The sequence below is a fragment of the Dinghuibacter sp. genome (assembly GCF_035492835.1).
In the GTDB taxonomy this organism is placed as follows: domain Bacteria; phylum Bacteroidota; class Bacteroidia; order Chitinophagales; family Chitinophagaceae; genus Dinghuibacter.
Genome location: NZ_DATJIY010000061.1, coordinates 1 through 52,344, shown reverse-complemented (window position 1 = coordinate 52,344; position 52,344 = coordinate 1). Strand labels below are relative to the sequence as shown.

Annotated in this window: 44 protein-coding genes; 25 read left to right on the top strand and 19 right to left on the bottom strand. The window is 59.1% G+C overall.

Features of this window, described 5'->3' with window-relative positions:
* The first annotated feature begins 297 nt into the window (after positions 1 to 297).
* Positions 298 to 747, top strand: coding sequence for a hypothetical protein (locus VL547_RS05960; protein WP_325576245.1), 450 nt, complete (start codon positions 298 to 300; stop codon positions 745 to 747).
* Between the two features lie 166 nt (positions 748 to 913).
* Here VL547_RS05960 and VL547_RS05955 read toward each other — a convergent pair whose 3' ends face one another.
* The 6 genes from VL547_RS05955 to VL547_RS05930 all read right to left on the bottom strand — a co-directional run bounded on the left by VL547_RS05955 (position 914) and on the right by VL547_RS05930 (position 3,822).
* Positions 914 to 1,630, bottom strand: coding sequence for an isocitrate lyase/phosphoenolpyruvate mutase family protein (locus VL547_RS05955; protein WP_325576243.1), 717 nt, complete (start codon positions 1,628 to 1,630; stop codon positions 914 to 916).
* 105 nt (positions 1,631 to 1,735) lie between these two features.
* Positions 1,736 to 2,359, bottom strand: a complete 624-nt coding sequence (locus VL547_RS05950; protein ID WP_325576241.1) for a hypothetical protein — start codon at positions 2,357 to 2,359, stop codon at positions 1,736 to 1,738.
* Positions 2,359 to 2,742 carry a hypothetical protein gene (locus tag VL547_RS05945; protein ID WP_325576239.1) on the bottom strand — a complete coding sequence of 128 codons (384 nt, stop codon included), beginning with the start codon at positions 2,740 to 2,742 and terminating at the stop codon, positions 2,359 to 2,361. The genes VL547_RS05950 and VL547_RS05945 overlap by 1 nt, the downstream gene beginning before the upstream one ends.
* A gap of 15 nt (positions 2,743 to 2,757) precedes the next feature.
* Positions 2,758 to 2,961 carry an AtpZ/AtpI family protein gene (locus tag VL547_RS05940; protein WP_325576237.1) on the bottom strand — a complete coding sequence of 68 codons (204 nt, stop codon included), beginning with the start codon at positions 2,959 to 2,961 and terminating at the stop codon, positions 2,758 to 2,760.
* Complete coding sequence (locus tag VL547_RS05935) at positions 2,945 to 3,400, bottom strand: polymer-forming cytoskeletal protein (protein ID WP_325576235.1); 456 nt, start codon at positions 3,398 to 3,400, stop codon at positions 2,945 to 2,947. The genes VL547_RS05940 and VL547_RS05935 overlap by 17 nt, the downstream gene beginning before the upstream one ends.
* 26 nt (positions 3,401 to 3,426) lie before the next feature.
* Complete coding sequence (locus VL547_RS05930) at positions 3,427 to 3,822, bottom strand: hypothetical protein (protein WP_325576233.1); 396 nt, start codon at positions 3,820 to 3,822, stop codon at positions 3,427 to 3,429.
* A 128-nt stretch (positions 3,823 to 3,950) separates the two neighbouring features.
* On the opposite strand from VL547_RS05930, the gene VL547_RS05925 reads away from it, so the two are divergent.
* The 3 genes from VL547_RS05925 (at position 3,951) to VL547_RS05915 (ending at position 9,862) form a co-directional block, all read left to right on the top strand.
* Positions 3,951 to 6,875 carry a hypothetical protein gene (locus VL547_RS05925; RefSeq protein WP_325576231.1) on the top strand — a complete coding sequence of 975 codons (2,925 nt, stop codon included), beginning with the start codon at positions 3,951 to 3,953 and terminating at the stop codon, positions 6,873 to 6,875.
* A 71-nt stretch (positions 6,876 to 6,946) separates the two neighbouring features.
* Entirely contained in the window at positions 6,947 to 9,301 is a 2,355-nt protein-coding gene (locus VL547_RS05920) for a penicillin-binding protein 1A (RefSeq protein WP_325576229.1), read from the top strand.
* 15 nt (positions 9,302 to 9,316) lie between these two features.
* Positions 9,317 to 9,862 carry a DUF2911 domain-containing protein gene (locus tag VL547_RS05915; RefSeq protein WP_325576227.1) on the top strand — a complete coding sequence of 182 codons (546 nt, stop codon included), beginning with the start codon at positions 9,317 to 9,319 and terminating at the stop codon, positions 9,860 to 9,862.
* Between the two features lie 67 nt (positions 9,863 to 9,929).
* Here VL547_RS05915 and VL547_RS05910 read toward each other — a convergent pair whose 3' ends face one another.
* Both VL547_RS05910 and sucC read right to left on the bottom strand, forming a co-directional pair.
* Positions 9,930 to 10,403 (bottom strand): GNAT family N-acetyltransferase, encoded by a 474-nt coding sequence (locus tag VL547_RS05910; RefSeq protein ID WP_325576225.1) that lies wholly within the window; start codon positions 10,401 to 10,403, stop codon positions 9,930 to 9,932.
* A gap of 2 nt (positions 10,404 to 10,405) precedes the next feature.
* Entirely contained in the window at positions 10,406 to 11,617 is a 1,212-nt protein-coding gene (sucC, locus tag VL547_RS05905) for an ADP-forming succinate--CoA ligase subunit beta (protein ID WP_325576223.1), read from the bottom strand.
* A 73-nt stretch (positions 11,618 to 11,690) separates the two neighbouring features.
* On the opposite strand from sucC, the gene VL547_RS05900 reads away from it, so the two are divergent.
* The 7 genes from VL547_RS05900 to VL547_RS05870 all read left to right on the top strand — a co-directional run bounded on the left by VL547_RS05900 (position 11,691) and on the right by VL547_RS05870 (position 18,402).
* On the top strand, positions 11,691 to 12,506 hold the full coding sequence (locus VL547_RS05900) for a purine-nucleoside phosphorylase (RefSeq protein WP_325576221.1): 816 nt from the start codon (positions 11,691 to 11,693) through the stop codon (positions 12,504 to 12,506).
* Between the two features lie 39 nt (positions 12,507 to 12,545).
* The gene (locus tag VL547_RS05895; protein ID WP_325576219.1) at positions 12,546 to 14,624 is read left to right on the top strand and encodes a putative porin; all 2,079 of its coding nucleotides are present in this window, start codon (positions 12,546 to 12,548) and stop codon (positions 14,622 to 14,624) included.
* Complete coding sequence (locus VL547_RS05890) at positions 14,606 to 14,989, top strand: HYC_CC_PP family protein (protein ID WP_325576217.1); 384 nt, start codon at positions 14,606 to 14,608, stop codon at positions 14,987 to 14,989. Before VL547_RS05895 ends, VL547_RS05890 begins: the two co-directional genes overlap by 19 nt.
* A gap of 145 nt (positions 14,990 to 15,134) precedes the next feature.
* Positions 15,135 to 15,662, top strand: a complete 528-nt coding sequence (locus VL547_RS05885; RefSeq protein WP_325576215.1) for a heavy-metal-associated domain-containing protein — start codon at positions 15,135 to 15,137, stop codon at positions 15,660 to 15,662.
* The gene (locus tag VL547_RS05880; protein WP_325576213.1) at positions 15,659 to 16,459 is read left to right on the top strand and encodes a hypothetical protein; all 801 of its coding nucleotides are present in this window, start codon (positions 15,659 to 15,661) and stop codon (positions 16,457 to 16,459) included. The genes VL547_RS05885 and VL547_RS05880 overlap by 4 nt, the downstream gene beginning before the upstream one ends.
* Before the next feature lie 60 nt (positions 16,460 to 16,519).
* On the top strand, positions 16,520 to 17,197 hold the full coding sequence (locus VL547_RS05875; protein ID WP_325576211.1) for a response regulator transcription factor: 678 nt from the start codon (positions 16,520 to 16,522) through the stop codon (positions 17,195 to 17,197).
* A complete protein-coding gene (locus VL547_RS05870; RefSeq protein ID WP_325576209.1) occupies positions 17,182 to 18,402 on the top strand; it encodes a HAMP domain-containing sensor histidine kinase in 1,221 nt (406 codons plus the stop codon). The genes VL547_RS05875 and VL547_RS05870 overlap by 16 nt, the downstream gene beginning before the upstream one ends.
* Here VL547_RS05870 and VL547_RS05865 read toward each other — a convergent pair.
* Genes VL547_RS05865 through VL547_RS05820 form a run of 10 tightly spaced genes read right to left on the bottom strand, consistent with a single transcriptional unit; the run spans position 18,399 to position 27,368 of the window.
* On the bottom strand, positions 18,399 to 19,592 hold the full coding sequence (locus tag VL547_RS05865; RefSeq protein ID WP_325576207.1) for a hypothetical protein: 1,194 nt from the start codon (positions 19,590 to 19,592) through the stop codon (positions 18,399 to 18,401). The two genes, VL547_RS05870 and VL547_RS05865, sit on opposite strands and share 4 nt — an antisense overlap.
* Positions 19,589 to 20,050, bottom strand: a complete 462-nt coding sequence (locus VL547_RS05860; RefSeq protein ID WP_325576205.1) for a c-type cytochrome — start codon at positions 20,048 to 20,050, stop codon at positions 19,589 to 19,591. The genes VL547_RS05865 and VL547_RS05860 overlap by 4 nt, the downstream gene beginning before the upstream one ends.
* 13 nt (positions 20,051 to 20,063) lie before the next feature.
* The gene (locus tag VL547_RS05855) at positions 20,064 to 20,846 is read right to left on the bottom strand and encodes a type 1 glutamine amidotransferase (RefSeq protein ID WP_325576203.1); all 783 of its coding nucleotides are present in this window, start codon (positions 20,844 to 20,846) and stop codon (positions 20,064 to 20,066) included.
* A 20-nt stretch (positions 20,847 to 20,866) separates the two neighbouring features.
* Entirely contained in the window at positions 20,867 to 21,781 is a 915-nt protein-coding gene (locus tag VL547_RS05850) for an FAD-dependent oxidoreductase (protein ID WP_325576201.1), read from the bottom strand.
* A gap of 10 nt (positions 21,782 to 21,791) precedes the next feature.
* Positions 21,792 to 22,634 carry a hypothetical protein gene (locus VL547_RS05845; RefSeq protein ID WP_325576199.1) on the bottom strand — a complete coding sequence of 281 codons (843 nt, stop codon included), beginning with the start codon at positions 22,632 to 22,634 and terminating at the stop codon, positions 21,792 to 21,794.
* A 23-nt stretch (positions 22,635 to 22,657) separates the two neighbouring features.
* Entirely contained in the window at positions 22,658 to 23,962 is a 1,305-nt protein-coding gene (locus VL547_RS05840) for a hypothetical protein (RefSeq protein WP_325576197.1), read from the bottom strand.
* Positions 23,959 to 24,501, bottom strand: coding sequence for a sigma-70 family RNA polymerase sigma factor (locus VL547_RS05835; protein WP_325576195.1), 543 nt, complete (start codon positions 24,499 to 24,501; stop codon positions 23,959 to 23,961). The genes VL547_RS05840 and VL547_RS05835 overlap by 4 nt, the downstream gene beginning before the upstream one ends.
* A gap of 12 nt (positions 24,502 to 24,513) precedes the next feature.
* A complete protein-coding gene (locus tag VL547_RS05830) occupies positions 24,514 to 25,629 on the bottom strand; it encodes a carboxylate-amine ligase (protein ID WP_325576193.1) in 1,116 nt (371 codons plus the stop codon).
* 53 nt (positions 25,630 to 25,682) lie between these two features.
* Positions 25,683 to 26,639: a hypothetical protein gene (locus VL547_RS05825; protein WP_325576191.1), complete on the bottom strand. Its 957-nt coding sequence runs from the start codon at positions 26,637 to 26,639 to the stop codon at positions 25,683 to 25,685.
* 12 nt (positions 26,640 to 26,651) lie between these two features.
* Positions 26,652 to 27,368, bottom strand: a complete 717-nt coding sequence (locus tag VL547_RS05820; RefSeq protein WP_325576189.1) for an esterase family protein — start codon at positions 27,366 to 27,368, stop codon at positions 26,652 to 26,654.
* 27 nt (positions 27,369 to 27,395) lie between these two features.
* Between VL547_RS05820 and VL547_RS05815 the strand changes: the two genes are divergently transcribed.
* Both VL547_RS05815 and VL547_RS05810 read left to right on the top strand, forming a co-directional pair.
* A complete protein-coding gene (locus VL547_RS05815; RefSeq protein WP_325576187.1) occupies positions 27,396 to 28,190 on the top strand; it encodes an alpha/beta hydrolase in 795 nt (264 codons plus the stop codon).
* 326 nt (positions 28,191 to 28,516) lie between these two features.
* The gene (locus tag VL547_RS05810) at positions 28,517 to 30,871 is read left to right on the top strand and encodes an ABC transporter permease (RefSeq protein ID WP_325576185.1); all 2,355 of its coding nucleotides are present in this window, start codon (positions 28,517 to 28,519) and stop codon (positions 30,869 to 30,871) included.
* 7 nt (positions 30,872 to 30,878) lie between these two features.
* Here VL547_RS05810 and VL547_RS05805 read toward each other — a convergent pair whose 3' ends face one another.
* Positions 30,879 to 33,455 carry a phosphoenolpyruvate carboxylase gene (locus tag VL547_RS05805; RefSeq protein WP_325576183.1) on the bottom strand — a complete coding sequence of 859 codons (2,577 nt, stop codon included), beginning with the start codon at positions 33,453 to 33,455 and terminating at the stop codon, positions 30,879 to 30,881.
* Between the two features lie 188 nt (positions 33,456 to 33,643).
* Between VL547_RS05805 and thrA the strand changes: the two genes are divergently transcribed.
* The 12 genes from thrA to VL547_RS05745 all read left to right on the top strand — a co-directional run.
* The gene (gene thrA / locus VL547_RS05800) at positions 33,644 to 36,091 is read left to right on the top strand and encodes a bifunctional aspartate kinase/homoserine dehydrogenase I (protein WP_325576181.1); all 2,448 of its coding nucleotides are present in this window, start codon (positions 33,644 to 33,646) and stop codon (positions 36,089 to 36,091) included.
* Positions 36,088 to 37,020 (top strand): homoserine kinase, encoded by a 933-nt coding sequence (locus VL547_RS05795; RefSeq protein WP_325576179.1) that lies wholly within the window; start codon positions 36,088 to 36,090, stop codon positions 37,018 to 37,020. The genes thrA and VL547_RS05795 overlap by 4 nt, the downstream gene beginning before the upstream one ends.
* A 4-nt stretch (positions 37,021 to 37,024) precedes the next feature.
* Positions 37,025 to 38,329 carry a threonine synthase gene (gene thrC, locus VL547_RS05790; RefSeq protein WP_325576177.1) on the top strand — a complete coding sequence of 435 codons (1,305 nt, stop codon included), beginning with the start codon at positions 37,025 to 37,027 and terminating at the stop codon, positions 38,327 to 38,329.
* A 60-nt stretch (positions 38,330 to 38,389) separates the two neighbouring features.
* Entirely contained in the window at positions 38,390 to 38,977 is a 588-nt protein-coding gene (locus VL547_RS05785) for a hypothetical protein (protein ID WP_325576175.1), read from the top strand.
* A 73-nt stretch (positions 38,978 to 39,050) separates the two neighbouring features.
* On the top strand, positions 39,051 to 41,297 hold the full coding sequence (locus tag VL547_RS05780) for a response regulator (protein ID WP_325576173.1): 2,247 nt from the start codon (positions 39,051 to 39,053) through the stop codon (positions 41,295 to 41,297).
* Between the two features lie 33 nt (positions 41,298 to 41,330).
* Positions 41,331 to 43,607 (top strand): erythromycin esterase family protein, encoded by a 2,277-nt coding sequence (locus tag VL547_RS05775; protein ID WP_325576171.1) that lies wholly within the window; start codon positions 41,331 to 41,333, stop codon positions 43,605 to 43,607.
* 162 nt (positions 43,608 to 43,769) lie between these two features.
* On the top strand, positions 43,770 to 44,438 hold the full coding sequence (locus VL547_RS05770) for a succinate dehydrogenase cytochrome b subunit (RefSeq protein ID WP_325576169.1): 669 nt from the start codon (positions 43,770 to 43,772) through the stop codon (positions 44,436 to 44,438).
* A gap of 9 nt (positions 44,439 to 44,447) precedes the next feature.
* A complete protein-coding gene (locus tag VL547_RS05765; RefSeq protein ID WP_325576167.1) occupies positions 44,448 to 46,421 on the top strand; it encodes a fumarate reductase/succinate dehydrogenase flavoprotein subunit in 1,974 nt (657 codons plus the stop codon).
* A gap of 9 nt (positions 46,422 to 46,430) precedes the next feature.
* Positions 46,431 to 47,192 carry a succinate dehydrogenase/fumarate reductase iron-sulfur subunit gene (locus tag VL547_RS05760; protein WP_325576165.1) on the top strand — a complete coding sequence of 254 codons (762 nt, stop codon included), beginning with the start codon at positions 46,431 to 46,433 and terminating at the stop codon, positions 47,190 to 47,192.
* Between the two features lie 224 nt (positions 47,193 to 47,416).
* Positions 47,417 to 50,722: a hypothetical protein gene (locus VL547_RS05755; protein ID WP_325576163.1), complete on the top strand. Its 3,306-nt coding sequence runs from the start codon at positions 47,417 to 47,419 to the stop codon at positions 50,720 to 50,722.
* A 55-nt stretch (positions 50,723 to 50,777) separates the two neighbouring features.
* On the top strand, positions 50,778 to 51,887 hold the full coding sequence (locus VL547_RS05750) for an AAA family ATPase (protein ID WP_325576161.1): 1,110 nt from the start codon (positions 50,778 to 50,780) through the stop codon (positions 51,885 to 51,887).
* On the top strand, positions 51,884 to 52,344 hold a 461-nt coding region (locus tag VL547_RS05745), incomplete at its 3' end, for a hypothetical protein (protein ID WP_325576159.1). The genes VL547_RS05750 and VL547_RS05745, both read left to right, overlap by 4 nt.

The window sequence follows — 52,344 nt, the reverse complement described above, 5'->3', positions numbered from 1 at the left end:
GATCCAAGTCAACTTTTTCAACGAGGCATTTTTATTCGTCCACGCCCAATACCAGGTGGGCGTCTCCGAGAACGCGGCCCCGACACTCTACTACAGCCTGGGCGTCGCCGGCAACATCTCGAGCGGGCACAAGGGTCCGCCGGTGCGGTTCCGCTAGGCGCTTCCGCGGCCCGCGCCCCCGCGCCCCAAGCCTTCGCGTGCCCCCCGCCCCCCCGCCCCCGCCTTCGAGTGCCCCGCCGCGAAAATAAAGTTGCCTCCGGCTTATGGAATTTTGCGGGTTCCTGCATCTTAATGGACATGAAGTATCTGAGATGGATGTGGCTGCCCCTCGTGCTGCTCGCCCTTACATGGGTCGCCCGGATGCCCCCGCAACGCTATTCGGTCAAGCGGATCGCCATGCCTGATTATTATGGCAAGTCATTCCACGGTTTTACCCGGCAGTCCCTGGATCAGCATCCAAGGGATTATCTGCCGCTGCGGCTCACCGGCAAACCTGACACAGACAATGTGCTACTGGCCTATGCCCGTATCCGGGTAGCGGAAATCAGGAACGCGCACGATACCCTCCACGGAGTGAAATTTCTTTGGAGTGACAGCGTAACCTATGGAACCGTCATGACTGCCCTGGATGTCCCGGGGATCGGTGAGATTAAAACATACATGCTGTATGCCGATAGCCTGTGGATATTAAATACCGACTACGTCGTCGACTCCGCGCGGCTAGTCGTTCCCAGGCCCATCGACTAATTGACATTACATGGCGACGGTTTGCTCAATGAGATTTGATCTATCGACGACATGCACGACAAAAACAACGGCAAGTGCATAAAAGGCCAATGAGTTATAAAAAGGATAACCGATTGGTTCGAATTCCCGGAAAAATAGCGCGTAATATTCTTCGCAACTCCTTCCTTTAGAGGCCTAGCGCAATATTTTTCATCGCATCGAGCGCCCTCGTTTGAAACCCCGGCCCCATGCTCACGCGCGCCACACCAAGGCGCTCCAGTTCGCGCAGGTCGTGCGCGCCCAACGAGATGTTGACCGGCCCGGCGATGCCGGCGACCAGCGCCCCGACATCGGACAACGGGACCGCCCCCACGGGGAAGATGCCGGAGGCCCCGGCTTCGAGGTAGGCGCGCGCCCGTGAAAGAGCTTCTGACAGCGGGTTGTCGCAGGGGCGCACGTATACGTCGACGCGGGCATTGATGTACAGCTCGGGCGCCTCGGCGCGGATCGCGCGGATACGGGCGGTCTGGTCTTCGATGGACAGCAGCGACTGCGACGCCGGGTCGCTGTCCTCGAAATTGATCCCCGACGCGCCGGTGTCGACCAACATCCGGATATTCTGCCGCAAACCATCCAGGGTGCGGGCATATCCCGCCTCGATGTCCGCCGTCACGGGCACGCCGACCGATGCCACGATACGACTGACCAGCCAGCAGACCTTGTCAAAAGGGATCTTTTCCCCGTCCTCGTAGCCGTGCGCGCGCGCCACGGCGAAGCTGGCGGTGGCAACCGCGGGATAACCGAGCGCTTCGAGCATCCGGGCGCCGGCGGCGTCCCAGATGTTGGGCAACAGCAAAAGCTTGCCGGAGCGATGGAGCGCGTTGAAACGTTGGAAGTGGTTCATAAAAGAAAGATACGCCTAAGCGCTGCGCAAAACAGGGTCCAGCGAGGAAAGAGGCGGTAGTCCAGCGCCCCGGGCGGCGGCGCGGGGGCGCGGCCGCGGAACGCGCTAGCGTTTCACGCGCTCGACCTCGTAGATGGGGCTGAAGAGGTATACCTTCTCCGACGGCACCTCGACGCACCGGATGCGCTTGCGCACCACCTCCCCCCGCCGGAAGGTCCGCCCGTCGCGGGTGCGGAAGAGCTCGCCCACGGCCAGCTCCTCCACGAGCGCGTGCTTTTCGGAGACGGGATCGTATTTGCGCAGCACCCGCATCAGGTCGTCGTCGGCGCAGCTGCTGGCGGCAGGGTTGTGGAGGCTGCGCTCCAGGGCGCGACGGATGTCCGCGGGAAAAACGTCGTGTTGGAGGAACTGGGCCAACAGGAGCCCGAACTGGTGTTTCCATTCCTTACCATGGGCGGCGACGGTATGGGCGTAACGGTCAAAGGTGAGGAGGTGGGCCAGCTCATGGAGGAGGGTGATCAGGAAGGCGTACCGGTTGAGGTTGCCGTTGACGCTGATGCGGTGGTGCCGGTCTGTCGTGGCGTTACGGTAGTCGCCCAGCACGGAAGCCCTTTCCCTGGAAACGGTCAGGTGGACTTTGTATTGATGGAGATACCCAGCGATATGTTCAAATGTCCCGGGGGGCAGGTAGTCTTTCAACGCCTCCAGCGGGTGTTCATTTTTTGCCATTACTGCTTCACTTTACCCGCGCGGACCAGCTGTAACACCTCTAAACCGGTGTAGCCGATATACAACAAAAGCCAAAAAAGGACCACGCCCCTGGTCAGCGCGGCGCGGTCGGTCACGGCGTAGACGAGCACCACCGCCACCGACAGGAATAATTTCAGGAGCATACCGGTATATACGTACCGGAAAAAGGCATATGCGTTGGTCTGACGGACCCCCTTCAGCTCCAGGTAAAAAGCCAGGAGGGTGATCCCGAAAAGCCAGATATTGCCATACAGCACTGGCGCCGCGGGTATGTTCCAGCCGCCCAGGGAACCCCTGAACGCCAGCACGAGCCCGCAGGCCAGGACAAAAAGGACAAAGCTCGCCAGGAGGAATCGCTTCATACCTGCAATATGCAACTAATTTCCTTTTCCCGTATCACGTACCACCCGGATCAGTATCCCGGCCAGGATCAGCAGGGGCAGCAGCCACGTGGCAACAGGCGTCCTGAGGTGGGCCCAATGGTCCACCTTTATACCCAGGAATACCCCTATGCCGATGGCTGCGAACATCTGGGTAGCCAGTCCGGCGTATTGCAATAAAGACTTATTCTGCTTCGGCATATTCGGGCTCTTCTTCTCCGACGGTCATCGAAGAAGCACCCGGTAAGGCAGCGACGTTGACGGAAGCAGTTCCCGCCATATGGCAGTTGCCGTTGAAGGAAGCGGACGGCTCGACCTGCAGCTTCCCGGTAAAGAGATCCCCCTTTACGTGGGCCTTGCCGCGGATGTTGAGCAGGTCCTTGACGGTCACCTTCCCCTGGACCTTGCCCAGGATGTCTGCGTGGACGCAGTTGATGTCGCCTTCAACCATGCCGTCACTACCGATAAATACCTTGTTGGTGGCGTGGACGTTCCCTTTCAGGGTGCCGTCGATGCGGATGTCGCCGGAGCATTCGATGTCGCCTTTGATGGTGGTGCCTGCGGCGATGATACTGGCACCTACTTTAGCCGGAGTGGCTTCCGGAACGGAGCTGTTTTCTTTGGATTTGGATGTAAACATATTATGCGCATTTAGGGCTGCAAAGATTAATCGTCGGTCGACTCCACGGCGGGTACCTTTAGTGCCGTAGTGTCCCTTTTTTCGGTGACGTCCCCTGTCATAACCTTCTTTATCGACTCCAGGTACTGATCCTTCATCTGCATTTCCCTTTCCAGGGAATCAGTGCGGTACTTGAGCTGAATATACTCCCTCCGTTCGCTTGGGTTTCCGTAGCCCGGAAGATAGTACTTTAAATTGGTAAATGACACAAGCGCCACCGTCAGGCCGATCAAAATCACAAAAATCGTGCTCAAAGCCACATAAACGCTCATACGGGTCAGCTTGAAAGTGATGACTTCCTCATAGGTGTCGTCGTTCATGATGACCAGCCGGTAACGGTTCTGCAAGCGTTTCAGGGTCTTATTCCCATCAAAAAGGGCCATATTCCACACTTTTTCGACCTAAAAGTAAAATATTTTGTGTTGTTTGCAGTTATATAGCCCAACTGAACAGAACAACTCACCATACTATTAAAATCCTCTGTGCCTGGCTTATACTGCTAACGCCAGCGATGTTGCACGCCCAGGCAGGTTACGACCTCACCCTCAAAAAGCCTGCCCCTTTCGAGAGCAAAACCCTGGCCTCTGAAAAAAGCACGTCGACCAAGAACACGGTGCTCCGGCGTTTCGTTCAGGGTACGGTGACCCACTACAACTATTATTTCAACGCGCACCAGAAGATACTCCAGGTCCTGGACCGGGCGCGGCACATGCACAAGGACGACCTGACGCAGCTGATAACCTTCTACGGCTACTCGCTGTCGGAAACCGCCACCGACAAGGTGGAGCTGGATTCGGTCGTCTACAAATGCACGGCCGGTATCGTGCTCCACGACCTCCGCAACGGATGGGTCGACAACCTTTATCTCCTGATGGGAGAGGCCTTCCTGCTGAATCGGAAATTCGACTCGGCGGACCACATCCTGGAGTTCCTGAACTATCATTTTTATGTAAAGGAGGAAGGAGACTACCACATTGCGATCGGGACGGGGAGCCAGGCCAAGGACGGGCAGATCAGCATCGTCAACCCGGAAAGCCATTCCATCGCCCACCAGGCGTTCAACCGGCCGCCCAGCCGGAACGACGGGTTGATCTGGCAGATCAGGAGCTATACCGAACAGGGGAAGTACGCCCAGGCCGCCGGGCTGATCAGCCTGCTCCGGACGGACCCGTTGTTCCCGGAACGTCTCCGGCCGGCTTTGTGTGAGCAGGAGGCCTATTGGTTTTATCAGCAGGAGGCCTGGGATTCCACGGCGGTATACCTGGAACGCGCGCTTCCCAACGCCGCCAGCAGCCAGGACGAAGCCCGCTGGGAATACCTTTTGGCGCAGCTGTATGAAATGACCGGCAAACCGGCCCTGGCGTCGGAATGGTACGGCAAGGCGACCGAGCTGAGCACTGACCCCCGGATCGACATCTACGGCCGGTTGTACCGTGCGCTGCTGGCGCAGGGCAACAACAAGCAAACTATTCCGCAAACGATCGCGGCCCTGCTGCGGCTCGCGGACAAGGACCGGTTCGCCCCCTTCCGCGACATCCTCTTTCTTTCCGCCGCGCGGCTGGCCCTCCAGGTGCCGGATACGACACAAGCCATGGGTTTCCTGGACCAAAGCGCCCGGGCCGGCCATGGCCCCGTGCGGAACCAGGCGTTCCTTATGATGAGCGAGCTCGGCAAGGCAAGAGGAGACTATAAGGTCGTGGCCCGTTCTTACGACAGCCTCAACCTGGCGGACCCGGAGCTGAAAGATCGGGCCAACCAGCTTAGAAAAGACAAAACCCTTTACGACCAGGTGCTGGTCAGCATCCTCAAAATAGAACGGGAAGACAGCCTCCAGCGGATCGCGGCCATGTCGGAAACGGAAAGGACGGCTTTTGTCCGGGGCGTTTTGCGCCAGCTGTTGAAGGCCCAGGGATTAAAAGAAGAAAATGCCGGTTTCATGGGGGGCGCCCCGCGTGATTCCCTGAGCGGAAACGACCTTTTCGGAACCGGCGCCGCCGGCGGGGAGTGGTACTTCTATAACCAGGGGATACGGTCCTCGGGCAGCCAGGACTTCAACGTCCACTGGGGCAGCCGGCCCAACGTGGACAATTGGCGGCGGCAAAGCGCGATCGCCAATTCCCTGGGGGGACTGCAACGCCAAACAACCACAGAGGAATCGCTCGGAACAAAAAAGACCCCGGAAAAACCCCTGGTGCTGACCATGGAAGCGCTGATGGCAGACATTCCCCTAAACCCCAAAGCGCTGGAAGCGTCCAACGATACCGTCGCCTACCACTTGTACCGGCTGGGCGGGTTGTATAAGAACGAGGTGGGCGACGACCGCGCCGCGGTCAAGGCGCTGGAGACCTTATATGGCCGTTATCCCACCTATCAGACCGAGTCCACGCTGTACGACCTGTATGTCTGCTGGCATCTGCTGGGAGACGAGGTCAAGGCGAACTATTACCTGAACCTGCTCCACCAGCGCTACCCCAATGGGAAGGCGTCCTCCCAGATGTCGGCGGCGCCGTCCAAAGACCCCATGGCAGCCGAAGCGACGGCCCGGTACAAGGGGATCTATGACCAGTTCATCGCCGGCAACTATGACTCGGCGCTGGCGGAAAAACAGGCCGCGGATTCGGTTTGGGGCAAAAAATACTGGACCCCGCAGCTCATGTATATCCAGGGCGTCTATTACGCCCACGAACGCCAGGACACCCTGGCGGTCAAGACCCTGAACGACCTGCAAAGCCAGTTTCCCAAGGACCCGGTGGCGCCCCGGGCCAAACTGCTCGTGGACGTGATCCGCCGCCGGCCAATGATCGAGACGTATCTCCGGAATCTGAAGATCACGCGCTACAAGGGAGATTCGCTGCACATCGATACAACAGCCGCCGTGGCGGCAGTGAAGCCGCCCCCACCGCCCGAAAAGACGCAGCCCGATCTCCGCCGGGCGCTGGTGAACCGGCAGGATTCGATGCTGAGGATACCTGGCGATACCGCCGGCCTGATGCGGCCGGGGTTGCTGACCACCAACGCGCCGACGCACGGGCTGCACAGCGACAACTACTTGTGGGACCCGGCCTCCCCGCACGTAGTGTTGGTCGTGATGACCCAGGTAGCCACGATGTATGCCAATGAGGCCAAAAACGCATTCGACCGCTACAACCAGGCCGTACACTACCAGGAGAGCATCGGTATCGACACGGTCAACCTCCAGCCAGGCATCAATATCCTGAAACTGGGACCGTTCAAGAGCATCATCGAGGCGCTGGACTACCAGCAGGACATCCGGAAAAATGCGCCCAAACAGATCGTTCCCTGGCTATCGGCGGATAAATACCGGTTTATGGTGATTTCTCTCGATAACCTGGACGTCCTGCGGAGCAAAAAGAACCTCATGGAATACGCCAACTTCATCGATTCCTATCTCAAGAATATGCCGGCCACCCATTAGCGGGTATACTTTTTGCACGGGAATACCTAGTTTTGAGCCCAATACAAAAAGTCAGCCCAATACAAAAGTCTATGTCGACTCCCGTTCGCATCCTATGGCGCGTCTTCCTCATCGGTCTTTGCCTGTTATTCCTGTTCATCCTGCTGGCCGACTGGGGTGTCTTCGGGCGCATGCCGTCCATCTCGGAGCTGGAGAACCCCTCGGCCTCCCTGGCCAGCGAGGTGATCGCTTCCGACGGCACGTCCATGGGGAAATACTACGTACAGGACCGGACCAACGTGGAATTCAAGGACATCTCGCCCAACGTGATCGACGCCCTGATCGCCACCGAGGACAAGCGTTTTTACGAGCACTCGGGGATCGACTTCTATCGCCTCGGCAGCGCCGTCATCCACCTGGCCAGGGACGGGGGCGGGAGCACCATCACGCAGCAATTGGCCAAGAACCTCTTTACCAACTACTCCTCCAATTCCATAGTGCGGAGCACGCAAAAAATCAAGGAGTGGATCATCGCCGTCAAGCTGGAGCGCAACTTTACCAAAAACGAAATACTCGCCCTTTACCTCAACACCGTTTCCTTTGGCGAAAACGTCTACGGTATCCGTAATGCGGCCCGCACCTTTTTCCAGAAGGAACCGGCGGAGCTGAACATCGACGAAGCCGCGGTGCTGGTGGGTATGCTGAAAGGGAATACCCTGTACAACCCCCGCCGCAACCCCGTGGCGGCCTTCAACCGCCGGAACACGGTCATCAACCTGATGGCCTCCGCCGGGTATATCACGCCCATGCAGGCCGCCGAGGCCAAACGCGCGCCCATCCAGCTGAACTATATCAAGATGGACGAGAACAACGGGTACGCGCCTTATTTCCGGAGCGTGCTCGAAGACGAGCTCAAGGACTGGTGCAAGACACACAAAAAAGCCAACGGGCAGCCCTACGACCTCCTGAGGGACGGGCTGAAGGTCTATACCACGATCAACGTCCGGATGCAGACCGCCGCCGAAGAGGCCGCGGCCCGCCAGCTGAGCGCCCTGCAAAAGATCTATTTCGCCCAGCCGAACGTCCGGAGCGGGGCCATCTGGAAAGGACACGAAAGCATCCTGGAAGCGGCGATGAAGCAAAGCGACCGCTGGAACAACCTGGAGGCGGCCGGCATCCCGGAAGCCGAGATCCGGAAGTCCTTCACCGTACGGGTGCCCATGAAGGTCTTCGCCTGGAATGACAAGCGCGAAAAGGACACCGTGATGACCCCGCTGGACTCGATCAAATACCACCGGGAGATCATCCAGTGCTCGTTTATGGTGATGGACCCCGTGACCGGCGAGGTCAAGGCCTGGGTCGGCGGCGCGGGTTTCAAACGCTTCAAATACGACCACGCCAACATCGATACCAAGCGGCAGGTGGGTTCCACCTTCAAGCCGCTGATCTATACCTACGCCGTGGAGAACGGCTACACGCCTGAAACCATGCTACCCGCCGGCCCTATCAGCATGGGCGGAAAGGAGATCGATGGCAAGGGCGGCCCCATGGGCGTCTGCCTGGCCTGGTCGTACGACCCGCCCGCGGTCTACCTGATGAACCAGTTCAAGCCCGAGCCCATCATCCACTTCGCGCAGCAGTGCGGCATCGAGGCAAAGCTGCCCCCTTACGCGTCGCTCGCCCTCGGGGCAGGCGACATCTCGTTGTATGAAATGATGCGCGCCTATACGATGTTCCCGGGTTACGGCGTCAACGTGAAACCCGTGTATATCTCCCGGATCGAGGACCGCAACGGGAACATCCTGTATACCTCGGTCCCCGAGCGCAAACAGGTCATCAGCGAGGCCGCCGCCTACACGATGATCCGGATGATGCAGGGCGTGGTGGACAACGGCACCGGCAGCAGCCTCCGTGGCGTGTACGACCTCCAGGGGGAAATGGCGGGGAAAACGGGAACCATGGGTAAGACCGGCGCCCAATACGGCAACACCGACCTGTGGTATATCGGCTACACGCCCCAGTTGCTCGCGGGGGCCTGGGTGGGTTTTGACGATCCGTTCGAAAAGATCACGGGCGAGGGTAACCGCATCGCGCTCCCCATATGGGGCTATTTCTTCCAGAAAGCCTACGAAGACAAGACCCTGGGTGTAGACCCCAACGCCCGGTTCAATATCCCGGCCTCACTCAGGAACGACGCCCAGTACGACTACCAGAACCTGGGCCAGTATGGCAGCCAGTCCGGTGAAGACGACTACGGGAACGGCAAAGCCGACGACTACAACACCGTCACCCCCGGCAAAAGCGAATACATCGCACCCGAGTCCAAGCCCGACCCGGAAGAGCAACGGGTGCTGAAAGAGGCGGCCAACCAGGGTAAGGGAGACACGACCCATAAAAAAACGTTTTGGCAACGGATAAATCCTTTCAAAAAGAAAGACAATAATTAAACCCCTTTCATTGCTATGAAAAAGTTACTACTGTTCGCCCTTGCGGGCGCATTTGTGGCCCAGTCCGTCTCCGCCCAGGAAGCGGAAGACAAGTCCAAGCGCCCGAGCCCTCCCGCTACGGTCAAGGAGACCATCAGGGGCGGCGTAAGCGTCGCTATCGATTACAGCCAGCCGGCCGTCAAGGGCCGCACCATCGGCAAGGAAATCGCACCCTATGGACAGGTATGGCGCACGGGCGCCAACGAGGCAACGACCTTTACCGTATCCGCCCCTGTTACCATCGAAGGCAAAACCCTGCCCGCCGGTACCTATGACCTCTTTACGATCCCTACCGACGGCGACTGGACCGTTATCTTCAACTCCGAGCTGACGCTGCCCAACGGCAAGCCGACCTGGGGCGCCTACACCTACCACCAGGACAAGGATGTGCTCCGCGTTACCGTCCCTTCCGGCAAATCGGAGTCCTTTATGGAAAGGATGACCTTTTTGATTGGTAAGGACGGTGTCGTGTCGCTCGTATGGGGGGACAAGAAAGTGAATTTCCACGTGGCTAAGGGGTAGCCCCCGCCACTAAATGACATTCAGGCCCTGCGCTCACCCGCGCGGGGCTTTTGTTTTGCGGCGGCCGCTACAGCTCCAGCAGCATCCACCGGTCGCACCCGAAGTGCCCCGTGTCGCCGAGCGGCCCGTCGAGGTATTTGAACCCGAACCGCTCGTATACGGCGAGCGCCTGGCTCAGTTCGGGCATGGATTCGATATAGACTTTTGTGTAACCCGCCGCGCGCGCGGCATCGAGACACCGGCGGATCAACGCGCCGCCCAAACCGCGGCCACGGGCATCGGGGCGGAGATACATTTTGCAAAGTTCGCACGTATCCGGTGGGAGCCCAGCCGATGGGAAAATCCCGGCGCCGCCGAGCAGTTCACCATCGACCGCGACGAAGTACTTCGACCCCGGCGTCCGGAACAACTCATAGAGATGATCGGTCGTCGGATCGAAAAATACCGTCCCGGGTTTGTTCGCACCGAACTCCGCCAGCGCGCCCCGCACGATGGAAGCCAGGGGAGCGTTATCCGCCGGCTCGATATCGCGGATAAGCATTTTTAGGCTACTGCCTTGTTCACCAGCTGGGCCGCCTCGCTCAGGAGGATGGCCGACTCGACCTTCAGACCGCTTTCGTCGATGAGCTTCTTGGCTTCCTCGGCGTTGGTGCCCTGCAGGCGGACGATGATGGGGATGCTGATGTTGCCGAGCTTGTTGTAGGCATCGATGACGCCCTGGGCGACGCGGTCGCAACGGACGATACCACCGAAGATGTTGATCAGGATGGCCTTTACCTTCGGGTCTTTCAGGATGATGCGGAAACCGGCTTCGACCGTCTGTGCGTTGGCGGAGCCGCCCACGTCCAGGAAGTTGGCGGGTTCGCCGCCGCTGAGCTTGATCATGTCCATGGTCGCCATCGCCAGACCGGCGCCATTGACCATACAGCCGACGTTGCCGTCGAGCTTGACGAAGTTCAGGTTGTATTTACCAGCCTCTACTTCGGTGGGGTCCTCTTCGGTGATGTCCCGCAGCGAAGAAAGGTCAGGGTGGCGCATCAGGGCGTTGTCGTCCAGGTTCATCTTACAATCCACGGCGATCACCTTATCGTCGCTGGTCTTGAAGAGCGGGTTGATTTCAACCATGCTGCAGTCCAGGCCGATATAAGCGTTATAGAGGTTGGTGACGAACTTGACGCATGATTTGAACGCCTCGCCGCTCAGCCCCAGGTTGAAGGCGATCTTCCTGGCCTGGAAGGGCAGCAGACCACCGGCTGGGTGTACCCATTCCTTAAAGATTTTATCGGGCGATTTGTGGGCGACCTCTTCGATGTCCATGCCTCCTTCGGTGGAGTACATGACGACGTTTTGTTTTTTGGTCCTGTCCAGCAGGATGGACAGGTAAAATTCCTTGATGGGGTTCGGACCTTCGTAGTATACATCCTGGGCGACAAAAACCTTATTGACGACCTTGCCGTGGGGACCGGTTTGTATGGTCACCAGGGTGCCGCCGAGGATGTTCTGGGCGATCTCCTTGATTTGTTCTCCGTTCTTGCCTACGGCTACCCCGCGTTGTTCCGTACCGACGATCTTACCTTTACCCCGGCCGCCCGCGTGGATCTGCGCCTTGACTACCGCGAAATTACTACCGTATAATGTCTTGATCTGCCGGTAAGCTTCCTCAGCGTCCTGGGGGGTGCTGACGGCAAATCCTTCCTGGACGGGGACATTATATTTCTTGAGTAACTCTTTCGCCTGGTATTCATGTAGGTTCATACGAAAAAATTTTGGCGAAGATAAGAAAACTGTGGTCGCGCCGCAAAACCAGCCATCCTTTATCTTTGCCCCAATGATCATGCAACAACTACAGGAAGCGGCCGCTTATATCCGCGAACAGGCCGCTCCTTTACCCGAAACCGGCATCATCCTGGGCAGCGGCCTGGGTAACCTGGCCCACGAAATCGAAGGGGAGATGTCCATACCCTACAAGGACATTCCGCATTTCCCCGTATCCACCGTCGAAGGGCACGAGGGGAAGCTGATCCTGGGTCGTCTCCGGGGACGGAATGTTGCGGTGCTCAGTGGCCGGTTCCACTTTTATGAAGGCTATACCCCCCAACAGGTCGTTTTCCCGATCCGGGTGCTCCGGCTCCTGGGGGTGAACACCCTGCTGATCTCCAATGCCGCGGGGGGGATGAACCCCCGGTTCCGGGTGGGAGACCTGATGATCATCCGGGATCACATCAGCATGTTCGTGTCCAATCCGCTGGTCGGGCCCAACGATCCCGCACTCGGGACGCGCTTCCCGGACATGAGCGAACCCTATAGCCACGAGCTGATCAAAAAAGCGCGGCTGGTGGCCGCGGCCCTGGACATCCCCGTCCATGACGGCGTCTACTGCGGGGTGACCGGCCCCACCTTCGAAACCCGTGCGGAGTACCGGTTCCTTCACCTGGCCGGTGGCGACGCGGTGGGCATGAGCACCGTCCAGGAGGTCATCGCCGCCGTCCACGCCGGTATGCAGGTCTTCGCCATGAGCGTCATTACGGACCTGGGTATCCGCGAAGAGGCCAATACCATCACCCACCAGGAGGTACTGGAAGCGGCCGCCGCGGCGGAGCCAAAATTAACAGCGATTTTTGGGGGGTTGGTGGAGCGTCTATAGCATCACCCGATATAATCCTCTATTTTTGCCCGAATCTCTATGCGCTTGAGTCTACGAACGGTAATCCGGTTAAGTATCCTGCTTGTCTGCGTCATCAGCGGCTTTCAGGAACTGAGGGCGCAGAACCCCTTTGGAAACGTGCCCGGGATGCAAAGTCTCCAGGGTATGGGTCAGGGCGGCGGCAAGGGCGGGAAAAAAGATTCCCTGAAACACCGCACGGGTCTGGAGGATACGCTGACGCTGACGTACCGGTTCCTGGATTCCACGCACATATACAAGCTGGACACCTCCGTCGCGGATATCGACAAGTTCTACCCCGTTCCCGCGAACTATTGGACGCTGGGGAATGTCGGCACGCCGGCCAAGTCCATCATCTTTATGCCCAATATGCGGGCGGGATGGGACGCCGGTTTCCACGGGCTGGACATATACCGCCTCAGCTGGCAGAACACCCGTTTTTTCACGACGACGCGACCATATACCGAAATGAGCTACATACTGGGTAGCGCCAACGAGCAGAATATCGGCGTCCTGCACACGCAGAACATCAACCAGCACTGGAACTTCGCCTTCCAGTACCGGCTCACGGGCGGTCCGGGGCAATACAAGAGCGAGAAGTCCAACCACAACAACTACAGCCTGTATACCTGGTACGAATCGCCGCGCAAGCGGTATCACCTCTACGGTGGCTTTATCGGCAATAACCTCAAGACGGAGGAAAACGGCGGTTTCCTCAAGGACAACGAGGTGACCGATACCCTCTACAGGGGGCAGTCCCGCTTCGAGCTGCCCACCAACCTCGGGAACACCTCGGACTACCAGGGCAACATCTTCAACACGACCCTTCAGACCGGGACGCACTACAGCGACTTCCAGTTCATGCTCCGGCAGCAGTACGACCTGGGGCAACAGGACTCCGTCGTGGTCAACGATTCCACGACGTATTACCTGTTTTACCCCCGGATACGCCTCCAGCACACCATCCAGCTCAACACCTACAACTACCAGTTCGTAGACAACAACCCGGATTCGGGGACGCACTTCTACCAAAATGCCTACGGCTTTTTCAGCACCCCGCTACCGGGTTTTTACATACAGGACAAGTGGACACAGCTCGTCAACGACTTTTCGCTTTTCCAGTACCCGGTGGCCAAAAACCCGAGCCAGTACCTGACCGAAGGGATCAGCCTCGAAAACCTGAAGGGCACCTTCTTCAGCAGCATACAGGAGTTTTACAACGTCTATGGTCACGCCGAGTACCGGAACCAGACCCGGAACCGGAAATGGGACATCGACCTGAACGGGAAGTTGTACCTGGAAGGGTCGTACGCCGGCAACTATGAAGTCTACGCCAGCCTCTCCCGCAGCCTGGGGCGAAGGATCGGATACCTCCAGCTGGGTTTCCAGAACATCAACCGGACGGCGTCGTCCGTCTTTCAGACGTACAGCAGCTTCAACTTCAACCAGACCACGCAGCCGGGCAGCCTTTCCACGGAAAACAACACGCAATTGTTCGGATTCTTATCGGTTCCGTCGATCCACCTCGACGTGGGCGCCCACTACTTCCTGATGACCAATTACACCTACCTCAAGGACTATACCGGGGTGGCGCAGTATACCACCCCCTTCAACCTCCTCCAGCTGTCCGCTCAAAAGGTAACCCACCTGACCCGGCGCTGGACGTGGTACGGGGACTTTTATCTCCAACAGGTCACCGGCGACGCCCCGGTGCGCGTCCCCGTGTTCTATACCCGGGACCGGATCGCCTATTCGGGTCATTTCTTCCGGAAGCTCGACCTGGCGGCCGGGCTGGAGTTCCGCTACGCTACGGCCTTCAAAACCGACCAGTACTCCCCGCTGGAGGGACAGTTCTTTCCACAGCTGAGCACGATCGATACCGCTTACGGCCGCGGCTCCATTACATACCACAACCGGCCAAAGATCGACGCCTTTGTCCATTTCCGCATCCACACCTTCTACCTGATCGCCCGGGCGGAAAACCTGAACTCCCTGAGTCTAAGTCCCTTTGGTTTTAAGGACGTGAACCGTACCTTTGTAGGGTACGCCGATCCTGGTCTAATCATCCACTTTGGCATCCGATGGGGTTTCGTGAACTGATAAAACGCTCCGCCACTGGTTTCCTGGCCCTGGTCTACCTGATGACCACCCTGGGTACCGTCGTCAGCACCCACTACTGTATGGGGCACGTGGCCGGCGTGCGCCTGTTCCGGGCGGCCGCCGACCCCTGCGGCCCATCGGCGCATGGCTGCTGCCATACCGACGTCAAGGTATATAAGGTCGACGACGTGCACCAGGCGGGCGCCGTCACGGTGGTCACCGCCCCGGCGATCGCCGCCACGCCGCTGTTATTGCCCCCGCCGCCCGAAGCGATCGAGGCGGCGCAACCCGCTGAAGCGGTCCATGCCCCGCCGGACATCGGTAAAGTTCCCCTGTATCTTCGTCACCGTCACCTAACGATCTGAGCGCCGCCCCTCCTGAGCCGGCCGCGCCACGCCACCGTGCAACGCGCCGCGCCATAGAGCGCCGCATACCCGCGCCGCGCGCTCACACCAGAAGCGCAGCACCCGCACCGCCGCGCGCTGTTTTTCTCACATTAAACTCAGATCTATGACAAAAATTCTCGCCCTAGCCCTGGGCCTCCTCATAGCCGCGGCCGTGCATGCCGGCGGCAACGCGTCCTCCGTCCGCGCCGGGGGCACTCCCTCCTTCAGCCGCGCCGACCTCGTCGCCAGCGGTCTTACGTGTTCCATGTGCTCCAACTCGATCTACAAGGCGCTCGTAGCCCTCCCCTTTGTGGAGAAGGTCGCGCCCGACGTGGAACACTCGTCTTTTGCCATCGTTTTCAAAGGCACCCCCGATATCGACGCGCTCAAACAAGCGGTGGTCGGCGCCGGTTTCTCGGTCGACAAGCTGACCCTGACCATTTCCCTCGACCACGTACCGGTACGCAACGACGCCTACGTCACGCTCGACGGGCTGGCCTTCTACTTCGTCCACGTGACGGACGCCACGCTCAATGGGGAAACGACCCTGCGCGTGGTGGATAAGGGTTTCCTCCCGGCAAAGGTGTACAAGCAATACAGCGGCGCGGCCGCCGCCAAAGACGCCACCCGGGTCTATCACGTAACCATATGAAGAAAATGATCCTTTGGGGACTCGCGGCCATCGCCGCGAGCCCCTCCCTGCATGCCCAGGAGTTGTACGTATTTACCGAACCCGCCAGCAACATGGCCACCCGCTCCATCGGGCTCCGCCTGGACAATACCGTGTACAACAACGGCGCCTACCGCGTCTCCCCAGAGATCATGTGGGGCGCAAGCCGTCGCTGGATGGTTCACGTGGCGGGATACGCCTCGGACATGGGCCGGACCTTCGGCCCGGAGGGCGGTAGCCTGTACGCGAAATACCGGGTGTTTGCACACGACGAGGTGCACCGGCACTTCCGGGTGGCCCTGTTCGGCAAGGTCGCGTCGGTCGCCAGCCGTCCTGCCTACAAGGACGAGATCGACCTCAGCGGGACCAATACCGGCGGCCAGATGGGCGTCGTCGCTACCCAGCTCCTCCACAAGCTCGCACTGTCGGGGTCGGCTTCGTATACCCAGCGTTGGGATGGCGGACCGGCGTCGCGCCAGGCTTTTGGCTATACGGCCAGCGCCGGTCTTCTGCTGCTGCCGCGGCACTATACCAACTACCGGCAGACCAACCTGAACCTGATGTGCGAGCTGCTCGGCGCCACCGCCCTCGACAAACGGGCGGGCTATGCCGACATCGCGCCCGCGCTGCAGCTGATCTTTCACAGCATCGCGCGGCTGGACATGGGTTACCGGACGCAGGTGGCGGGAAGCATGGAGCGATGGGCGACCGGGGGACTTTTTGTGCGGCTGGAGTATAATATCCTGAACGCCTACGGGAGCCACTCCAAAGGCCGCTAGCCGCCTTCAGGATTTTGTCAGATTTACCGCGTACTTTGGCCCGATGAAACCGACCAACGGATGAAGCTGCTGATCGTCGAAGACGAGCCCGGCCTGCTGGACAGCATGACCGCCTACCTTTCGCTGGAAGACTACACCTGCGAATCGGCCATGACGTATGCGGAGGCCCTGGAAAAGATCGACCTCTACGCCTACGACTGCATCCTCCTGGACATCATGCTGCCGGGCGGGGACGGGCTTGCCCTCCTCAGGGAATTAAAGACAAACCGCAAGACCGAAGGAGTGTTGATCATCTCGGCCAAGAACAAGCTGGAAGACAAGATCACCGGGCTCCAGATGGGCGCGGACGACTACCTGGCCAAGCCGTTCCACCTGCCGGAGCTCGGCGCGCGGGTGGCGGCCATCATCCGGCGGAAGCAGTTCGGCGGCAACAACCTCCTGGAGTACCAGGAGATACAGGTGGACACGCAGGGCAGGACCGTCAAGGTGAGCGGGACGCCCGTGACCCTTACCAAAAAGGAATACGCCCTGCTCGTCTATCTCCTGTCCAACCGGAACAAGGTCATATCCAAAAGCGCCCTGGCGGAACACCTGTGGGGTGACAATATGGACATGGTGGACAACTACGACTTTATCTACACCCACGTCAAAAACCTGCGCAAAAAGCTTCTCGACGCAGGGGCCGGGGACTATCTCCAATCGGTATATGGGGTAGGATACAAATGGACGACCCCATGAAGCTGGCGGCTACCTACCAACGCTTTTACTTTGCGCTGCTGGCCGTGTTGCTGGTACTGGGATGCCTGGCCTATTACCTGACTATCCGGTACGTGCTGATCCACCAGGTAGACAACGATCTCAGGATCGAGCAGCAGGAAATACAGGACTTCGTCCGCCTGCACGACTCCTTGCCCGCACCGTCGCGGTACCGGGACCAGCGCCTGGAATGGGCGCCCCGGCCGGGTTACCGGGAACGCCGGCACTTCGTCGACGACGACGACGATCGGAGCATACAGTTCTCGATACAGGTAAAAGGGGAAGACTACGCCGTCACCATTTCCAAATCGCTGGAGGAAACCGAGGACCTGCTCTGGATCATCCTCTGGGTCACCGCCGGCTCCATCGGCGTCCTCCTGGTGGGTTTGTTCCTGGGCAACCGGTTATTGCTCAGGCGGATATGGCAGCCCTTTTACCAAACGCTCGATTATTTGCACCGGTTTAGCCTGTCCGGCCCGCGGAACGGCGGAACCGGAACGTCCAATATCGATGAGTTTGCGCTGTTGGGCCGCTCGGTGGAAGACATGACCGCCAAGATGCAACGCGACTATATGGCCCTTCAGCAGTTTACCGACCACGCGGCCCACGAGATGCAGACCCCGCTGGCGGTGATCAAGGGAAAGCTCGACCTGATGATGCAGGAGCCCGGTTCCGGCCCCCGGCAGCTGGAACAAATGCAACAGCTGCTCCAGTCGGTCAACCGCCTCAGCCGCCTGAACCAGTCCCTCCTCCTGCTCACCCGTATCGAGAACCGTCAGTTCATCGAAAAAGAGCCGGTGGCGCTCGAACCCCTGCTGGCCGAAAAGCAGGACTGGATCCGCGAGCACCGGTTGGAGGTGACCATGGATATGGAACCCGGGATGGCTAACATACACCCCTTCCTGGCCGAGAGCCTGGTCAATAACCTCGTGGGTAACGCCGTGCGGCACAACATCCCGGGGGGAAAGGTGCTCGTTACGCTGCGCCCCGGGCTGCTGAGCATCAGGAATACCGGCCGGGCGGAACCCCTCGACCCCGCCCGGTTGTTCCAGCGGTTCCAGAAACAGCACCCTTCCGAAGGGGCGGGTCTGGGACTGGCCATCGTCAAGGAGATCGCGGATATCTCGGGCATGGAGGTACGCTATGGCTATGAAGCTGGCACGCACACCTTCACGGTGACTTTTTAGGGCTGGAAAAAACACGCGCTCCCGCCCACCCACGTCTTATCCTTGTTATACCGCGTACCGATCATCTTGCCTTTGGACAAGCGGGCGAGGTTATTCGCGGGAACCGGATACGCCTCACCGTCCTTCCAGAAATACATCAGCCGGAGCTCGCACTTGGCGGGTCCGTCCGGAGTCCGTATGATATCGGCGTAAGTCTCTTTCCGCTGGAGTATCCAGTTCTCGGGGTCGGGCAGGTCTTCCAGGTCCCGGGTGGTGACGTCCAGGATGACGCCCTGACCGGCAAACGAGAACAGGGGTTTGAGGACGAACGACGAAAGGTCCGCCGGCGGCTGCTTGAGGTCCTGTACAAAAAAGGCAGGGGGTACCATCGGGTGCCGGAGCATCGGCAGCAGGAACTTGGACACGCGGTAGAACCAGTTGGGGTGTGATACCCACTCGACCTCCCAGTCGCCGGTCAGGTCGATGACGGGCCCCAGGCTGTCGCGTTGCGCCAGCAGGTCGTCCACGATGATGCGGTTGTAGATCCGGCGCACCCGGGTCTTGAGGCCGTCCCGGTAGTAAAAGAGTTGTTTGCCTTCGGGTACGAGCTCCGTGATGCACACCGGCCGTATTCCGAGGTAGTCCTCGGTGAGGTAAAAGTCGATCCGGGTCTTTTGCTCGTGCGGTTTGACTTCGAGCAGGATGACCTCCTGGGGGGGAAGCGGTCCCACGATAACGTCCTTCAACAATCGTATATACCCTTCACGGGTAAACCCGCCCAACAGGTAGTCATAGCCAGGCGGTATAGGGAATTGCGCCCGGTAGGTTTCGGGCAGGAGCACCTGGAAGGCGAAGAGGGTGGGGAAAGCCTGGAGCTCGATCAGCCTCGGCTCCGGCATACCCGACTCTCCCACGCAGACGCCAAAGTCGAAGGAAATGAAATGCGGGTGCGCCTGTTCTCCGGGAGTCCACTGCCCGGGTGGGATGGCGGCCGCGGTCCTCTCACGGAAACCGGGTTCCTTGATCAGGTCGATGATATAAGCGCAGACGTCCTCCATTTGTTCCCGGAAGGGCCGGGGGACAAATACCGGGGTTTCCGCCACGCGAAAGTCGATAGCGCCGGGATGGACGCTGTCCAGGGCGCGAAGGAATTCCTGGTATTTGCCGTCGGTGAAACCTTCGTTAAAGGCCGTGCGCGCAGACGGTATCATTTATGGGAACCTTGCGCAGGCAGTGAGGGCGGGGGAGGAGGAGCCTGTTCATACTTCACTTCGGGATGGGGGTCGCCGCGGTGACAGGTGATACAGGATACGGCTTCGCCCTTGGTCGTGTCGTCGTTGAATCGCATGTACTTCTGATTGATGTCATTGGTCATGATCATCATCTTGCGCGCGATTTCCTTTTCGGGTTTGTCGTCACTGGCGAAGTCCAGGTGGCCGGGGTTGGTCGTCGATTGCGCGTGACAGAAGCCGCACTTCACGCCCAGGGCCATCTTGAAATGGTCCATGATCATGTCGAGGCTGTCGCGGCTGATGTTCTCCGGCAACACCTTCAGGTTACGCTTGTGTTGCTGGGGCGCTCGTAGCGTGAAGGCGCTGACACAGACGGCAGTCAGAACAAGGGCGACGACGATGCCCAGGCTCTTTTTAGGAATGGTGGTTGTTTGCATGCGTTAAATTATGTTATTTCGGTGAAACCAGCTTGAAAAACGCCGGTAGCAAATGGTGATAGGTCCACATGATCTTCTCCGGGTCTTCCAGCTGCCGTGTCATGCTTTCCCACTTCGCCAGGCCGTGCTCCGCGATCACCGCCTGCCGCTTGTCCTCCATCTGCAGGTATTGGTACATTCCCGCGGCGTCGGCCTCGGGGTGGAACTGGGTGCCGATCCAGGTGGGGCTGAAACGGATACCCATCAACGCGCGTTCCAGCGGCACGTGGGGGCGTTCCTTTTCGATACATAATAACCTGGCTCCCCGGCGGGCCAGCGCTTCCATGTCCGGCCGGATGACCTGGAAGTCGCGGCTGTCCACCGCATAGAAGGGGTCGGCCATGTCGGCAAAAACGGGCTCGTCCTTACCGCCTTCGAGGACGTGGACCGGGAAAACGCCGAAGGCGGTGGACTTGCGCGGGCAGACTTCCGCCAGCTTATAATACCGGCAGACCAGCTGGAAGGAATGGCAGATAAAAAAGACCGGCGCGCGCTCCATGCCGCCGAGCCAGTCGAAATAGACCTTTTCCCAGGCGCTGCCTTCACTGTCGAGGGGCGAACCGGGACCGCCCGAGGAGATATACGCATCAAACGAGCCACTGGGTACTTCGTGCTTCAGCCGCACGTCGTATTCCCGTATGCCCAGGTCGAGCCCCCGCTCCGCCGCGAAAGTCGCCAGCAGCTCACGCAGACAGCGCATGCCCTGGTTGGGCCTGCCTTCATACATGTCCAGGATGGCGACGCGAAAGGGTTGCATGCGTGCAAACATAGGAAATTCTACCGCACGAGCCGGGCGACCTCCGCCGCGGCGCCCCAGGAGAGCGTGAATCCCGCCCCGCCATGTCCGTAGTGGTGGATGACGCGGCCGTCCCTTTCCAGGCGGACGCTGCTCCGGTACGGCCGCAGACCCGCATAGGTCCGCAGCACCCGCGTCGTATCGATCCCCGGTGCGAGCCCCGGCGCCCGCTCCAGGATGGCGGCGATGGTCGCGGGGTCGGTGGTTTCCTGCTCCTGGCCGCGCTCATAGGTACCGCCCACGACGCAGCCGTCGGCCCGGGGCACTATGTACGTGGGCGTATCGGCGTCTACGACGATCGCCCCAACCGTCTGCGGTGACAAGAGCGCGATCTGGCCGCGTATCGGTATGACCCCGGGGTCGTTACAGAGCTCCCGGCTACCCAGACCGGTGCAATTCACGAGCGTCCCTTCCAACTCGTCGAACGACCTCAATTGCTGACCGGTGTGTATGGGGACGCCCGCGGACAACAGTCGCTTCATCAGGTAGGGCAGATACACCGGCGTCTCCATCAGGGGCACCGCCACGGTCCAGCCCGCCGCGAAACCCGCGGGCAGATCGGTTAACGGGCTATACTTTTCATCGGGTACCGCCCGGAGCCACCAGCGATCGGTGGTATCTTCGCCGTCCCTCAGGTATTTTCTGAGCGGGATCATGCTGACGCCGCTCCCGGGGATACGGCTTATTTTTTCCAATTCCCGGTATGTCTCCGCGATCCATGAAAAGGTCCGTTCGTCTTCGCCTATACGATAGGGTGACCAAAAGGCCGCGGCCCGTTCGGATGTGATGTCGGGGTGTACCTTCCAGGTCCTTAGCGTAACGCGATGTCCCTCGGCTTGCAGCTTCAGGGCGGTCGTCAGTCCGATGACGCCCCCGCCCAGCACGGTAATATCCATGGAGCTGAAGTTACAACTGTTCGAGATAGTTCGTGACGTATCCCAGGGTTTGCGTTCCGGGCGAGAGGGCAATCGATACCTGTCCGCCGGAGATAGAGGCCGTTTGAGCGCCCAGGTAATAAGCCGCCCCGGTGGACGTAAGGCTTACTATCGTCGCCTGGCTGTCACCGGGCAGGCCCCGGGCGCCGAAACTGCGGGAGTTGTAGTCCCCCTGCAGCAAGGCCAATACCCGTTTGCCGGGCATCCAGCAAAATACCGCCGTGTTGGCATTGCTGAAGCCGGACGGCAGCGTTACCGTGAGCGTGTTTACGCCCCCCGACGCCGTGGAGCCGAACAGGAACCAGCCGGTGTGCAGGACGCCCGGCAATCCACCCGGTGTATTCCATTGGAGGCTGTTTTGTACGTAGTCGCCCGACCAAAGACTGTCGCCGGTGGTGAACCCAATGGTGTCTTTGGGTGTCAGGGCAGCGCCCCCCACCGTCACTTCCAGATAGACCACCGCGTCTACGCTGACCGGTGAACCCTGGACGAGGGTGCCCGCGAACTCCCGGATCAATTCCCCGGGTTTGTCGAACAAACGCGCCCGGACTATGGCGGCGCCGGTGTAGGACGAACCCTGCCCGGTAGTCCAACCCGATCCGGGGAGGATACACGAGATGCTGCCCAATAAAAGCGTATCGGTTTGGGAAAGCTGGACGGTATCGGTGGCTATGGCGTACTGTAATGTATCGCGAAGACCTGCGACAGCGGCGGATGCGGAAACCTGCTGCACCCAGGCGGTATCCGACAGCGGCGCGGGTGAGAATTGGGCGACGTCTTTTGTGCAACCCGTCAGGACGATCAGCCACGACACGATATGTAGTCGCCTGTTTTTTATCATCTGCCTAACGCATACCGCAAACCGAGCGCCAGGCCCGTGGTCACGAACCTTTCTTTATAAACGCCCACCTCCTGGTTGATGGGTCCCAGTTCGTAGCGGATATAGGGTTCCAGGCTGATCTGGATGCGGCTGGTGAGCCGGTCGCGGATGGAAAGGCTGCCGTAGAGGCTGGCTCCGATGTTTTTCTTCCAGGTGGCCGTTCCCCGGTCGGCGCCGCGGTGCAGGGCTGCGGGCTCGTTGGTCGTATCGAGGATGTCTCCTGTATACCATGCAGCCAGGTTGACAAATGTTCCGACGCTCCCGTCGAGCTGGAACTGCGGGTTGCCGATCAGCGTTCGCGAGATGATGAGTGGGATGTCGATGCCGCGGTAGGCGTTGAGGGATTGTTTCACATAGGTCCCTTTATAGGTAACCTGCGCGGTATCGCTCACCAGGACGATCTGGCCCGAGGGCTGGACCACGCTCCGGGTCGTTATCTGGTTGACGGTTTTGGTAGCCGCCGGGTTGTAGTAGTGCAGTTGCTCGTTGATCTGGAAATAATGCAAACCGGTCCGGAGCCGCCAGTTATCGCCGAACAGCGGCAGGTCGACGTTCACGCCCAGGCTGAAGCTGGGATAGGGCATCACCGCGCCCTTGGTCTGCTGTACGTATTCTTTATACTGGGTATTGGCGGCGGTGATATAGTGCGTGGCGTGGTCGGGGCCGGCGTATAGCTCGATGTAGGTATGGTTCCGGCGCTTTACGGACAGGAGAGGGCGTGCGTTACTTTTCAGGGGATCGCCCTCCGGGCTTAGCGAAAGAGCGGGGCCCAGGGGGGTATGCTTCAGGTCCGCCGCGGGCATGGCGTCGATGGCCGTGGGCGTTGCGTCGCCGGCCGGGGCGGTTGTGTTCAAGGTGATTTTCGGACCATCCACGGCCGCCGCTGTTTCCGGTGTTACGTGGGCCATCGCCGGCATGGCGTTATCCGGCGTTATCCGGCGCGCCTCCGCCATTGCCGCCCGGTGTCCGCTGATGACCGGACGCGTGTCGGGCATCCGGGGCGTCGACATGTCCCGGCTGGCCGCGGCAACCTTTGAAACATTCCCCGTATCGTGCACGAGCGGATGGATACCCCACCACGCCAGGCTCCCCGTGACCAGCAACAGCAACAGGAGCACCAACAGGTACTTGTGCCGTTCCCTGACGACATAAAAGCGGGAATCCCTCCGGATGACATCCCATAGGTGCTCCGGTGGGCGGGCTTCGGCTCCGCGAAGCATTTCCCGCACCCAGGCATCAAAAAAGGGATCGTTCACACTCATACGGCAATCGTGGTTTTATGCAAAGAGGTAATCGCCTGTTGCAACATCCGCCTGGCTTTGACCAGTTGCGAACGGGACGTGCTGTCCTTGATGTCCAGCATCCGGGCAATCTCTTCATGGCTATAACCCTCGATCACATGCAGGTTGAAGACCAAACGATAGCCTTCCGGCAGCCGGCGGATGAGGTGGAGCAGGTCCGCTTCCCCCAGCAGGCTGTACACATAAGGTTCCACACTGGGCATGTGGGGCATTTCCGGGTGGAGCTCGTCGAAACGGATGCGTTTGCGCTGGCAATACTTCAACGCCGTATTCACCATCACTTTGCGCACCCAGCCCTCGAAGGAGCCCTGGTACTTGAACTGCCCGATGTGCCGGAAAACCTTTACAAAACCGTTTTGCAAAATATCCTCAGCCTCCATCTGATCCGAGGCATATCTCAGGCAGACCATCATCATTTTGCCCGCATATTGGTCAAACAACATGCGCTGACAACGGACATCGCCATCGATGCAGCCCTGGATGATCTGGTGTTCGCTCAAAGCGAACTCAATCTACGAAATTCCTTTGAGAAATTCAGCCCTGATACCGTCCACGACCGGGTGCAGGTCATGGGTCGCCTCGTATATTGCCAGCTGCCGGTCGGCCCCGGTGCCCCCATTCAGTATCGACTGGATACGTTGGACGGCTGGTCGGCTTCCCAGGTGATCGACCACGTCATCCACGAAATCAAGGAGTTCGTAAATCAATACGCGGGTATTGACCTCCGCTTCCTTTCCGAAATCGATCAGGTTGCCGTCGATCCCATACCGGCTCGCCCGCCATTTGTTCTCGTTGACCAGGGCGCGCGGGTAGATGATGAAGTTGAGGTTCTGGGTGCGGAGCTTGTACAATTTGACGCAAACCGCCTGGATCAGCGCCGTCAGGGCGATGGTCTCCTCCACGGTCATGGGCACGTCGCAAATGCGGAATTCCACGGTGTTAAAGTAGGGGTGCACCCGCAAGTCCCACCAGATCTTCTTGGCATTGTCGATACAATTGGTCTTCACCAGCAGCTTGACGTAGTTGTCGTAGGCCTCGATGCTCTCGAAATACTCCGGGATACCCGTCCGTGGAAACTTGTCGAAAACCTTTGTTCTAAAGGACTTATAACCCGTCTGCCGCCCTTCCCAGAAGGGGGAGTTGGTGCTCAGGGCGTAAATATGGGGCAGGAAATAGCTGGCTGAATTGGCGATGTGAAGCGCCATCTCCCGGCTTTCCATCCCGACATGGACATGGAGCCCGAAGATCAGGTTGCTCCGGGCCGCTTCCTGCATCTCGTTGACGATCTCGCTGTACCGCGGGTGGTCCGTGATCAGCTGGGTCTGCCAGTGGCTGAAAGGATGCGTTCCCGCCGCCCCGACGGCAAAACCCAGGTCGCCCGCGATCTGGTGGATGGTCTTGCGCAGGGTGCTCACGTCCTTGTACGCTTCCTCGATGTCCTTGCAGATCGAGGTCCCGACTTCCACCACCGCCTGGTGCATCTCCGCCTTTACCTTGTCGGCGATTTTCTTGTGCGCCTCGTGCACGATCTTCTGGTCGTGGCTGGTCAGCTCCAGGGTCTTCGGGTCCAGGACCATGTACTCTTCTTCCACGCCGACGGTGAAAGCGCTATAATTTATCGGAGACATTGTTAGCGTAATATAAGCAAATTATTCACCGGCCGCGCCGGCCCGCGGATTTATCAAACCAGTTGCTCGCCGGTCGTGTTGCGCCGCAGGTACTCGCCCCAGGTACAGTTATCGCGCCCTTCACGCCACGCCTCCGCGCGCTCGATGGCGTACCGCGCCGAGGTTTCCACCACCCATTCGAAGTTCTCCGCCCCCACGCTCCGTGCGTCCGCATCCGGCGCGGGGTTGGCAAAATCGATGGCGTAAGGTACGCCGTCCCGGACCGCCAGCTCCACGGTGTTGAAGTCGTAGCCGAGGTAGCGGTTCAGCTTCAGCACGATCTCCTCCATCTGCTGCAGCCGTTCCGGGCTGGGCCGGAAGTCGCTTTCGTACCGCAGGTGCGCGGGGTTGCGGGGCTCGTAGGGCATGATCCGGACATACCGGCCGCCGATACAGTAACAGCGGTAATATTCGTCAAAAACGATCTCTTCCTGCAGCAACATCACCAGTTGCTCGGTTTCCCGGTGGCGTTCGAAAAACGCCGCCTGATCCTCCAGCCGGTATACGTTTCGCCACCCCCCGCCCGCAAAGGGCTTCATATAGGCCGGGAAACCCACGTACGCAAAGATGCCTTCCCAGTCCAGGGGATACGCCAGGTTGGTGAACGATTGGTGCGACGTGTCCGTGGGCAGCGCGCTCGACGGCAGTATCACCGTCTTGGGCACCGGTACCCCGATCCGGGTCGCCAGGCAGTTATTGAAGAACTTTTCGTCGGCGCTCGTCCAAAAGGGATTGTTGATGACAGCCGTCCCCGTCAGGGCCGCATTCTTGAGGAACGCCCGGTAGAACGGGACGTCGTGGGATATCCGGTCGATGATCACCGCGTACCCGGGTCCTTCGCCCTGGACGACCTTGTCGATGGAGACGGGCTCCGCCCTGATGCCTTCCGGCTTTTTTGCATTTATCCTGTCGATGACGGCGCCGGGGAAGGAGCGCTCCTGGCCGTATAGGATGCCGATTTTGCGCAGCATATGATAAGCGTCTTAGTAACTAGGTAGCAAAAGCGAAAGGTACTGCGGAAACATCTGCCGCCACAGCGGCCAATCGTGCACCGCGTGCTCCCGCACGTCCAGCCAGTGCTGGATGTGTTTCTCCCCGAGGATGCCGCTCATCGTCCGGTTGTCTCCCAGGCTTACGTCCTGCTCCCCGCATCCCAGCACGATCCCCATCTTCCACAGGTGCGGGTCGTTGTCTCCCTTGATATAGTCCATGGGGTTGTTGAAATACACGTTGTCGTCGTAGCCGCCGGAGACAAAACGCGAGATGTCGAAAATCCCGCTCATGCTAAAAACATAGCTTACGGTCTCCGGGTGCCGGAAGGCGAAGTTTACCGCGTGATAGCCGCCAAAGCTGCAACCCGCGGTGGCCACGCGCTGTACCCCCGTTTCGTTTTGGGCCGGCCGGACGATCTCTTCCAGCACCATCCGGTCGTAACAGGTCTGGTTATAAGCCCTGGCCGCGGGCGGGATGGCCTGGTTGTACCAGCTCAGGTGGTCGATCGAGTCCGGGCAATACACACGGACCTTGCCCTCGTCGATAAACCAGCGGGCCGCTTCGAGCATGCCTTCGTCCTTGTTCTGATAATACCGTCCCTGGGAAGTGGGAAAAAGTACCAGCGGCATCCCGCCGTGACCGAATACCAGCATGTTGCATTCCTGGTTGAGGTTGGGCGAGTGCCATTTCCGGTATTCTTCCTTCATAAGGTCGAATATACTACATTTGGGGTTATGAGGATAGTTGCCGCAGAGGGTACCGCTGTGCATGTGGAATCGTTTGAGTACGCGTCCGCCTTCCTGAGAAGAAGCGTACGCCTGGACTGTTACCTGCCCGACCCCGTTGAAGACCCGACCGCCCTTCGCCTCCTGTTGTTCAACGACGGACAGGACGTCGCCACCATGGGCCTCCCCGCTTTGCTGGAGACCCTAAACGGACCTCCCCTTATGTGTGTGGGTATCCACGCCGGAAAAAACCGCCTGCAGGAATACGGTACCGCCGCCCGCGCGGACTATAAAGGCCGTGGGGCCAAAGCCTTTTTATACACGCACTTTGTCGTGCAGGAGCTGCTTCCTTACCTGTCGCGCACCTATAACGTGCCCACCTTCGCCTCCTGCGCCTTCGCCGGCTTCTCGCTGGGCGGCCTGTCCGCCATGGACATAGTCTGGAACCACCCCCACCTTTTCCAAACCGCCGCCGCCTTCTCCGGCTCCTTCTGGTGGCGCTTCAAGGGCTACGACCAGGGTTACGCCGAGTCCACCGACCGCATCATGCACGCGCAGGTTTTATCCGGCCGTGGCGGAGCTTGTTCCCAACGCTTCTTTTTCGAATGCGGTACCTCGGACGAGACCGCCGACCGCAACGGCAACGGGGTGATCGACGTCATCGACGATACGCTGGACCTCATTTCGGCGCTGCGCTCGCAGGGCGTGCCGGCGTCCAACATCCGCTATCTCGAAGTCCCCGGCGGGCGGCATGATCGCGCGACCTGGGCGTCGGCGCTGCCGGAGTTTCTGCGGTGGTTGTGAGCTTTTGTACTTCTATTTGACTTCGTTGCGACGCTCTGTTCGTCGTTCTTCGTTCTATTTGGCATTTGGTTGCCCGGCGGAAGAGGCGACGCTCTTTACGCGCGTGTTTTTCTGCGAAAAAAAACGCGCGCAAAGAGCGCCGCCTCTTCCGCCTGTCGCGCCTAGGGTTGGTCCGCCGGCAGCGGACGGCGGGTGTATCGGAAACGGACATGCGGCGGCCGTGGCGGCGGCTCAAGCGGCGCGTATTCAATGATTTAGAGTGGCGGCATGTTTTTTTCTGCGGAGGGGATATGCTTTACCATTATATATATTTGGCGGTGCGGAATATGCGACGGCATAGGGTGCACACGATGGTGAACCTCGGGGGGCTTGCGGCGGGGATGACGGTGGTGATATTGATCGGGGTTTGGTTGAGGGGGGAGTGGACGTATAACCATACCTTCAGGAACCACGATAGGATCGCCAGGATCGAGACCAATGCGAATTATGACGGGACGGTCTATACCGTCGATACCCATCCGTTGCCGCTGGCGGAGGCGTTGCGTGGGACATACGGGCGGTACTTCGACAACGTCGTTGCCGCCACGGGGCTGCAGGAGCACGTGTTGGCGATCGACACTAAAAAAATTACGCTGAAGGGGCGGTTCATGGAGAGCGGGGTGGGGGATATGTTCACGCCGGAAATGGTGGCGGGGGAGAGCGGCCCGGTAACCGACCCGCACACGATCCTGTTGTCGGAAACGATGGCGGCGCGGCTTTTTGGCGAGGCCGGGGCGGCGGGGACACATGGCGCCGGGACCGGAGAGGTCGGAACCGGGGGTGCCGCCCGTGCGGCCCTCGGGGGCACGGTGCGGCTGGATAAGGACCTGCTGGTGACAATAGGCGGCGTGTACAAGGACTTTCCGGCGGGCAGCGACTTCAGCGACATGGGGTTTATCGCGCCAATGGCGCTTTACCTGGCGGGCCATGAGCAAAAGCGGTCCGATTGGTCCAGCCAGTGGGCGGAGATATACGTGCAATTGGCGCCCGGTGTGCCGGCGGCCGAGGTATCGGCAGCTATAAAGAACATCCGTCTGGACCACCCGGACGGTAAAACCGCGCAACGGAAGCCGCAGTTGTTCGTTCACACGATGGACCGGTGGCACCTCCACGGCACGTTCAGCAATGGGGCGGAGGTCGTGGGGGAGGCGCTACGGCTCGTCCGGTTGTATACCGCGATCGGTCTGCTGGTATTGCTGCTGGCTTGTGTCAATTTCATCAACCTGAGCACGGCCAGGTCGGAGAAGCGGGCAAAGGAAGTGGGCATCCGCAAAACCATTGGGTCCGGCAGGAGAAGGTTGATCCTGCAATTTTTTGGCGAGTCGGTTTTAATGGCCTTTTGCGCTACGGCCATCGCCATAACGATCACGCCGCTGATACTACCATGGTTCAGCGGACTGGCGGGGCGGCCGGTGACCTTACCCTGGAACGACATAAGGTTCTGGGCGGCGGTGCTGGCAGCCGCGACGGTCACCGGTTTGCTGGCGGGGATATATCCCGCGTTGTACCTCTCGCATTTCCAGCCGGTGAAGGTGCTAAAAGGCAGCGTCAGGACCGGCCGCCAGAACGTCCGCCGGACGCTCGTGGTGGCGCAGTTCGCGCTGTCGATCGCGCTGGCGATCGCCTCCTGCGTGATCTACCGGCAGGTGCGGTTTGCCGAGGACCGGCCCACGGGTTACGAACGGCGGGACCTGTTGACGGTCCCGTTGGAGAACCCAGATGTCGCGCCACTGTCACACGCGCTCATGGAAACGGGCGTGGTGAAAGGCGTCGCCGCGTCTTCCAGCCCGCTCACGAGCATCTGGTCCACGAGTACCGATTGGACGTGGCCCGGTCAGACGTCATCCCCGGAATTGGCGGCTATCGGCGTGACGCCGGACTATGGCCGGACGATCGGCTGGCAGATAAAAGCGGGTCGCGATTTTGCCCGTGAGGAACAGGGCATCCTCCTCAATGAATCGGCGGTAAAACGCATGGGGCTGCTCCACCCGGTAGGTACGGTCATCCGCCATGACGGCAAAACCTACACCATCCTGGGCGTCGTAGGGGACATGGTGATGGAGTCGCCGTTCCAGGAAGCGTACCCGACCGTCTATCTTCCGGCGACGGAACTGTATGCAACCCTTATAAAAATCATACCCGGCAACAACGTGCTCCAACGCATCGACGAGGCGCTGGCGCGCGTCTACCCGGGCGCGCCGCTCGACGTGCGTTTTGCCGACGAGGTTTATGCCGCCAAATTCGCTGCTGAAGCACACTTGCGCGATATGGTCTCGGCCTTTGCCGGGCTGGCGCTGTTTATTTCCTGTCTGGGGTTGTTTGGCCTGGCGCTCTTTATGACGGAACAACGCACAAAGGAGATCGGCGTCCGGAAGGTACTGGGCGCTTCGGCCTGGACGATCGGTGGGTCGCTTGCCGGTGATTTTGCAAAACCGGTCGGGCTGGCCTTCCTCGTGGCGGCGCCTATGGCATACTACGTGATGCACCGCTGGCTGGAGCAATATACCTACCGCGCGACGCTGCCGTGGTGGATATTCGCGGGGACGGGAGCGGCCGCCATCCTGCTCAGCCTGCTGACGGTGAGCATGCAGGCGATACGCGCGGCGTCGAAACGACCCGTCGACAGCCTGAGGAGCGAGTAGCGCCGCGCTATGCCGAGTTGCGGCCCGCGTTGATGATCCCGAACGAGCAGCGGATCACGAGCTTTTCGAATTCTTCCCGGAGCGCCGCCGGCGCCTTGCCTTCGTCCATTTCCCGGATGCGCGCCATGGCGTATTGCTGGATGGTGGTGAGGGGAAGGACGATGCGCTCGCGCATCTGGATGGAGAGTTGCTCCACGGGATAGTCGGACATCAGCTCCCTTTTGCCGGACAGCTTGAAAACAAAGCTGCGCGTCCGTTCGTACTCCTCATAGACCTTGTTCCAAACCTCCCCATACGTGGGGTGATTGGACAGGTAGGCGGTGAGCGGGAAGTTGGACTTCAGCATCGCCATCTCGCAGTTATCGATCAACGTCTTGAAAAAAGGCGAGTGCTGGTAGAGATGACGCACCTCGTTCCAGCGGCCGGCCTTTTCGAGGGTCTCGAGCGCGTAGCCGACGCCGTAATAACCGGTGACGTTTTGTTTCATCTGGCTCCAGCTGGCGACATAGGGAATGGCGCGGAGGTCGGAGAGGCTCAGGCGTTTGCCGCCCGAGCGTTTGGCGGGGCGGCTGCCGATATTGGTTTCACTGTACCAGCGAAGCGGGCTGGCGTGGGCGAGATAGTCTAGGAAAGCGGGGTGTTCCTTGAGGTCCTTATAGGCCTGGTAACCGGCTTCCGCCAGCTGCTGGCAAATGTCTTCCTCTTCCGCGGTCAGCGTGCCTTCCTTCGGGTAGAGGAGGTCGTTGTACATACCCGCATGGAGGAGCTGTTCGAGGTTGAACTGGGCCGAATCGACGGTGCCGAAATTGGAGCTGACGGTCTGGCCCTGTATGGTGAGCTGGATCTCCTCGTTGGATATGTTCTTCCCCATCGACGCATAGAATTTATGGGTCTTGCCGCCGCCGCGCGCGGGAGGACCGCCGCGGCCGTCGAAAAAGAGCACCTCGATGCCGTACTGGCGGGACAGGGCGGTCAGGGATTCCTTGGCCTTGTATATACTCCAGTTGGCCATGAGATAGCCACCGTCCTTGGTGCCGTCGGAAAAACCGAGCATAATCGTCTGCCGCTGGCCGCGCTGGCGGAGGTGGCGGCCGTAGGCCGGGTGCTTGTACAGGGTCTCCATCACCGAAGCGGCGTGTCCGAGGTCGTCGATCGTCTCGAACAAGGGCACGATGTCGATGGGCAGGGCCTTGGTGTCCCAGCCGCTCAGCGCGAAGAGGCCATATACCGCCATGACGTCCAGCACGCCGGTACACTGGCTGATGACGTACCGCGAGCAACCCGCGACGCCGTTCTTTTCCTGGATGGTGCGGATGGCGTGGATCGTGTCCAGCGTGTCCCGGACGATCCCGTCGTATTTTTCCGGTTGCGCCGCGGTCGACACGGAAGACAAAATCGAAATGCGCTCTTCCGCGGGAAGGCTATCGAAGTCCGACGGCAGGCCGTCTTCCGCGGCGGCGATCGCCGACAGCACCTGGTGGTGTACGCCGTTGTCCTGCCGGATGTCCAAAGCGGCAAAGTAAAACCCGAACACGGTCACCTTCCCGATCAATTGGTCGACCAGGTTTAAGAACAAACCGTTGTGCTGGTGTATTAAAATATTGCGAACCTGCTCCAGCGTCTGGAGCACTTCGGCGGGCGTAAGCGTCGAAGGCTTGTCCGGCTGGAAGATGGGGTCGTAGAATTTCTTTTCCAGGTCGTTGAGCAATATGTCTATGCCTTTAAAGGTCAACCGCCTTTTGAGCTTGCGGACCTCGAGGTAATAGTTCTTCAGGGCGCTGGTGCGGAGCGCCTCGGCTACCTTCAGCGTCGTATCGGACGTGACGAAGGGATTCCCATCCCGGTCTCCTCCGGGCCAGAACCCCAGCTGGATGACGGGGTGTTTGGGGGTGACGGCTTCGGGGAAGTTCGACTTCAGCGCGGTGACGATGTTGCCCACCGCCGGGTAAAAAACATTGACCAGGTACCAGATGAGGCTGACGGCCTCGTCGTATGGAGTGGGTTTTTGTTTTTTGAAAAACGGCGTCTTGCCCAGCTGCTGGAGGTACAAATTGATATTGCTGACGTCGTCGGCGGCGATGGCTTTGCCGAGGTCGTTTATGATCCCCAGCACGGAGCCCGGGTAAAATTGCGTGGGGTGAGCGGTCAGTACGATGCGCACCGCAAAGTCCTCGAGCTTTTTCGCGAACGCCCGTTCGCGGCCTGCCTGGGCAACACCCGTTAGCAGTTGTTTGAGGGTGCCGGGTCCGTTGAGGTCGTTCACTTTCCGGAAGGCGCTGTCCTCCAGGGAATCGAACAGGACCACCTGGCGCTCCGTATACTGGATAAAACGGAACAACAGGTCGATCCGCTCCCGGTCACTATTGTAGCCGGTATGCTGTTCGAAGAATTCACGGATGATGTCTATGGGGCTTGCGTTCTTTTTATACCCGTCTTCACAGTTTGTCAGCAATAACGAAAGGAGGATGCCTGTTTTCTCGATGCGATGGAAGGGGAGGGAAGTAAAAAGGCTGTTGTATAGCTGAAACTTGAGCGCTACCTGGTTCTTGAATTCCTGTAGACTCTGTGCACCTGATATATCCATACCGTAAAAGTAGACTAAATAAAATTTGTGGAAAATGATTTTTTAGTAACTTGCTGTCTCTAATGGTACACATTTCTATCATTACCTGCTCCACGATTACAACCCTGTAAAGGGTTGCGCACTACCATATTATCCCCTGGGTTTTTACTACACTTCCTTTATCATTCTTTATTTATTTATTCTTTGCTATGCAAGTCTTGAAATTCGGCGGTTCGTCCGTAGCCACTGCCGAAAACATGGAAAAGGTCATCGACATCCTGCTCAGCGCGTCGGCCACCGGACCTACGTCGGTTGTATTGAGCGCGATGGGAGGAGTGACCGACGCCCTGATCTCGTCGGGTAAGCTGGCCGCGTCGGGCAGCGAACAGTATAAACAGTTGCTACAGACGATCGAAACGCGTCACCTCGACGCGGTCCGCGCCCTGATCCCGGTAGCCCGCCAAAGCTCGCTCCTTAGCTGGGTTAAGCAACGCTGTAACGAAATGGAAAGCCTCTGCGAAGGCATCTTCCTGCTGGGCGAACTGTCGCCCCGGACCCTCGACCGGCTGGTCAGCTACGGGGAGTGGCTGAGCAGCTATATCGTCTCCGGCGCTCTCCAGTCCAGGGAGGTACCCCACCTATGGGCCGACAGCCGCCAGTTGATCCGTACGGACTCCTCCTTTGGGAACGCCAAGGTGGATATGGCGCAGACGCGCCTGCTGATGGAGGCCTATGTCTACGAGTTCCCTTCCCCCCTGTACATATTGCCGGGCTTTATTGCCAGCAACGCCAAGGGCGTGACGACCACGCTGGGACGCGGGGGCTCCGACTATACCGCGGCCCTGGTCGCCGCCAGCCTGCACGCCGACGTCCTGGAAATATGGACGGACGTGAGCGGGATGATGACCGCCGACCCGCGCTGGGTATCCCATGCCCGGGTCATCGATCGGATATCTTACCAGGAAGCCATGGAGTTGTCGCACTTCGGCGCCAAGGTGGTTTACCCGCCCACGATCCAGCCGGTGATGGACGCGGGCATTCCGGTCTGGATCAAGAACACGTTTGCGCCCAGGGACCCGGGTACGCTGATCGAGCACGAGGTGCGCGAGAAGCAAAAGGGCCCCGTCCGCGGTATCAGCAGTATCAACGACATGGCGTTGCTCAGCCTGGAGGGTAGCGGGATGGTGGGCGTACCCGGGGTGGCCGGCCGGTTGTTCCAGGCACTGGCCTCCCAATCGATCAACGTCATCCTGATCACCCAGGGGTCTTCCGAGTTCTCGATCTGCGTGGGGGTGGCGGGCAATGACTCCGAAGCCGCCCAGCTGGCGGTCAATACCGCCTTTGGCTATGAAATCGGCCTGGGCTCCATTCAACCGGTGCGGGTGGAAAACCACCTGGCCGTCGTGGCCCTGGTAGGCGACAATATGAAAAGCCATCCGGGGATCAGCGGACGGATGTTCGGGGCATTGGGGCGCAACGGCGTAAACGTCCGCGCGATCGCCCAGGGCGCCTCGGAGAAAAACATCTCCGCGGTCGTGGCGGCCGAAGACGTCAAGAAGGCCGTCAACGTCCTCCACGAAGCCTTCTTCGAGACCGCCTACAAACAGCTCAACCTGTATATCGTGGGTTTGGGCAATGTGGGCGCCAAGCTGATGGACCAGCTCAAGCAGCAACAGTATTATCTCCTCAAGCATACCCGGCTACAGCTCCGGGTCATGGGCATCGCCAACAGCCGGAAGATGGTGCTCAGCGACCAGGGCATCGACCTGGCGACCTGGCAGCAGGCGCTCCAGGACGGCCAGCCGATGGACCTCGACGCTTTTGTCGAGGAAGCGCGCCGGCAGAACCTGCGGAACTCGGTTTTTGTCGACAATACGGCCAGCGCGCTGGTGGCTTCGGTCTACGACCGGTTGCTGACGCGGAGCATTGCCGTGGTCGCGTGTAACAAGATCGCCTGCTCCTCCCGTTTCGCGGATTACCAGCGCCTCAAGTTCCTCTCCCGCGACTACAACGCCAATTTCTGTTTCGAAACCAACGTCGGCGCCGGGTTGCCGGTCATCGGACCGCTCAGCGACATGGTACGGAGCGGCGACCGGGTCGACCGGATCGACGCCGTGTTGAGCGGGACCCTCAACTTCGTTTTCAACAACTATGACGGCACCCGGCCCTTTGCGGAGGTCGTGCGCCAGGCGCAGGAGGAAGGCTATACTGAGCCGGACCCCCGTCTGGACCTGGGCGGTACCGACGTGATGCGCAAGATCCTCATCCTCGCCCGCGAATGCGGGGCGGAGATGGAGATGGATGACATCACCAACAATACCTTTATGCCGACCTCGTGTATGGAGGGCAGCGTGGATGACTTCTACCGGGAGCTGGGCGTCCAGGAGGCGCACTTTGCGAGCCTCTACCAAAAGGCCAGGGCGAACGGCCGCATCCTGAAGTTCGTCGCCTCCTTCGCGGGCGGCAAAGCCCAGGTCGGTCTCCAGGAAGTGTCGCCGGAGCACGGGTTTTATCATCTTTACGGCAAGGACAACGTCGTCCAGTTCTACACCCGCCGCTATCCCCAGCAGCCCCTGATGGTCAAGGGCGCGGGCGCCGGCGCGGACGTAACGGCCTCGGGCGTATTTGCGGACATCATAAGAGCGGCGCGTATATGAAAGACGACTGTAAAACGGTCCGGGTACAAGCCCCCGCGACCGTTGCCAACATGGTTTGCGGATTCGACGTATTGGGCTTTTGCCTGGACCAACCCTACGACATCATGACGCTCACGCTCCTGGACGGGACTTCTGACATCCTGATTCAGCACCTCGGGGCCTATGATCTTCCCACCGATCCGGCGTTGAATGTAGCGGGTGCCGCACTGATCGCCCTCCAGGAAGAGCTGGACGGGGCCATGGGTTTTGAGGTAGTCATCGACAAGCGCATAAAACCCGGTAGCGGCGTGGGTTCCAGCGCCGCCAGCGCCGCGGGCGCCGTGGTGGCGGCCAACCACTTGCTGGGCGGACGCTTTAGCCGGGAGGACCTGGTGCGTTTTGCCATGTGCGGAGAAAAGGTAGCCTCCGGCGTCAAGCACGCCGACAACATCGCCCCGTGTATCTATGGGGGCGTGACCCTGATCCGGTCCATCCATCCGCTGGACGTGGTGGCGCTGCCCGCGCCCGCGCTTTATGCGACGGTAGTACACCCCCAGATCGAGGTGCGCACCTCGGACGCGCGACAGATACTCACCCAAAAGGTCCTGCTCCGGGACGCCATCCGCCAGTGGGGGAACATCGCCGGTCTTGTGGCGGGTATCCTCAAGGGCGACAACGCGCTGATCGGGCGGTCGATGGAGGACGTGCTGATCGAGCCCGTCCGGAAGATACTGATCCCGGGTTTCGACCAGGTCAAGACGCGAAGCCTTTCCGCGGGCGCCCTGGGCGGCGGGATATCGGGTTCCGGTCCGTCGATCTTTATGCTGAGCGCTTCTGAGGAAACGGCAACCGCCGTGGCGGAAGAGATGGCGGTGGTATACCGCGGGATCGGGATCGATTTTCACACCTACGTCGGGCCGATCGCGTCGGCCGGGGTAAAAATTGTTTAGGTACATGCAGTATTATAGCTTGACGCACCAGTCCCCGGACGTAGACTTCCGGACCGCGACGGTGCAGGGGCAGGCGCCCGACCGGGGGCTTTATTTTCCCCGGGAGGTTCCTTCCATGGCCCCTGAGTTTATTGATACGCTGCCGGCGTTATCGCTCCCGGCCGTGGCTGAAACGGTGCTGTCGCCATTTACCCAAGGTTCCCTGTCGCCCGAAACGCTGCGCGCCATCGTCACCGACGCGCTCGATTTCGGGATACCGCTGGTGCCGCTGTCGGAAGACCTGCGCGTGCTGGAGCTTTTCCATGGGCCGACCCTGGCATTCAAGGACGTGGGGGCGCGTTTTATGAGCCGCTGTCTCGGCGCGTTCTCGGGAGACCCCGTCACCGTCCTCGTCGCGACTTCCGGCGACACTGGCGGCGCCGTGGCCAGCGGCTTCGACGGGGTGCCGGGGGTGAAGGTGGTGATCCTTTATCCCAAGGGTAAGGTGAGCCCGGTGCAGGAGCTGCAGCTCACGACCTGCGGACCCAATGTCACGGCCCTGGAAGTGGAAGGGACGTTCGACGACTGCCAAAGGATGGTCAAGGAGGCGTTTGCCGACCCCGACCTGAAAGGGCTGACCTCGGCTAACTCGATCAACGTCGCGCGCTGGCTGCCGCAGCAGGTATATTATTGGTGGGCCTACCGCCAATGGGACCGGGCCGAGCCCCCCGTCTGGGTCGTGCCCAGCGGGAACTTCGGCAACATCTGCGCGGGGCTGCTGGCTTATAATATGGGGATGCCCGCGCACCACTTCATCGCCGCCTGTAACGCCAACGACACCGTTCCGCGGTATATGGCGACGGGCTGGATGGAACCGCACCCGGCCGTACCCACCCTTTCCAACGCCATGGACGTAGCCGTTCCCAGCAACTTCGGGCGCATCCTGGAGCTGTTCGGCCGCCGGGAAGGTCACGGAACACAAGGCGACGCCCTCCACAACAGGCTCTCGAGCGTCAGCCTGACGGACGAGGAAACGATCCGGTCGATGCGGGAGCTGTACGAGACCTGTGGATACGTGGCCGACCCCCACACCGCGGTGGGGTACGCCGCCTGGAAGGCCTACCGTCGGGCGAACCCCGGGGCCCCGGGAATACTGCTATCGACGGCCCACCCCGTCAAGTTCGCCCCGACCATCGAACGGGCGCTGGGCATCCGCCTCGAGGCGCCCGAAAGCGTCCGGGCGCTCTACGACCGGCCGGCGCACAAAAGGGCGATGGGCACCGGTTTTGCGGAGCTGAAGGCATTCCTGCAGAGCGCCGGCGGGCATTGAGCAGGGGACGTCGTCGTGCGCCGATTTCGGGGTTTGGCGTGACGGGTAAATTCGTGATATTTGCGGGAAGGACTTGGGCCTATGCACGACATCGAACCATTTTACAACTGGCGCCACCTGTATACCGCGGAGGAAGACGAGCTGTCGCCTTTCTTTGGGAGGGAGTACAGCGAGTTCGAGTTCACACAGACGGTGTACAACTATTTCATCCATCCACAATGGGATGAATTCGGGTCGCGCACGCTCTACATGAAGATCCTCTACGTGGACTACTCCATGGGCTTTGTGATCATAGAGCTGATAGGGGAGTGGAACGACGCCATAGAAAACGACATCATGATGCTCCGGCGGGAGATCACCGACGTGCTGTTCGACTCGGGTATATATAAGTTCATCCTGATCGCGGACAACGTCCTGAATTTCCATTCCAGCGACGATTCCTATTATGAGGAGTGGTACGAGCAGGTGCACGACGAGGGCGGGTGGATCGTTATCCTCAATATGCCCGCGCATACCCAGCAGGACTTCCGCAAGGCGCACCTGACCAATTACGTCGAACTGTTGGACTATCCCAATTGGCGGACCCTGCAGCCGCAACACCTGTACAACGCGGTCGATAATTTTATGCTGCGGAGGATTGCGGACTAACGCGGCGTGATATCGCCGTGCAGCCCTTCAAATGAATAAAATGGTACAGGGTAGATTCCCTAACTTGATATTCATGAAGGCTTGCGAAGATAATTTAGTTCTTACTGGCTATCGCGCCCTCCTGGAGGGAATAGACTCCGCGGTCTACGCGCTGGACCGGGACTTCCGTTATATCCTGTTCAATGAGGCGTACCGGAAGGTCATGCTCCAGACCCGGGGGATCGTGGTCGAAGAGGGCGGAAATATAATGGAATTGATCGCCGCACATCACCCGGAGGATGTCGACCCGCTCCGGGAATTGTACGAACAGGTCCTGGCCGGCGTCACGGTTCAACGCATCCTGGAGCTGGGTCACCCCAAAACCGGTCGATTCCCCGTGGAATTACGTTGCATGCCCCTCCTGGATGGCGCCGGGAATGTCATCGGTCTCGCCGCGGCCACGCGAAACATATCCGAACGGATGCGATTCTTCCGCGAAATGGAGGAAAAAACGCAGTTGCTGAACACCCTCCTGGCCAATCTGCCCGTCGTCGTATACCGGGTGGCAGGGGACGGGATTGTCCGGATGTCGGTGGGCGCGGGGCTTCAGGCGCTGGGATTGAGCGACAACCAGGTCGCCGGCCAAAGCGCCTTCGACATCATGCCCGAGGTCCGGGAGCACTTCCAGCAAGCCCGGGATGGACGGGTCGTACGTTTCATCAATAAGTCCGTCGGTCCGGACGGCCAGGAATTATACTACCAGCAGATATTGTTTTCGGACGAGTCCGCCGACGGCATTGTCGGACTGGCGCTGGACGTCACGCAAAACCAGCTGGCGGAGCAGGAAAACCGGGAGAAGACACGCCTGCTCAATACGCTGCTCGAGAACCTGCCCATTATTGTCTACCGGCTCGACGCGACGGGCATTTGCACCTTATCCGTAGGCGCGGGGCTTAAGGGTTTGGGTTTGAAAGACGGGCAGGTGGTCGGTCAAAACATGTTCGACCTGTACAAGGACAGCGACAATGTGCATCTATTGCGGCTCGCCATGCGGGGCGAGCTGGCCAGGTATGTTGCGACGATGCCATCGGCGGAAGGAGGGACCTTGTATTTGCAGAATACCTTTTTTCCGGACCCGGAAAACCAGGGCGGCGTTATGGGCCTGGCGCTCGACGTAACGGCCGTGGAGGAGGCCGCCAGGGCTAAACAGCAGTTTCTTTCCAACATGAGCCACGAAATCCGGACGCCCCTGAATGCGATTATCGGGATGACCCACCTGCTGCTCCAGGAAGACCATACGTCCGAGCAGTTTGAGAACCTGCGCATCATCAAGTTTTCAGGCGAGAACCTGCTCGCCCTGGTCAACGACATCCTCGACTATTCCAAGATCGTTACCGGAAAGATCACCTTCGAGTCCATTTCCTTCAATCTGAAGGATTTTATCCGGAGTATCCGGGAATCGCATAATTTCAAGGCGTCGGAGCGTGGGATCGTCTTACGTTTCCGGATGGATCCGGATATCCCGTCAATAGTGGTCGGCGACCCGATCCGCCTGGCCCAGATCCTCAATAACCTGATCAGCAATGCGATCAAGTTTACGCTCGAAGGGTCGGTCACGGTCGATCTTTCGCTGGACAAGGTAAAGGAAAATGACCTGGTTATCGGGTTTTCCATACAGGATACGGGCATCGGCATCGCACCGGAACTAAAGGACATGATTTTCGAGAGCTTTACCCAGGCCAGCGCGGATACCACGCGCCGGTTCGGGGGCACCGGGTTGGGGCTGGCGATCACCAAGCGATTGTTACAGATGCAGGATACGGATATACGCCTGGACAGCGAGGTGGGAAAGGGGTCGACCTTTTCATTCCAGTTGAAACTCCAAAAAAGCGCCGACGAGCCACAGCAGGTGATGGGTAGCCTGTCTCCCGGCGGTGTCCGGGACCCGGGCCGGTTGACCGGTTACACGGTGCTGCTCGTGGAGGACAACGAGATGAACCTGGTGCTCGCAACCAAGTTTATGACCGGGTGGGGTCTGGAGGTGAAGTGCGCGACCAACGGGGAGGAGGCGGTGGAGCGAATGCGCGGAGAGCGGCCGGATCTGGTCCTGATGGACCTTCAGATGCCCAGGATAGACGGGTACGAGGCCTCCAGGCGGATACGGTCGATGGACGGCGACTATTACAAACGGCTGCCGATTGTGGCGCTGACGGCCTCGGTCGAGCCGGAGATTGTCGACCGCATACGCCGTGCAGGCATGAACGACTGCATCTCCAAGCCGTTCAACCCGAACGAGCTACATCAAAAGCTGGCGCATTTTCTCGTTACAACGGCCAGGTGAGCGACACTGTAAGGATAAACCTGTTTATATCATATGAAATCCTTCCTCCTGGCCCTGCTGCTCGTGTTTTCCGTGGCGGTGTACGCCACCCCGCTGGACAGCCTCATGCCCGTCCGCGGGTTTTGCATCGCCGCCCCCAGGCCTTCCGGGCTGGATTCCTTCCTCGTCTTTATACGGCAGGAGCTGGCGCCCCGGCACGTCAACACGCTGATCCTGCGGGTGGACTATCACTATACCTTTGAACGGCACCCGGAGCTGATCGACAGTTTTCCGCTGACCCGGGCGGACGCCGGCCGTATCGTCGGCGCCTGCCGCGAACTGGGTATCCGGATCATTCCTCAGATCAATATGTTAGGACACCAGTCGGACCGGAACCATTTGGGCAGGCTGCTCAAGGCCTATCCGCAGTTCGACGAAACGCCCGCCGTCCAGATGCCCGCGGTCTACGCGTGGCCCAACCCCGATAAGCTCTATTGTAAAAGCTACTGCCCCTTGTACCCGGATCTCCACCGGGTCATTTTTGACGTGATCGATGAGATATGCGACGTCTTCGACGCCGACGCCTTTCACGCGGGCATGGACGAGGTCTTCTACCTGGGGGAACCGACCTGTCCGCGCTGCGCGGGCAGGGACAGGGCCGAGCTGTTTGCGGGGGAGGTCAGGGCCTTGCGCGACCACCTGGCGTCGAAGAACCGGTCCCTATGGATATGGGGCGACCGGCTCCTGGATGGAAAAACAACCGGGCTGGGCGAATGGGAAGGCAGCTATAACGATACCTACCGGGCCATCGACCTGATCCCCAAAGACGTGACCATCTGCGACTGGCACTATGACCGGGCGGACTATACGGCACCTTATTTCGCGATGAAGGGTTTTCACGTGGTGACCTGTCCCTGGCGTAAACCCGACCTGGCCGTGCTCCAGGTAAAAGACATGCTCCGTTTCCGGGCGCAGTCCTCGCCTGAGATGGGCGATCGTTTTCTCGGCGTAGCCGAGACGGTATGGTCCCCTGTGTCGCCCTTCCTGGCCGGCTTCTACGGTCTTCCCTTGCCGCCACCGCCGCCGGGTGCGCGGCCCCAGAATCCGGAGGAGACGCCCTGGAAGTGTTTCCGGACGATGTACGATAGCCTGAACGCCTTTACGGCGGGGGCTAGCGTCACGCCGGTTGCCGCCATAGACGCTTCGGCGATCCGTACCATCGACCCGCTCGACACCGATTACGCCGACCTTGCCCCGCTGGCCGCCGCCATCGGTAAGGCCCGTATCGTCCTGCTCGGCGAACAGACCCACGGCGAGGGCTCGACCTTTACCGCGAAGACGCGCCTGGTGCGTTTCCTGCACGAACGGATGGGCTTTGACGTGCTGGCCTTCGAAAGCGGGCTCTACGACTGCGCGCGCATCCAGGAGAACGTAGCGGCGGGGGCGCGGCTCAACAGCGAGGTGCTGGGGAGCTTGTTTTATATGTACGCGACTTCTTTCCAAACTCAGCCGTTGTTCGACTACGTACAGGCGCACATGACGCTGGCAGGTTTTGAAAGCCAGCACACCGGCGAAAAAGCAAAGACGATGCTCTTTGGCGACTTCGGGGATTTCTTGCGCCGGCGGGACCCGGCCCTGCCCGACTCCTCGTTCGGGACATTCCGGCGGCTCAGCCTGGCCACCTTCGCCTCCCGCGACTTCAGGCCCTCCGAAGCCGACAAGGCGGTTTTCCTCTCCGAGATCGATCGTCTGAAACGCGCGTTACCGGCCGGCGGCGTCGTAAAAGGCCCCCTCACCGAAAACCCCGGCTTCTGGCACGAGGTCGTTTGCAGCATCGAGTCCCAGGCCCTCCGCTACTGGGGCCTCACCGGCGACGCCAACCCCGACGGCGTCCGCGACGCGCAGATGGCGCAAAACCTGATCTGGCTGGTGGAACACGCTTATCCCGGCAAAAAGATCATCGTCTGGGCCCACAACGTCCACATCGCGAAGGGGCTCGAAACCTTTGGCCCCACCACCTTCAAGCCCATGGGCGAAACGATCGCCGCCCATTTTGGCGCCCGGGCGTATGCCATCGGATTCACCGGCGCCACCGGCACCTACATGGACTACACCGACAGCCATATACTGATGGTGCCCACCCGCGCCGCCGCCAGCACCGAGAAAGCCCTCTCCGCCTACCGCTATGCGTTCCTCGATTACCGAACGGCGCTTCCAACGCGCCGCGTGGCCGCGCTGGCCGATTATGACGCCATCGACGGGGCCTGGGGCGCGGTTTTCGACGGGATCTTTTTTATCCGCAACGTATATCCGGTGAACCGGTTTCAGTAGCGCCGCGGGAACAGGCTGCCGCGTATATTCACGACGTTGGGCAGCGTGCTTTCGCGCTCCGGCGCATATATAAGGTATCCCCGCGCGCGGCGAACTTTTTTTTGCCCCGTTGCCCATCCGTATGTAGGTTTGTAAAAAATTTGTCAAAATAATCCTCCTGATATGACCTGGAAACAGCTCTTTACCTCTTCGATTGGGAAAAAGTTAGTCATGGCGTTCACCGGTTTGTTCTTGGTCCTGTTCCTGGTCGTCCACGTCACCATCAATTCCATGATCTTCCTCAACGACGGGGGAGAGTCCTTCAACGTCGTGGCCCACTTCATGTCGCACAACATCATCGTGCGCATCCTGGAAGTGGGACTGTTCGCCGGTCTGATCCTGCATATCGTCCAGGCCTGGTTCGTTTCCCAGGAAAACAACTCCCGTCGCGGCGTCGGATACGCGGTATCCGCAGCCAGCACGAACAGCACCTGGTATAGCCGCTCGATGGGCGTCCTCGGATCGCTCGTCCTTATATTCCTCGTCGTCCACCTGGCGAACTTCTGGGGGCCTGCCCGGGTCAACCTCTACTTCGGCGCCGACAACACCGACGCCTTTGCCGACATGAAGGTCGTTTTCAGCCAGTGGTATTTCGTCGTTATTTACCTGCTGGGCGTATTCGCCCTCTTCTGGCACCTTTTCCACGGCTTCCAGAGCGCCTTCCAAACGCTCGGCGTCCGCAGGGGCCGCTACAAATCCATCATCGTCGGTATCGGGATCGGCTACACCTTCATCGTCTGCATCCTGTTCGCCCTCATGCCCATCCTCATGTATACCCAAGTGATCCAATAAAGCACCATTATGTTGAACGCAAAGATTCCTGCCGGTCCCTTAAAAGACAAATGGGAGAACTATAAGAGTACGGTCAAGCTGGTGAACCCGGCCAACAAGCGCCACCTCGACATCATCGTCGTCGGTTCCGGTCTTGCCGGCGCCTCGGCCGCCGCTTCGCTCGGCGAAATGGGCTACAAGGTCAAGTGTTTTTGTTTCCAGGATTCGCCCCGGCGCGCGCACTCCATTGCCGCCCAGGGGGGGATCAACGCCGCCAAGAACTACCAGAACGACGGGGACTCCACCTATCGTTTGTTTTACGATACCATCAAGGGCGGTGACTACCGCTCCCGCGAGGGCAATGTGTACCGCCTGGCGGAAGTCAGCGCGAGCATCATCGACCAGTGCGTGGCCCAAGGGGTACCCTTCGCCCGGGAATACGGCGGTCTGCTGAGCAACCGGTCCTTTGGCGGGGTGCAGGTACAACGCACCTTTTACGCTGCCGGCCAGACCGGTCAGCAGCTCCTCATCGGCGCCTACCAGGCCCTCGAACGCCAGGTAGCCGACGGGAACGTCAAGATGTACAGCCGTCACGAGATGCTGGACATCGTCACGATCGAAGGCAAGGCCAGGGGCATCATCGCCCGCAACCTCATCACCGGGGAGCTGGAACGCTACTTCGGGCACGCGGTCTTGCTGTGTACCGGCGGTTACGGCAACGTCTTCTACCTGTCGACCAACGCGATGGGCTCCAACGTCAGCGCGGCCTGGAAGGCCTGTCGCAAGGGCGCGTATTTTGGCAACCCCTGTTTTACCCAGATACATCCCACCTGCATACCGGTAACGGGCGACCACCAGAGTAAGCTGACGCTGATGTCCGAGTCTCTCCGGAACGACGGCCGCATCTGGGTGCCCAAACAAAAGAACGACACCCGGCCCGCCGCGCAGATCCCCGAAGACGAGCGCGACTACTACCTGGAACGCCGGTATCCGGCGTTCGGGAACCTGGTTCCCCGGGACGTGGCGTCGCGCGCGGCCAAGGAACGTTGCGACGCCGGGTATGGCGTGGGCACGTCGAAGCAGGCCGTTTACCTCGACTATGCATCCGCCATCGACCGCTATGGACGCACCGAAGCCGGGAAACACGGCCTTGAAAACCCGACGCCCGAACAAATACGGGAATTGGGTATGGCCGTGGTCAAGGAAAAGTACGGGAACCTGTTCGACATGTACGAAAAGATCACCGGCGAAAACCCCTACGAGGTCCCGATGCGCATCTACCCCGCCGTCCACTATACGATGGGCGGTCTATGGGTCGACTACGAGCTGATGACCACCGTCACCGGTCTCTACGCCCTGGGCGAGGCCAACTTCTCCGACCACGGCGCCAACCGTCTGGGCGCCTCGGCCCTCATGCAGGGCCTGGCCGACGGTTATTTCGTCATCCCCTATACCATCGGTAACTACCTGGCCGACGAGATCCGCACCAAAGCCATCCCCACCGACCATCCGGCCTTTGTACAGGCCGAAGCGGAAGTGAAGGCCCGGATCGACCGGCTGATGAGCATACAGGGCACGCAAAGCGTCGAGAGCTTCCACAAGCGCCTCGGCAAGATCATGTGGGACAAGTGCGGTATGGCCCGCAACGCCCAGGGCCTCCGCGAAGCGATCGAAGAGATCCGGGCCCTCCGCGCCTCCTTCTGGAAAGACGTCCGCATTCCGGGCGGCGTGAACGAGTTCAACCCCGAGCTCGACAAGGCCGGTCGCGTCGCCGACTTCCTCGAGCTCGGGGAATTGATGTGCCAGGACGCCCTGCAGCGCAACGAAAGCTGCGGCGGCCACTTCCGCGAAGAGTACCAGACCCCGGACGGCGAAGCCCTCCGCGAGGATGGCGAGTTCATGTTTGCCGCCGCCTGGGAATTCAAGGGCGAAGGCCAGTATGAGCTCCACAAGGAGGCCCTCGATTATGAAGTTGTTCACCCGACCCAGCGGAGTTATAAATAAAAAAGCATTATGGAACATTATACGATGAACCTCACGCTCAAAGTGTGGCGCCAAAAGAACGGCAAGGACAAGGGTGGTTTCGAGACCTACCAGGTCCCCGGTATTTCCTCTGAAATGTCCTTCCTGGAAATGTTCGACGTACTCAACGAACGGCTGGTGGCGGAAGGGAAGGAACCGATCGCGTTCGATCACGACTGCCGCGAAGGGATCTGCGGGATGTGCTCGATGCACATTAACGGTAAACCCCACGGCCCCTGGCACGGGACTACCACCTGCCAGCTCCATATGCGGGCCTTCAAGGACGGGGACACCATCGTGGTGGAGCCCTGGAGGGCCAAGGCCTTCCCCGTGGTCAAGGACCTCGTGGTGGACCGCAGCTCCTTCGACCGGATCATCCAGGCCGGGGGGTATATCTCCGTCAACACCGGGAACGCCGTCGACGCCAACGCCATTCCCATCGACAAACAGAACGCCGACGACGCCTTTGCCGCCGCCGCCTGTATCGGTTGCGGAGCCTGCGTAGCCGCCTGTAAGAACGCTTCCGCGATGCTCTTCGTCTCCGCCAAGGTTTCCCACCTGGCGCTCCTGCCCCAGGGCCATCCCGAGCGCAAGACGCGGGTGGCGGCGATGGTGGCGCAGATGGACAAGGAAGGGTTTGGCGGGTGTACGAATACCGGGGCCTGCGAGGCGGAGTGTCCGAAGGAGATTTCGCTGGTCAATATCGCGCGGCTCAACCAGGAATATATGCGCGCGGGGTTTGCTTCTGAGTAGGCGCCCCGCCCCCGCGGGCTTCACAAGTCAATAACTATGCGCTTTCCCGGGAATTGCCTAACTTAGTGGGACCCAAAGCGTCACCGTTGCGAAGATTACTCTGCCTCTGGCTACTGATCTTGGCCGGTATCGGCGTCTCGAGGGCCCAGGTTATAAAATCCATATCCTCCAACTGGCGTACCAAGATGATTCCTGTTCGCCCGGATACGGTGAGCTTGGACTCTATGAGCGTCGTACCGGGTACGCTCGTATTGGAGGGCGTGGATACGGGGGCGTATGGCTTCAACGCCGCGCAAAGCCGGCTTTGGTGGAAGCGGCGGCCGACGACAGACAGCGTTAAGGTATCCTACCGCGTTTTCCCCTTCGCTTTTCAGCAACCCCTCTACAAGTACCGATACGACAGCGTTTCCCGCTTCATGGTGGTCTCGCCTTATTTCCGCCGGCGGCCGGACGACGACATGACCAATTTCAATTTCGGGAACATCACCTATAACGGCAGCTTTGGACGGTCGCTGTCCTTCGGCAACAACCAGGACGCCGTCGTCAATTCGTCCCTCAACCTCCAGATCAACGGCATCCTGGGCGACTCGATCGAATTGTCCGCCGCCATCACCGATAACAACCTCCCCATCCAGCCCGACGGAACCACCGCCCAGCTTAACGAATTCGACAAGGTCTATATCCAGTTCCGCAAGCACGGCTGGCAGGTCGCCCTCGGTGACATCGACATCCGGCGCAGCGAAGGGGACTATTTCACCTTTTTCAAACGCCTCGAGGGCGTCTCCGTGGAAGACAAGTCCCGCACCAACCACTTCATCGCCAGCGGCGCCATTTCCAAGGGCATCTTCGCCCGCAACGTGTTCGAAGGAGAGGAGGGCAACCAGGGCCCCTACCGGCTCCAGGGTAACAACAACGAAGCCTACTTCGTCGTCCTGGCGGGGACCGAAAAGGTTTTTATCGACGGCGTCCAGATGCAGCGGGGCGAGGACCAGGACTATGTCATCAACTACAACACCGCGGAGATCACTTTTACCGCCAAACGGATGATCTCCAAGGACCAGCGTATCCAGGTGGAGTTCGAGTACGCCAACCAGAACTACCTCAACACGCAGCTGCTGTTGGGGGACGACATGGATTTCGGGTCGCGGCTACACGTCCGCGCCAACTACTATTCGAGCACCGACGCCAAAAACAGCCCGCTCAACCAGGTGCTTACCGCGGGGCAGAAACAGTTCCTGTCGCAACTGGGTGACAGCGTACAGAACGCGTACTATCCGAGCGCCACGCTCGACACCTTTAGCGCATCGGCCGTGATGTACGCGCTACGGGACAGCGTGGTAGGCGGGGTGCGCTACGACTCCGTTTTTGTGTACTCCACCAACCCCGACTCCGCCGTATACAACGTCGGCTTTACTGATATGGGTCTGGGGAATGCCGACTATGTCCTCGTCGGTCAATCCGCCAACGGCAACGTCTATCAGTGGAGCCCGCCCCTAAACGGCGTGCACACAGGCGAATATGCGCCGGTGGTGCTGCTGATCGCGCCAAAAAAACAACAGGTCATCAGCGCCGGCGCCACCTATAAGCTCGACCGGCATACGACGCTCAACGGCGACTGGGCGCTCAGCGACTACAACCCCAATACCTTCTCCCATAAACGGGCGGATGAGATCGGCATGGCCGGGAAGGTCGGCCTCGTCCGCGAGCAGGCCCTCAACCCGAACCTGAACGTCGCGACCAACGTGTCCATGGAATGGGTCAACCAGAACTTCACCCCCATCGAGCGTCTCCGCAGCCCCGAATTCTACCGCGACTGGGGGCTGCCGCTGGTGGTTACCCCGGCCTCCGAGCGGCTGGGCATGGCGGGGATCGGGTTCACCGGTAAAACGACGTCGATCAGGTACGACGTCCGCTATTTCACCCGGTCGACCGGTTATTCCGGCGAGCAAAACGTCCTTACGCAGACGTTTAAGCAAAACGGCTGGAGCTGGAACGCCCAGCTCAGCCTCACCACCTTTGACAGCACCTTCAACCGGGGCATGTACTGGCGGCCAACCCTGGAGCTGAGCAAGGTCCTCGAGGATATGGGCAAGGTCACCGTCGGCGGCAAATACAGCCTCGAAAAAGACGCCATCCTCAACCGCGCCGCCGATTCGCTCGACGGCACCAGCTATGGCTTCGACACCTGGCAGGTCTACCTCCGTTCCCCCGAGGGCAAAAAGCGCTGGGGCCTCAGCTACACCGACCGCAGCGACCGCGCCCCCGAAGGCCGCGACCTCGTCACTACCGACCAAAGCCACACCATCAACGGCTATTGGGAATGGACGGCGAACCTCCACCAGCAGGTCAAGCTCAACGCCACCTACCGTGAGCTGGACGTCAACCAAACGAAGGTCAGCACCCTGCTCCCCGAACACACCATCCTCGGTCGCGCGGAGTACCTGACCAACGTTTTCAAGGGCGCCCTCACCGGTAACGTACTCTACGAGCTCGGCGCCGGCCAGGAGCAGCAACGCGAATACACCTATGTCCAGGTCCCCGCCGGCCAGGGCCAGTACACCTGGATCGACTACAACAAGGACGGCATCGCCCAGGTCAACGAATTCGTGATCGCCCAGTTCCAGGACCAGGCGGACTATATAAAGGTTTACCAACCCACCGGCAACTATGTAAAAGCGGATTATACGACGCTGCACTACAGCCTCGTGCTGAATCCTTCCGTTGCCTGGCGCGGTTTAAAGACGCAGTCTTTATTGCAAAAATTCCTCGGGCGCTTCATGCTCCAATCCAGCATGCAGGTCAACAAAAAGGTCATCTCTTCCGATGCCGTGGCCTTCAATCCCTTCTCGGGCAATCCCGCGGATACGTCCTTATTGAGCCTGGCCGAGGTTTTCAGCAACGGTATATTCTTTAACAAGCTCAGCCCCGTTTGGGGTCTCGACCTTACGCACATCGTCAATTCAAATAAGGCCTACCTCACCTACGGCGCGCAAAGCCAGCGTTTGCGCGACCTCGGATTGAAGCTGCGCTGGAACTTCTCCCGCGTGTACTCTTTGAACATCACGAACAAGCTCGACGTCAACAGCATGCTCACCCCGGCGTTCGCCAACCAGAACTATCTGATCAATTCCTTCCAGACCGAACCTCAGGTGGCGTACACAAAGGGGACCCGCTATCGCCTCGCCTTCGGGTGCCGCTACCTGACGCAGGCCAACGCGTCGGAATACGGCGGCGAGCACTCCACCTCCAAGGCGCTCACCTTCGACGGGAAGTACAACGTAGTCACCAATACCTCGATCACCTCCCACTTCGAAATGAACGGCATCACCTTCACCGGCGCCGACCAGACCACTACCACCGCTTATACGATGCTTCAGGGGTTGACTACCGGGACGAACTATGTCTGGTCGATCGACCTGACCAAGCGGGTGCTCGGTAACATCGAGGTCACTGTCTCCTACGACGGGCGCAAGCCCGGCGAGGGGAAGACCATCAATACCGGAAGGGCGTCCGTGAGGGCGATATTTTAAGGGCTCTGGAAAATGTCTATCTTTAATTTATTCTACGTTAAAAATAAATTTGCACATGGCCAAATCACCGGGTACATCGACTGCAAAATCGGTGCAACTTGAAATAACAAATTTCAAATCCTTGAAGCATATAAATATTGATACGTCAAGGGTGAATGTATTTATTGGTAAACCCAATAGTGGCAAGTCTAATTTACTTGAGGCAATGACGCTTTTTAATTTTATTCGGAAAGGCGACCAGGCTATCCCTTCTCCTATAAGATATACGGCTTTAAATCAATTGTTTTATGATACTGATACATCCAAGGAAATTGTTGTAAAATACGATGAAAACATAGCGACCTTTTGGTACCAAAAAAATGCAAATGTTTTTGTCCAGGCTGTAAATCTTGATAACTCAGCTTCAGATATACAAAATTGGAGGGCTTCTGCGACATTGCCGATTGGCGAATTCGAAGAGATTGTTAATCGATCCAGCCGGTCAATCAAAACTGGTCAATTTGCTGTAAAAATGGGAATATTTTCAGTTGATGGTTCTCAAGCCGCCTCCTCATTGGGTGCCACTATATCTGAAAACCCGGTTCGGAAGTATGATTTTATCGAAGGCCGCAACTATGGAGATTCCTTCGCAGGGTATTTAAAAGAGCATGGAGAAAACTTATATTCAATCGTTAGAGAGAGCCCGGAAATCCGAGAATGGATTAGACCATTTTTTGATGAATATGGGCTTGAGTTTTTAATAGACTTCAATACCAGAACATTTGAAATCCAAAGGAGAGAGAAGGGTATTTCTTATAAAATACCGTTTGAGCTGACTCCAGATACACTAAGAAGGATGCTAATCAATGTAGCAGCAATTTATTCTAATACTAAGAGCGTTATTCTCTTCGAGGAACCAGAAGCTCATTCATTTCCCCCCTATATTAAGGAGCTTTCGGAGTTGATTAAAGCGGATAAACAGAACACATATTTCATAACGACACATAGTCCTTACTTTTTGGACAGTATGGTGGAAGACTCTCTCGGCATAAAAGATATTTCTTTCTTTCAGGTCTATTTTGAAGATTACCAGACCAAAATAAAAAAACTATCTCAAGGCGATCTTGACAATATTTGGGGCAATGGTGCGGATGTATTTTTCAACATAGATTCTTTAGACAGATGATCCGTTACCCGAATTTGGTTCCGGAATGTAACGTAGATACAGTGTTTGTCGAGGCTATCGGTTATAAGGGGCCGAGTCATGCTTCGAGCATAACTGGAGTGTGCTCTGTTTTGGAAAAATGGAGAGGTCCCGGGAAAGTCATAGGGTTTATTGATAATGACAAAAAGAAGCCCCAATACTTCTATAAGTTTGAGAAAATTCAGGAGTTCAATCGGGTATCTATTTATAAGCACTTTAAAAAAGAGCAGTATTTGGTGGTGGTTGATCCGGCCATGGATAAATTTATCTATGATTTAGGTAAGGGTCTAGGCCTTCGGTTTTCTGAGACGTATCGTTTGCCCCATGAATTTTCACCCTTTTTAGCATTGACAAAGAAGAATGCGATTTTAAAAAACAGAGATTTCCGGAATCTATTGAATACAATTATTCAGAAGAATCCAGCGGAGATTCAGTTTAT

Coding starts and splice junctions, on each gene's coding strand:
- VL547_RS05960 (WP_325576245.1), top strand. CDS start 298: ATGAAGTATCTGAGATGGATGTGGCTGCCCCTCGTGCTGCTCGCCCTT.
- VL547_RS05955 (WP_325576243.1), bottom strand. CDS start 1,630: ATGAACCACTTCCAACGTTTCAACGCGCTCCATCGCTCCGGCAAGCTT.
- VL547_RS05950 (WP_325576241.1), bottom strand. CDS start 2,359: ATGGCAAAAAATGAACACCCGCTGGAGGCGTTGAAAGACTACCTGCCC.
- VL547_RS05945 (WP_325576239.1), bottom strand. CDS start 2,742: ATGAAGCGATTCCTCCTGGCGAGCTTTGTCCTTTTTGTCCTGGCCTGC.
- VL547_RS05940 (WP_325576237.1), bottom strand. CDS start 2,961: ATGCCGAAGCAGAATAAGTCTTTATTGCAATACGCCGGACTGGCTACC.
- VL547_RS05935 (WP_325576235.1), bottom strand. CDS start 3,400: ATGTTTACATCCAAATCCAAAGAAAACAGCTCCGTTCCGGAAGCCACT.
- VL547_RS05930 (WP_325576233.1), bottom strand. CDS start 3,822: ATGGCCCTTTTTGATGGGAATAAGACCCTGAAACGCTTGCAGAACCGT.
- VL547_RS05925 (WP_325576231.1), top strand. CDS start 3,951: ATGTTGCACGCCCAGGCAGGTTACGACCTCACCCTCAAAAAGCCTGCC.
- VL547_RS05920 (WP_325576229.1), top strand. CDS start 6,947: ATGTCGACTCCCGTTCGCATCCTATGGCGCGTCTTCCTCATCGGTCTT.
- VL547_RS05915 (WP_325576227.1), top strand. CDS start 9,317: ATGAAAAAGTTACTACTGTTCGCCCTTGCGGGCGCATTTGTGGCCCAG.
- VL547_RS05910 (WP_325576225.1), bottom strand. CDS start 10,403: ATGCTTATCCGCGATATCGAGCCGGCGGATAACGCTCCCCTGGCTTCC.
- sucC (WP_325576223.1), bottom strand. CDS start 11,617: ATGAACCTACATGAATACCAGGCGAAAGAGTTACTCAAGAAATATAAT.
- VL547_RS05900 (WP_325576221.1), top strand. CDS start 11,691: ATGATCATGCAACAACTACAGGAAGCGGCCGCTTATATCCGCGAACAG.
- VL547_RS05895 (WP_325576219.1), top strand. CDS start 12,546: ATGCGCTTGAGTCTACGAACGGTAATCCGGTTAAGTATCCTGCTTGTC.
- VL547_RS05890 (WP_325576217.1), top strand. CDS start 14,606: ATGGGGTTTCGTGAACTGATAAAACGCTCCGCCACTGGTTTCCTGGCC.
- VL547_RS05885 (WP_325576215.1), top strand. CDS start 15,135: ATGACAAAAATTCTCGCCCTAGCCCTGGGCCTCCTCATAGCCGCGGCC.
- VL547_RS05880 (WP_325576213.1), top strand. CDS start 15,659: ATGAAGAAAATGATCCTTTGGGGACTCGCGGCCATCGCCGCGAGCCCC.
- VL547_RS05875 (WP_325576211.1), top strand. CDS start 16,520: ATGAAGCTGCTGATCGTCGAAGACGAGCCCGGCCTGCTGGACAGCATG.
- VL547_RS05870 (WP_325576209.1), top strand. CDS start 17,182: ATGGACGACCCCATGAAGCTGGCGGCTACCTACCAACGCTTTTACTTT.
- VL547_RS05865 (WP_325576207.1), bottom strand. CDS start 19,592: ATGATACCGTCTGCGCGCACGGCCTTTAACGAAGGTTTCACCGACGGC.
- VL547_RS05860 (WP_325576205.1), bottom strand. CDS start 20,050: ATGCAAACAACCACCATTCCTAAAAAGAGCCTGGGCATCGTCGTCGCC.
- VL547_RS05855 (WP_325576203.1), bottom strand. CDS start 20,846: ATGCAACCCTTTCGCGTCGCCATCCTGGACATGTATGAAGGCAGGCCC.
- VL547_RS05850 (WP_325576201.1), bottom strand. CDS start 21,781: ATGGATATTACCGTGCTGGGCGGGGGCGTCATCGGACTGACGACCGCC.
- VL547_RS05840 (WP_325576197.1), bottom strand. CDS start 23,962: ATGAGTGTGAACGATCCCTTTTTTGATGCCTGGGTGCGGGAAATGCTT.
- VL547_RS05830 (WP_325576193.1), bottom strand. CDS start 25,629: ATGTCTCCGATAAATTATAGCGCTTTCACCGTCGGCGTGGAAGAAGAG.
- VL547_RS05825 (WP_325576191.1), bottom strand. CDS start 26,639: ATGCTGCGCAAAATCGGCATCCTATACGGCCAGGAGCGCTCCTTCCCC.
- VL547_RS05820 (WP_325576189.1), bottom strand. CDS start 27,368: ATGAAGGAAGAATACCGGAAATGGCACTCGCCCAACCTCAACCAGGAA.
- VL547_RS05815 (WP_325576187.1), top strand. CDS start 27,396: ATGAGGATAGTTGCCGCAGAGGGTACCGCTGTGCATGTGGAATCGTTT.
- VL547_RS05810 (WP_325576185.1), top strand. CDS start 28,517: ATGCGACGGCATAGGGTGCACACGATGGTGAACCTCGGGGGGCTTGCG.
- VL547_RS05805 (WP_325576183.1), bottom strand. CDS start 33,455: ATGGATATATCAGGTGCACAGAGTCTACAGGAATTCAAGAACCAGGTA.
- thrA (WP_325576181.1), top strand. CDS start 33,644: ATGCAAGTCTTGAAATTCGGCGGTTCGTCCGTAGCCACTGCCGAAAAC.
- VL547_RS05795 (WP_325576179.1), top strand. CDS start 36,088: ATGAAAGACGACTGTAAAACGGTCCGGGTACAAGCCCCCGCGACCGTT.
- thrC (WP_325576177.1), top strand. CDS start 37,025: ATGCAGTATTATAGCTTGACGCACCAGTCCCCGGACGTAGACTTCCGG.
- VL547_RS05780 (WP_325576173.1), top strand. CDS start 39,051: ATGAAGGCTTGCGAAGATAATTTAGTTCTTACTGGCTATCGCGCCCTC.
- VL547_RS05775 (WP_325576171.1), top strand. CDS start 41,331: ATGAAATCCTTCCTCCTGGCCCTGCTGCTCGTGTTTTCCGTGGCGGTG.
- VL547_RS05770 (WP_325576169.1), top strand. CDS start 43,770: ATGACCTGGAAACAGCTCTTTACCTCTTCGATTGGGAAAAAGTTAGTC.
- VL547_RS05765 (WP_325576167.1), top strand. CDS start 44,448: ATGTTGAACGCAAAGATTCCTGCCGGTCCCTTAAAAGACAAATGGGAG.
- VL547_RS05760 (WP_325576165.1), top strand. CDS start 46,431: ATGGAACATTATACGATGAACCTCACGCTCAAAGTGTGGCGCCAAAAG.
- VL547_RS05755 (WP_325576163.1), top strand. CDS start 47,417: ATGAGCGTCGTACCGGGTACGCTCGTATTGGAGGGCGTGGATACGGGG.
- VL547_RS05750 (WP_325576161.1), top strand. CDS start 50,778: ATGGCCAAATCACCGGGTACATCGACTGCAAAATCGGTGCAACTTGAA.